A 56,768-nucleotide genomic window follows, 5' to 3' on the forward strand; every position below is an offset into this window, starting at 1 on the left:
TGTATTCATGATGCATCGCGATAATATATCGGGATGTGTGAATATGCGGGTTGTGATTGCAAAATCAACAATTTTGTTCAAATAGTTCTCAATATAGATAGCGCATTGATTAATCAATGTGGATATTGTGAGTGATGAACGGCACAACGCGAAAACTCATAATCCTATAATTAGCCTAAAGCGTTATAGGATCAAGCGAATAAGTGCATGCGGCGGATGCCTTGGCGATCACAGGCGATGAAGGACGTGGTAGTCTGCGAAAAGCTACGGGGAGCTGACAAACAAGCTTTGATCCGTAGATGTCCGAATGGGGGAACCCACGACAGCGATGTCGTATCCTACACTGAATACATAGGTGTAGCGAAGCTAACCAGGTGAACTGAACCATCTCAGTAGCCTGAGGAAAAGAAATCAACCGAGATTCCGGAAGTAGTGGCGAACGAAACCGGACCAGCCTTAACGTGATAGTCGATTTGATAGTTGAATGATCTGGAAAGGTCAACCGTAGTGGGTGATAGTCCCGTAAGCGAAATCAAATCGGTGGTACTAGGCGTTAGACAAGTAGGGCGGGACACGTGAAATCCTGTCTGAATATGGGGGGACCATCCTCCAAGGCTAAATACTCGTGATCGACCGATAGTGAACCAGTACCGTGAGGGAAAGGCGAAAAGAACCCCGGAAGGGGAGTGAAATAGATCCTGAAACCGCATGCATACAAACAGTAGGAGCACCTTCGGGTGTGACTGCGTACCTTTTGTATAATGGGTCAGCGACTTACATTCAGTGGCAAGCTTAACCGAATAGGGGAGGCGTAGCGAAAGCGAGTCCGAATAGGGCGAATCAGTCGCTGGGTGTAGACCCGAAACCAGGCGATCTATCCATGGTCAGGTTGAAGGCACGGTAACACGTGCTGGAGGACCGAACCCACTAATGTTGAAAAATTAGGGGATGAACTGTGGATTGGAGTGAAAGGCTAAACAAGCCTGGAGATAGCTGGTTCTCTCCGAAAACTATTTAGGTAGTGCCTCGCGTATTACTGTCGGGGGTAGAGCACTGTTATGGCTAGGGGGTCACAGCGACTTACCAACCCATGGCAAACTCCGAATACCGACAAGTACAGCGCGGGAGACAGAGCACCGGGTGCTAACGTCCGGACTCAAGAGGGAAACAACCCAGACCGCCAGCTAAGGTCCCTAAAACGGGCTAAGTGGGAAACGAAGTGGGAAGGCATAGACAGTCAGGAAGTTGGCTTAGAAGCAGCCATCTTTTAAAGAAAGCGTAATAGCTCACTGATCGAGTCGTCCTGCGCGGAAGATGTAACGGGGCTAAGCCGGTTACCGAAGCTGCGGATGTGCACGTTTACGTGCACGTGGTAGGAGAGCGTTCTGTAGGCCTGCGAAGGTAGCTTGTAAAGGCTGCTGGAGGTATCAGAAGTGAGAATGCTGACATGAGTAGCGATAAAGGGGGTGAAAAGCCCCCTCGCCGTAAGTCCAAGGTTTCCTGCGCAACGTTCATCGGCGCAGGGTGAGTCGGCCCCTAAGGCGAGGCAGAGATGCGTAGCTGATGGGAAGCGGGTTAATATTCCCGCACCATTGTAAAGTGCGATGGGGGGACGGATCGCGGAAGGTCATCGGAGTGTTGGACGTCTCCGTTGGGGCATCGAAGAAGGCGCTTAGGCAAATCCGGGCGCGTAATTCAAGGGTGTCACTGAATAGGGCTACGGCCCTAAACTGATTGGAAGTGGTTCCAAGAAAAGCCTCTAAGCTTCAGCTTTACAAGACCGTACCGCAAACCGACACAGGTGGACGGGATGAATATTCCAAGGCGCTTGAGAGAACTCAGGAGAAGGAACTCGGCAAATTAATACCGTAACTTCGGGAGAAGGTATGCCCTGGTAGTGTGAGGTGCTTGCGCACTGAGCATGAAGGGGCCGCAGAGAAATGGTGGCTGCGACTGTTTATTAAAAACACAGCACTCTGCAAACACGAAAGTGGACGTATAGGGTGTGACGCCTGCCCGGTGCCGGAAGGTTAAGTGATGGGGTGCAAGCTCTTGATCGAAGCCCCGGTAAACGGCGGCCGTAACTATAACGGTCCTAAGGTAGCGAAATTCCTTGTCGGGTAAGTTCCGACCTGCACGAATGGCGTAACGATGGCCACACTGTCTCCTCCTGAGACTCAGCGAAGTTGACGTGGTTGTGATGATGCAATCTACCCGCGGCTAGACGGAAAGACCCCATGAACCTTTACTGTAGCTTTGCATTGGATTGTGAACCGGCCTGTGTAGGATAGGTGGGAGGCATTGAAGCGTGGACGCTAGTCTGCGTGGAGCCAACCTTGAAATACCACCCTGGTCGTTTTATGGTTCTAACCTAGGTCCGTTATCCGGATCGGGGACCGTGCATGGTGGGCAGTTTGACTGGGGCGGTCTCCTCCTAAAGTGTAACGGAGGAGTTCGAAGGTACGCTAGATACGGTCGGAAATCGTGTCGATAGTGCAATGGCATAAGCGTGCTTAACTGTGAGACTGACACGTCGAACAGGTACGAAAGTAGGACATAGTGATCCGGTGGTTCTGTATGGAAGGGCCATCGCTCAACGGATAAAAGGTACTCTGGGGATAACAGGCTGATACCGCCCAAGAGTTCATATCGACGGCGGTGTTTGGCACCTCGATGTCGACTCATCTCATCCTGGGGCTGTAGCCGGTCCCAAGGGTATGGCTGTTCGCCATTTAAAGAGGTACGTGAGTTGGGTTTAAAACGTCGTGAGACAGTTTGGTCCCTATCTGCCGTGGGCGTTGGATACTTGACGGAGCCTGCTCCTAGTACGAGAGGACCGGAGTGGACGTACCGCTGGTGTATCGGTTGTCATGCCAATGGCATTGCCGAGTAGCTAAGTACGGAAGAGATAACCGCTGAAGGCATCTAAGCGGGAAACTCGTCTGAAGATTAGGTATCCCGGGAGCTTGACTCCCCTGAAGGGTCGTTCGAGACCAGAACGTTGATAGGCTGGGTGTGGAAGTGCAGTAATGCACGTAGCTAACCAGTACTAATTGCCCGTGAGGCTTGATCCTATAACCGTTTAGGTTAGTGGGTTTTCAAGTGTCGTTCAGAAACAAAAAACGCAATACCACACACGCAAATGACATGAATACATGGTTCAGACAGCCTCACGCCCCCAGGGCGAGGCTGTTGACACCGCATTGTGCTTTTTCCCAGATTGGCCTTTTGGGCTCAACGATGCGTTGAGCGCGAGGGGCACGCAAGTTTACGCTTGACGACCATAGCAAGGTGGCACCACCCCTTTTCCATTCCGAACAGGACCGTGAAACGCCTTTGCGCCGATGATAGTGGACGGACGTCTGTGAAAGTAGGTCATCGTCAGGCACTTATACGAAAAACCCCCGCTCGTGATCGAGTGGGGGTTTTTTTACGTCTGCCGCTTTCGCGTCCTGCAGCCCGTGCCGGGCTCTGCGTTTGCCGGGCCAGCCCGGCCCTTGCTAGCCAAACAGACCGTCTTCATCCAGTAGCTCATACACAATAGGGTGATTGGCCTCCAGAGCACGCCTGATCGCTGCAGGCAGCGTTTGTCGAGTTTTTCTGCATAAACCGGTTTGGGCTTCAATAGTAATGACAAGCCCGCGTACCGTTCGAACCTCATGCTCGCCAGGTTCTATTCGCAACTGTATACCTAGCTGTTGAGTTAAGCGCTGAAGTAAATAACGTAATTCGTGCAGGCTGTTAATGCGCTCAATGCGTTCAATTAAACGCTTTTCTTCTTCTTTAGTAAGCTTTAGGATTCTTGCGTCGGCATCCGTATTTTCGAATAGTTGTTCCCGGCCGCAGTCGCATGCGCCTGGTGGACAGGCTTGGCGTATAGGGAAAGGGGCGTGAGGTGACATCACTACGCTCGCAAATGGCTTGATCTGAAAATAACAGTAATAGCAACTGAGCAAGTAATAGCTAAACAACTAATCCTGATAGTGTGCTGATTTTAGCCACAGTGTCAATGGTATTAGTCCTCCTAAGTTAAACAGAGAGCGACTAAAGGATTACAATAGCTATAAGGCTTAAGCGTAGTAGTAAAGATAGTCAAAGAAGCCAACCATCCAAATCGTTTCAGGAGATATGTATGTCCCAGCCTCACTTGCCCGAATCTGAGCAAGGATTGCCGCTTCGTACAGTTGTTCATGCCGTATATGCACTCTTTGCTATAGGCATAATTAGTATGGGTGTTTTCGGCGCAAGCATCATTGCTGCAGTGGTGCTCGCTTATTACAAGCGCGGTGACGTCGCCGGCACGATCTATGCCTCCCATTTGGATTGGATAATAAAGACGTTTTGGTGGGGCTTGTTATGGCTCGCGATCAGCGCTGTATTAACCATGATCTTCATCGGTTGGATTACCGGAATCATCGCCTTGGTATGGATTATATTCCGTGTGATCAAAGGCTGGCTCTCACACTTTTCTGGTCAGTCTCCAGAGCTCGAGTGAGATGAGCTTGCTGTTCAATGGACGTAAATAAAAGCCCGCTGGCCGCGGGCGAAAAGGTTGCATCTGAATATACTGTGAATAGCAGGCCTAAAAATATCTAGGTCTCAGTTTTAAGTCTTTATTTTAGATGAACACTAACAAGCTTTGTCAGCTCGAACATTGAGACCTGTTCTTTGCCAAATAAAGGCCGGAGTTTATCGTCAGCATTAATATTGCGGCGGTTGGCCGGGTCTTGAAGGTCGTGCTTTTTAATGTATTCCCAGATTTTCTTGGTTACTTCAGTGCGGGGAATAGCATCCGGGCCAATAATTGCAGCCAAGGTAGGGCTAGGAGTAAGCGGCTTCATAAACCCTGTATTGGGTTTGCGGGCAGGCTTTTCTGTGCTGGCCATAAGAAAGACTCCGGTAAAAATTTAGAGAGTTAGCGAGGATACGCTAGTAGTTGCAGCATACCGCGAGATACGCATAACGCCAACAGTGCAGATTTAGCACACTCTATTAGCGAATAGGCTTAATGCATAAACTCCGTATCAACAGAGTAATATGGTTAGCCATAATCACACACCTTTTATTAATTAGCACGAACTTGCTATGGTCCAATCTGAAGTTTCCACCACCTTATTAAATCGTTTAAGGCAGTTTCAGCCAGAGTTGGCATTGATTCGGCAGGATATACATCGGCATCCTGAATTAGGCTTCGCCGAGCATCGGACAGCAAGTATTGTTTCTGCCTTGCTCCAGCAATGGGGTATAGAGGTGCACACGGGCGTTGGAAGAACAGGTGTCGTTGGTGTACTGCACGGGGCGGCTGCAGCTAGTGATAGAGCTGTTGGCTTGCGAGCCGACATGGATGCGCTGCCCATACAAGAGCAGACCCAACTGCCGTACGAATCAGTTAATGCGGGGGTAATGCACGCGTGTGGCCATGATGGGCATACGGCTGTGTTGCTGGGCGCCGCTCGTTACCTGGCGGAGCATAATGATTTTTCAGGTACGGTGCATTTTATTTTTCAGCCGGCTGAAGAGGGACTGGGCGGCGCGCAAGCGATGTTAGATGAGGGGCTTTTTGAACGCTTTCCGTGCGACGCTGTTTATGCATTGCATAATTGGCCCAGCTTGCCGGCAGGGGTTATAGGTGTTAATTCCGGTCCTATGATGGCAGCCGCAGACCGTTTCGAAATCACCGTTACGGGGCGTGGAGGGCATGGTGCTCACGCTTACTTATCCAAAGACCCTGTTGTGGTCGCTGCCCACTTGATTACGGCCCTGCAAACGATAGTCTCACGCAACGTCCCTGCGATGGAGTCCGCAGTGTTAACGGTTTCTGCTGTTCAGGCAGGTAATCTGGACGCGCATAGCGTTATTCCTCAAGAGGCTAAAATGACAGGAACAGTCCGGAGTTTCTGCAGTGACGTACAGCATGAAATTATCCGCCGTATGCAGGCACTTTGTGACGGGGCGGCGGTGAGTTTTGATGCTGGCGTAACGCTCGACTATCACAGGTTATTTCCGGCAACCATCAATACACCGGCTCATGCTGAGCGGGTCGTTGAGGTAGCGCAATCGTTGTTTGGCGACGAGAAGGTGGTTTCTGACTTGCGTCCTTCCATGGGAGCAGAAGACTTTTCCTTCATGCTGGCACGTCGGCCAGGAGCATATTTTCGTTTGGGACAGGGCGGTGCAGAATTAGGCCGGCTATTGCATAATACGAAATTCGATTTTAACGACGCCGTGCTTCCAGCAGGAAGCGCGATGTTTGTCCAGTTGGCACTTCGTTATTTAGCCGACCCCTGCTAGTTAAGCTTTGCTCATTTATTTGTGATCAGGTGCATTAAGGTATGACGACTACTCAAACATTAACAATTACTCGCCCAGATGACTGGCATTTACATTTGCGAGACGGCGAATTGCTTAAGGCCATCGTCGGACATACTGCAGCCCAGTTTGGGCGGGCCATAGTAATGCCGAACCTGAACCCGCCCATTACCACAACTGAGCATGCGAAAGCGTATCAGGCTCGTATTCTGGACGCTTTGCAACAAACGGTGCCGGCAGCCGATTTTTTACCCCTGATGACACTTTACCTGACAGACAACACTGGCCCGGACGAAATTTATCGCGCCAAAAACTCGGGTATTGTACATGGCGTCAAACTGTATCCGGCGGGTGCCACTACCAATTCTGATGCTGGTGTTACTGACTTGCTGGGCCACTGTGCAAAGACGCTCGAAGCCATGCAAGACGAAGGCATGCCTTTACTCGTGCATGGCGAGGTAACTGACCCGGCAATTGATCTGTTCGACCGCGAAGCTGTTTTTATTGATCGTGTCATGATTCCGCTACGCAAGCAGTTTCCGGCTCTTAAGGTGGTATTTGAACATCTAACCACATCTGAAGGGGTCGCTTATGTCACAGAGGCCGAAGGGCCTATTGCTGCGACGATCACTGCTCATCACTTGCTGTACAACCGCAATGCTATGTTTGTGGGCGGCTTGCGCCCGCATTGGTATTGTTTGCCTGTGCTTAAGCGCGAAAAGCATCGCGAGGCTTTGCTCGGCGCAGCGACTGGCGATACCGGCCGGTTTTTTCTGGGTACCGACAGCGCTCCGCACGCGCGCGGCCGTAAAGAGCAAGACTGTGGCTGTGCGGGCTGCTATACCGCCTTGCACGCAATGGAGCTTTACGCTACCGCCTTTGATTCAGTGTCCAGAATCGACCGTCTGCAGGCTTTTGCCAGCGAAAACGGACCTGCATTCTACGGTCTTGCGCCCAATACCAGTACGATTACCCTAGAGAAGCAACCGTTCACTATTCCGGGCAGCCTGCAGCTGGGTGGTGATGAGGTTGTACCTTTGGCCGGTGGAGAGGCTTTGGCCTGGTCAATTAAAGCATAGCTATAGCCAGGTAAGGTATGAATGGCAGAATGTAAAAAACGGCGCTTTAAAAGCGCCGTTTTCATTGATCAGCTTTAAAAATCAAAGAGGCTAGGATTTGTCTTCCAGCGCTTCCCAGCGTTCGAAGTGTTTACCCAGCTCGTCTTCGAGTTCAGCTAGTTTCTGATTGATTTCATTGGCTTTTTCAGGCCCGTCTTTATAAATTTCAGGATCGGCAATAGCGGCTGCGAGTTCGCTTTGCTGTTCTTCTATCTTGGCGATTTTTTCGGGAAGCTCTTTAAGCTCTTTTTCTTCCCAAGAGGCCAGGCGCGAAGGGCGATTTGCTCGCGCGCTTTTATCATTAGCGGTTTCCGGAGCCACCGTTTCTTTTTTGCTGAGCCTTTGCCAGCTGTAGAGGCCGCAGCTTCAGGTTGAGGTTCTGGGCGCTGTACCAGCCATTCATCATAGCCACCCACATACTCTTGCCAATGCCCATTGCCTTCTGCGGCAATGACTTGGGTCACCACATTATTCAAGAAGCTTCGATCGTGGCTTACGAGCAGCACTGTACCGGAATAGTCCTGTAATAGACCTTCAAGCAGCTCCAGAGTTTCGATGTCGAGGTCATTGGTGGGTTCATCCAGCACCAGAATATTGGTGGGTTGGGCGAACATGCGAGCCAGCGCCAGTCGGGCGCGCTCTCCACCGGATAGCGTACGTACCGGAGAGTTCGCACGAGCGGCGGGAAACAGGAAGTCTTCAAGGTAGCTCATGACGTGTTTGCGCTGGTCGCCGATTTCTACCCATTCAGTACCCGGACTGATGGTTTCGACCAGGGTTGCAGACTCGTCCAGTCCGGTGCGCATCTGGTCGAAATAGCCAATATTTAAACTGGTGCCGTGTCTGACTGAACCGCTGACGGGGGTTAGCTGGCCTAACAGGATACGTAACAGGGTGGTTTTTCCGGCGCCATTCGGACCGATAAAACCAATACGGTCGCCCCGCATAAGCACGGTAGAAAAATCGTTGATTAGCACCCGATCGTTGAATGAATGGGTGATGTGCTCAGCTTCCGCTACCAGTCGTCCGGAGCGTTGGCCCTCAGAGACAGCAAAGCGTACATTTCCTGAGCGTTCGCGGCGGGCAGAGCGTTCTCTGCGCAGAGCTTCAAGCCTGCGCACGCGGCCCTCATCACGAGTGCGGCGAGCCTGGACGCCAGTGCGAATCCAGACCTCTTCCTGAGCCAGAAGTTTGTCAAACTTTGAGTTTTGCTGTTTTTCTGCTTCTAGCCATTCTGCTTTTCGGGCTTGCCAGTCAGTGAAGTTTCCCGGAAAGCTAAATAACTGACCACGGTCGAGCTCGATGATTCTGGTGGTGACTGAGTCGAGAAACTGGCGATCATGGGTAATGACGATGACACTGCCACGAAACGATATCAGTAACTGTTCTAGCCAGAGTATGCCGTCAAAGTCCAGATGGTTCGTGGGCTCGTCCAGCAGCAGCAGATCGGGCTGATCTGCAACGGCCTTGGCCAGGGCTACCCGCTTGCGCATACCGCCGGATAAGGTCTGCGTATGCGCGTCAGGTGGCAGGCCGAGCTGATCGATCAGCGAGCTTACTCGTGCGGGACGCTGCCAGTCTTCGGTTTCGGTGAAATCACCGCACAGGAAATCGTAAATACTCTGGTCGGGAGGCAGTTCAGGCTCTTGTTCTACAGTAGCGATTTGTAAGCCGCTACTCCGCATGATTTTTCCATCATCCGGCTGCAGGCGACCATCGAGCAATTTAAGTAATGACGATTTACCCGCGCCATTGCGCCCGATTAAGCCGCAGCGTTCACCTGAGTGAATGATGATGTTTGCCTTATCGAGTAAGGGGTGGTGACCAAACGCAAGCTGAACATCAGATAGCGTAATCAGATTGATCGACATAAAACTCCAAAGAAATCAGAATAAAGCATGAACACTTCTATTGTCGCAGGTTACAATGCTTAGTGTGGGGCAGGCTGGGCAATCGCGGTAATGCATTGCATTATCGAGGAAGGTCCGGACTCCGAAGAGCAGGGTAGCGGCTAACAGCCGTCCGGTAAGTTGTTGCTCAGGCAGCTTCAAGCCGAGGACTAGGGCCACAGAGACGAGTCTGCGGCGGGGGCGTGGTTTTATACTGCGCACAGTTACGGCTATCTCCGTAATTTAGTTTCCTTCGAGAAACTACCGTTGTAGGGTGAAACGCGGCAACCTCTACCCGGAGCAACATCAAATAGGCATACGCAGGCTTAGGCCCGAAGGGCGGCTCGCCCAAGTATGCGGGTAGATGGCTAGAGCGCGTTAGCAATAGCGCGCCCAGAGGAATGATTGCCAGCCGAGAAATCGGTTTACAGAATCCGGCCTATAGGCTTGTCCCACATTTTACTACTGCTTTCCTCTTGCACGCCGATTTTTCGGCCGTCGCGTCTTTATGTACTTGTATGCAGCGTTTACTTCAATAAGTCAGACATTGTTAGGGATTGAAATCACGTGTACGCATGGTTTTCCCTTTGAATCGTACAAACAACTTTGACTTAAGCCTCCAGATTCTTGATTTAATAGGTTTTTTTAAATGACGCTTCCCGCATTGAGTGGGCCTAAGTGTTTGTTGTCATTGAAAAAATACGCTTCACACCTTGACCGTAGCCTCCTCTTGGCTTAGAGTGGGAAAAAGTAGGTTTTTGTGTGAAAAAGTGGGGAGGGATGCATGTTCCAAGGAAGCAGTGCGCTCACGTTAGATGCAAAGGGACGGATGTCTATTCCGACCCGGCATCGTGACGCGCTGATTGAACGGGAACAGGGCCGTCTTACGTTAACCCGTCACCCCGATGGTTGTTTGTTGGTTTACCCACGTAGTCTGTGGGAACAAAAGCGTCAGCAAATTGCCGCGTTTCCAATGTCTGCCAGGGCCTTGCAACGTTTGCTGCTGGGCAGCGCGCAAGATGTAGACATGGACTCGGCAGGCCGAATCCTGGTGGCTCCTGAACTGCGTTCCGCAGTGGGGCTCGAGCGAGAAGCCATGTTGCTGGGCTTAGGCGGGCATTTTGAATTATGGAATGCTGCCGAACTAGAGCGTCGCCAAGCCGAAGAGTTGGCTCAAGGCATGTCCGATGTATTTGAACAGTTTTCTTTCTGAGTCGGCCCATGGAACTCATTCATCGTTCCGTATTGTTAGAGCCTACGGTAGCGGCTCTCGTCGACCCCGCATTCTCAGCGCGGCGATTACGCTCGTACGCTGATTTAGCACAAGTGTCCGGAGTTTTCGTCGACGCCACCTTTGGACGTGGTGGGCACAGTCGCGAACTACTTAGGCATCTTTTACCTGATGCACATCTGTACGTCATCGACAAAGATCCAGAGGCGATTGCCATTGCCCGAGAACTGGCCGCAGAAGATAGTCGCGTCCATGTTATCCATGCGGGGTTTGTCTCTATCGTCGATGAGCTTAATGCGCGTGGCATTAGCTCCATAGATGGCGTCATGATGGATTTAGGGGTGTCGTCTCCTCAACTTGACGATGCCGAACGAGGTTTTTCTTTTATGCGCGATGGTCCTTTGGACATGCGCATGAATAATGCAAGCGGCCCTACAGCTGCTCAATGGTTGGCCGAGGCCGACGTAGACGAAATTAAGGAGGTCATCGCAGATTATGGCGAAGAACGGTTTGCTTTCCAGATTGCAAAGGCGATTGCAGCTCGCCGCGAATCCGAGCCGCTGCGCACAACGCATGATCTCGCCGAGCTGGTCGCCAGTGTCGTCCGCTCGCGCGAAAAAGGTCACCACCCAGCAACTCGGACCTTCCAGGCTATACGGATTTACATCAACCGCGAGCTCGAGGAGCTTGCGTATGCGCTCCCGTTAATCCTGGAGTTACTTAAAGAGGGTGGCCGCCTGGCGGTCATCAGCTTTCATTCTCTTGAAGATCGTATCGTTAAGCAGTTTTTTGCTGCGGCCTCCCGGCCGGCTTTGGCTCAGGCTCGTTTGCCGATCGCCGAAAAAGATATGCCGCAGCCCTGGTTGCACTCTTTAGGCAGAGTGCTTCCTAATGACGACGACATTAGTCTGAATGTGCGGGCTCGCTCAGCGGTGCTACGGATCGCAGAGCGTACGGCTACCCCCTGGAAGCCGGGTGGGAGAACGTAATCGACGACGTGCGCCGTTATGCTGCGGTAGGGGGTGCTAACTCCAGACGAGGGCGCCGCCGATGATCCGTTTTGCTTTAGCCGCATTGTTAATGCTGTCCGCCATATCGCTTGTTACCGCCCGATATCAGGCGCGTGAGCTGTATGTGGCAGCAGAGCTATTGACGAATAAAGCACGTGAGCTTGATACCGAGTGGCGTCGTCTTCAGCTTGAGAGGGCGGAGCTGGCACGCAATGCCCGAATTGATCATGTGGCTCGGGAAGACCTCGCAATGGTGACGGGTACTCCTGATCGCACCATTTATTTACGTGGAGAGGCCTTGAACTCAGCTGTGCCAATCACGAATAGTGGGGGCGCACAATGAAACGATTTGGTTATCACGAAAGTCCCGTCTTAGAAGGCCGCTTGCCGATGTGGCGAGCGAAACTGGTGCTTTTGGTACTTATGGTGGGGTTTTTGGCCTTGTTGTTTAAGGCCCTTTATTTACAAGGACTCTCTACCGAGTTTCTGCAGCAGCAAGGTGAGCGCCGCTACGAGCGGACCATGGTGTTGCCGCCAGTTCGAGGCAAGGTATTTGATCGCACCGGAAATGTCGTTCTGGCATCAAGTTTGCCAGTAAAAGCAGTATGGGCGATACCTGACGATGCGAAGAACGCCAAGCCAGAACAGTTAAGCCAATTAGCAAAATTACTGGAAATGTCGGTGGACGACATTAAGCGTCGTTTGGCGGTCGATAATAAAAATTTTGTTTATATACGCCGACAGGTAGATATTGATGTGGCTGCCGATGTCGCGGCGTTGCGCATACCGGGAATCCATCAGCAAGAAGAAATGCGGCGCTCTTATCCTGAAGGGGAGGGAATGGCGCACGTTTTGGGTTTTACCAACATTGAAGATAAAGGAATTGAAGGCATAGAGCTTGCCTTTGATGAAGCCTTGTCAGGAAAACCCGGATCCAGACGCGTGATTCGTGATCGCCTGGGACGCATTATTGACGATGTTCGTGACGTAATTCCTCCCGTGCACGGTCAGGATCTACATCTGTCTATTGATGCAGGTCTGCAGTTTGATACTTACGCAGCATTGAAAAAAGCCATGGAGCTAAACAATACGGCTGCCGCTGCGGCAATTGTGCTGGATGCACAAACGGGTGAAGTCCTGGCGCTGGTGAACTTGCCGACTTACGATCCCAATGACCGCAATGACCGTAAAGGTACCGCCTTACGGAATCGTGTCATAACCGATACGTTTGAGCCGGGTTCAATAATGAAGCCTTTCACGGTGGCGCTGGCGCTGGACAATAAAAAAATCACTACCTCTACCATGTTTGATACGGGCAATGGGCGTTATCGATACAAAGGATCGGTCATTTCGGATGTCAGCCGTAACGGAACGATTAATGCCGCTGATATCTTGCGCCGTTCCAGCAACATCGGCATGACCATGATTTCCGAACGGCTCACCTCTGAAGAAATGTGGACGAAATTTACTGAGTTGGGTTTTGGGCGCGCTCCTCAAACCAGTTTTCCCGGCGCGGCATCCGGGCGTCTGCGGCCTTGGGACAGGTGGCGTCCTATCGAGCGCGCGACCATGGCTTATGGCTACGGTTTTTCGGCATCCCTTATACAAATCGCTCAAGCTTTTACTGCCTTCGCGCGCGATGGCGATATGGTTTCGCTGACCTTGCTCAAACGTGAGACCAACCCCACAAGTGTGCAGGTTTACACCCCCGAGGTGGCACGTCTCATACGCGGCATGCTTGAAGCTGCCGCTGGGCCTGATGGCGCAAAGCTTGCCCAGGTGCAGGGTTATAGGGTTGCCGGGAAAAGTGGTACGGCTCGAAAGATAGTTGATGGTAAATACAGTAAATCAAGTTACCGCAGTTCGTTTGTGGGGTTTGCGCCAGTCTCTAATCCACGCATTGTGGTAGCGGTAAGCCTGGATGAACCTCGCGGAGCTGCTTATTACGGGGGCCGGGTTGCCGCCCCGGTTTTTTCGGAGATAGTGGCTAGTAGCTTGCGCCGAATAGGGGTGCAGCCTGATGCGCCAGTTGAGTCATTGGTGGCGATTAGTCCCAATGGGGAGGAACGACGATGAATGCCGCTAATGTATTGCAGTGGTTAAGAGAAAATGTGGAGTCTAGTGCGCAGTTGTGCCTGGATTCGCGGCAAATAGAGAAGGGGGACGTGTTTTTCGCTTCTCCGGGAATGGCGGGGGACGGACGGAGTTTTATTGACTCTGCGCTAGAGCGTGGCGCAGCGGCTATCGTTAGCGAAAAAAGTGATTCCGGTGCGGCAGTATTAAGTGTCCCCAGCCTTGAGGTAGAGAATCTTTCTGGCATGCTGGGCGAGATCGCTCATGAATGGTGGGCTAAACCTTCTGAAGAATTAAAAGTCATTGCGGTTACCGGAACTAATGGGAAAACCTCTTGCGTCCAATGGATTGCAGCAGCCCTCAATAACTCCCAGGTGCCTTGCGGAACCATAGGTACCTTGGGCGTCACCTTGCCCGACGGGACGAATCTCGGGGGCGCGCTGACTACTCCTGATGTATTGTCCATGCACCGCAATCTGGCTTTGCTGCGCGACGCGGGGGCAAACCTGGTGGCTCTTGAAGCATCTTCCATCGGGATAGCGCAAGGGCGTCTGGACGGGGTTCATGTTGAGATCGCAGCTTTTACAAATATTTCTCATGATCATCTTGATTACCACTTAACCGTTCAAAATTACCGTGAGGCGAAAGCAAGGCTATTTGCATTCAGCTGCTTGCGTAGTGCAGTCATCAATGCTGACGATGACTTCGGTCAAGAACTGCTGCGTAACGCTGATGTCGAAAATAAAGTCTCCTACTCCATGAAGGATAGTTCAGCTGTTTTATTTGCTGATGATTTGCATACAGGGGCGGACGGTCAGGTTTTCAGGCTCATTACTGCGCACGGTACGGCTCAGATTCTGACGCGGCTGCTGGGCGACCACAATGTATCCAATCTGTTGTTGGTGTCAGGAGTGCTTCATGAGCTAGGGTGGCCTGTCGCAAAAATTGCCCGTCTGATTGCAACGCTGGGCCCCGTGCCAGGACGTTTGGAAATTGTGGAAAGCGTGAGCTCTTTAGGCAAGCACGTGCCTGCGCCTTTAGTGGTCGTCGATTACGCCCACACGCCCGATGCCCTGGAGCGCGCGCTGGAAGCGCTGGCTGCCGTCGCACAGGTGCGTGGCGGGAAACTAATATGCGTGTTTGGGTGCGGTGGCGATCGCGACACTGCCAAACGCCCTTTGATGGGTGAAATTGCTGGTCGTCTGGCCGATGAGGTGATCGTCACAAACGATAATCCCCGCAGCGAGGATCCTGACGCCATTATTCAGGAAATTCTGCAGGGCTTAAAAGCGGCACATCAGATTGAGCAGGATCGTGCTAAGGCAATTCTGCAGGCAGTCTGGTTTGCTGAGCCTGCCGATTTGGTTTTAGTTGCGGGCAAGGGGCATGAGACCCATCAGGAAGTTAAAGGCGTGCGTTACGTCTTCGATGATCGGGAATGGGCGAGTTTTGCCCTAAGCTGGCTGCGTGGCCCGGCACTTTGTACCGATACCCGCAGTCTGCAGCGCCAAGATTTGTTTGTGGCGATCAAGGGCGATCACTTTGATGGCCATGAGTATTTGCTGCAGGCTGCCGAAAAAGGGGCCTGCGGTGCCATTGTCGAAACGCCGAATTTATCCTTAACCTTGCCGCAGTTTGTATTAGGCGATACGCGTCAGGCGTTATTGAAAATCGCTGCCGTATGGCGCCAGAAATTCGATATTCCTGTAGTGGCGGTATGTGGCAGTAATGGAAAAACCACAACCAAAGAGATGATTGCTTCAATATTCAGAAGCCATTTCGGAGTGGGAAATACCGTTGCGACAATTGGTAACCTTAATAACGATCTGGGCGTCCCCCTTTCCGTTTTACGTTTGCGGGCTAATCATCAGGCTGCGGTTTTTGAGTTGGGGATGAACCATCCCGGGGAAATTGCAGTCTTGGCGCGAATCGCCTCGCCCACTATTGCATTAGTAAATAATGCACAGCGTGAGCATCAAGAGTTCATGCATACCGTTCATGCCGTAGCCGAAGAAAACGGTGCAGTGCTCAGTGCGCTGGCTGCCGACGGCGTAGCCATTTTCCCAGGAGACGACGCCTACACAACGGTTTGGGAAGCTTTGTCCCAGGGGAAACAGCAGCTTAAGTTTGGTTTTGGATCGAAGCTAGAGGTACGGGCTGAGCAAATCCATGCCAACCCTACCCACACACCTTTTCAGTTGCACGTGTTGGATCAAGAGGCTCCAGTCATACTGATGAGTCCCGGCGTGCACAATTTACGCAATGCTCTGGCCGCCAGCGCCTGCTCTTTTGCAGCGGGCGTAGAGCTGAATGGGATTGTTACAGGTCTGCAAGATTTCCGTCCTGTAGAGGGCAGAATGCAGCCCAAAACATTAATCGATGGTTTCCAGCTTATCGATGACAGTTATAATGCCAACCCCGATTCTGTTCGGGCAGCAATTGATGTATTGGCACAGCTTAAGGGGCCTACCGTACTGGTATTGGGCAACATGGGCGAGGTAGGCGTCAATAGCCAGGCTGTGCATGCTGAGATGGGCAATTATGCGCGCGAGCAAGGCATTAAACACCTTTTGGTGTTAGGTGCGGATGCGGCCTTTGCTGCACAGGCTTATGGTTCATCGGCGCAAAGTTACGAAAATATCGACGTACTCATCACTGGTCTCATCGAGCTGGCTCCAGCGCATATCCTTGTCAAGGGGTCGCGCAGCACTCGTATGGATCGTGTGGTGCGTGCTTTGGAAAAACATTTTATGGAAGAGGAAGGGGCGAGCAATGCTTCTTGAGTTGGCACGATGGCTCGCTGAGTCGCATATTCGTGCCTTTGGTGTCTTTGAGTACATCACGTTCAGGGCCGTGTTGGCGAGCGCAACATCGTTAGCCATCGGCCTGTTGTGTGGACCGTGGGTGATTCGTCGCCTGACTGAATTAAAAATTGGTCAGGCTGTGCGTACCTACGGGCCTGAGTCGCATATACAGAAGAACGGTACTCCGACAATGGGTGGAGTGCTGATTCTTATCTCTATCGGGGTAAGTACCCTGTTGTGGGCAGACTGGACGAATCGTTTTGTTTGGATTGTATTGCTGGTGACCTTTGGTTTTGGCTGGATAGGCTGGGCTGATGACTATAAAAAAGTAGTCAATCACGATCCGGAGGGGATGTCATCGAGGCAAAAGTTTTTCTGGCAGGCTCTGATCGGGATTGTGGCCGCCATTTATTTGACCTTTGCGGTGTCGGTGCCTGCAACGGGAGAGCTCTGGCCCCTGTTTCGGGACTGGGTGCTTAGCGGCCTGACGATGCCGTTGCCCACCCGGGCGGACTTGATTGTGCCGTTTTTCAAGAGCGTTAGTTACCCCCTGGGTGTATTTGGCTTCGTGGCGCTGACCTGGCTGGTTATTGTGGGTTCAAGTAATGCCGTCAATTTAACGGACGGTTTGGATGGCTTGGCGATTATGCCTACCGTAATGGTGGGTAGTGCATTGGGAATTTTTGCTTACGTTGTTGGTCGGGTCGATTACTCAAAATATTTATTGTTTCCCTACATACCAGGAGCTTCAGAGCTGATGGTGATCTGCGCGGCCATAGCGGGTGCCGGATTGGCATTTTTGTGGTTTAACACCTACCCCGCCCAAGTGTTCATGGGCGATGTAGGCGCGCTGGCTTTAGGCGGAGCCTTGGGAACCATCGCCGTTATTGTTCGTCAGGAAATTGTGTTTTTCATCATGGGCGGGGTGTTTGTGGTTGAGACACTGTCGGTGATGTTGCAGGTTACGTGGTTCAAGTACACGAAAAGGCGATACGGAGAAGGGCGGCGAATATTCAGGATGGCGCCCCTTCACCATCATTTTGAAGTAAGTGGCTGGAAAGAAACGCAGGTGGTGGTTCGTTTTTGGATCATCACCATGATGCTCGTGCTAATTGGTCTCTCTACATTGAAATTGCGATGAAACACTATAGTTTCCCTTCGGTTCGCACTGATGGCCTGACCCTGATTTTAGGGCTGGGGGAGACCGGTGTGGCTGCCGCAAAGTGGTGCCTGCAGCAGGGTGCAGACGTGCGGATCGCAGATACTCGTGAAAACAACGCTGCGGCTCAGGAGCTGGCGAGCAACTATCCTGAGTCAGTGCGTTTGAGTTTAGGAAATCAGGCATTGCTGCCTGCCGTGCTGGAAGATGTACACACCCTGGTGCTTAGCCCCGGTTTATCTCCATTACAGGAAGGTGTGGCCGAGCTGTTAGGGTTGGCTGCAGAGCAGACGGTGTCGATCATTAGCGAGGTCGAACTTTTCGCACTGGCCTTAGCCGATCTGAGAGAGCAAGGTTATACACCAAAGGTATTTGCCATAAGCGGCACAAACGGCAAGACCACCGTGACAGCCCTGACTCGGCATATGCTGGAATTCTCTGACTTGGCAGCCACCGCAGCTGGCAATATCAGCCCTGCAGCGATTCAGGCCTTGAGCGATGCTGTTGCAGCCAGGAAGCTGCCTGATGTCTGGGTCATTGAGCTTTCCAGCTTCCAGCTACACTTTACGAATTCACTGCACGCCGACGCAGCATGCGTCCTTAATATTTCTCAGGACCACCTTGATTGGCATGGCTCTTTCGAGGCATACCAAGCAGATAAGGCTCGTATCTTTAAACATGCGCAGCTGAAGGTGGTTAATCGTGACGATGCTGCAACAGTGGCGATGGTGGGCGACTTATATGCAGTTGATGTTCATAGCTTCGGGGCCGACGCGCCCATACTTGCCGGTGACCTGGGCATCGATGATGACCACGGCATGCCATGGATCAGCGCCGCTGGCAATTCGGTACTTAGTGCGGGTACGGGCTTAGGCGAGAAAAAGCGTAATAGAGCTGATGTGCGTGAAAGTGGCCTGTTGCAGCGTTTAATGCCGGCAGATGCTCTGCGCATCAGGGGACAGCATAACGTGCTGAATGCCCTGGCGGCGCTGGCGTTGTGCCGCAGCATGAACCTTCCCTGGGGGCCGCTGCTGCATGCATTGAGAGATTATGGGGGCGAGCCACATCGTGTCGAGTATGTACGAACCATTGGTGGGGTGACCTTTATCAACGACAGCAAGGGAACCAACGTAGGTGCCACCGTGGCAGCCTTGAATGGTTTTCAGCAACGGCTCGTGTTGATTGCCGGTGGCCTGGCGAAGGGGCAGGACTTTCAACCCCTGGTGCATGCGGTGCAAAATGCAAAGGCAGCAGCGATTGTTCTGATTGGTAAAGACGCGCGGCATATTGCGGAGTCGCTGGCAGACAGCCCGGCGTCGCAGTTCTTTGCAAGCGATATGGCTGATGCAGTCCGGATTGCTTATGCACAAGCCTCTGATGGAGACCTCGTGCTGTTGTCTCCGGCGTGCGCAAGCATGGATATGTTCGAAAACTATGTGCACAGAGGGAATGCATTTGTCTCTGAAGTGCAAGAGCTGGCTCTAGAGAACGGAGAAATGGCATGAGTCTATTTGCTGATCTCAGTTCCAGTATCAACGCTGTCCGGCCAGGACGTACAGCCTTACCTGCATTTGATATTGCCTTGCTATCGGCGGCGGTAATGTTGGCGGCCTTCGGTTTGCTGATGGTGTACTCAGCTTCTATCGCGTTGGCGGACGGGCCTCGCTACGAAAGCTATGGCCGTTATTATTTTGTTATTCGTCACGCTGTTTTCCTTACCGTCGGATTCTTAGCGGCGCTATTTGTTGCAAGCGTTCCTATGCGGGTGTGGCACAAACTATCGGTACCCATATTCGTAGTGTGCCTGATCTTGCTGGTGGTGGTCTTAGTGCCGGGTATAGGGCGTGAAGTCAACGGTGCGCGACGCTGGCTGCCACTAGGCCCTGTCAATTTCCAGCCTTCCGAGTTCATGAAACTGGGGATCTTGCTTTTTGCGGCCGATTATACCGTTCGAAAACAAGAGCATATGCAGACGTTTTTCCGTGGTTTCCTGCCTATGGCATTAACCTTGGCTGGCGTCGGTATGCTGCTACTGCTTGAACCAGATTTAGGTGCTTTTATGGTGATTGTCGCTATCGCAGTCGGCATCATCTTCATCGGCGGTTTGAACGTCAAGCTTTTCGCTACCTTGCTGAGCTTGATGCTGGGCAGTTTTCTATTGCTGATCTGGCTGTCTCCCTGGCGTAGAGAACGGCTGTTCGTATACCTGGACCCCTGGAACCCGGAGAATGCTTACGGCAGCGCTTATCAGCTGTCGCACTCCTTAATCGCATTGGGACGGGGCGAGTGGTTTGGGGTCGGGCTGGGCTCCAGTGTCGAGAAGCTTCATTACTTACCTGAAGCTCACACCGACTTCATTGTCGCTGTGATCGGAGAAGAGTTAGGTTTTGTCGGCGTAGCGGCCTTGATTCTGGTGTTTGGTTTTATCGTGTGGCGCGGTTTCGAAATTGGCCGTCAGGCGATTGCCATGGAGCGTCTCTATAACGCCATGGTCGCTCAAGGTGTTGCAGTTTGGTTCGGCGTACAAATGTTTATTAATATTGGCGTTTGCCTAGGTCTGCTTCCCACCAAGGGGTTGACGCTACCGCTGGTAAGTTATGGCGGTACCGGTATTGTGGTGAACTTGATTGCCGTGGCGTTTTTGCTCCGTGTGGATTTCGAGAATCGAAACTTGATGCGGGGTAAGCGCACATGAGCAAGACACTTCTGATCATGGCAGGCGGTACAGGCGGGCATATTATGCCAGGTCTGGCTGTGGCTCACGAGATGCGGGCCCGGGGTTGGAAAGTAATATGGCTTGGCCACCCTGAACGTATGGAAGGCAAGCTGGTTCCTGAGCACGGTTTTCAGTTAAAGGCATTACGTTTTGCAGGTGTGCGGGGCAAAGGGGCAGTGAGCTTACTGAAGCTGCCTTTCACGCTGATAAGGGCGTGCCTGGCTGCACGCCGGGTTCTTCAGGAGGTTCGGCCAGACGTGGTGTTAGGGATGGGCGGGTATGTGGCTTTTCCTGGCGGCTTGATGTCCTACCTGCAGCGTATCCCTTTGGTCGTGCACGAGCAAAACGCTGTTGCGGGAACCGCAAACCGCTGGCTCGGACGTTTCGCGACCAAAACCCTGGTGGGCTTTCCCGGGGCGCTGTCGGGTGCCGTAATGGTAGGAAATCCTGTGCGCGCAGCTTTCCGTAGTGTGCCGCTGCCTAAACAGCGGTTTGCTCATCGCCGTGGCTCATTGAGAATCTTGGTTGTTGGCGGAAGTCTGGGTGCAGCCCCATTAAATCGAACGATTCCCGCCGCGCTGGCACTGATGCCAGCAGAGCAGAGGCCGAGCATCCTGCATCAGGCGGGTCAACAGCATCTTGACTCAGTAAAGGCACGCTATGCCGAGTTAGGAGTGAAGGCAGAATGCACCGCCTTTATCGCTGATATGGCTCATTCGATGGCAGATGCCGACTTACTGATTTGCAGAGCGGGAGCAATGACAGTTGCCGAAGTTGCCGCTGCTGGAGTTCCCGCACTATTTATACCTTTGCCACACGCGATTGACGATCATCAAACTGCCAATGCGCGCTACTTGACAGATTGTGGTGCGGGCTGGCTACAGATACAGCCTGAATTCAACGCTGAGTGGCTGGCTCAATGGCTAGGCGCACGCACACGCACCGACTTAATGCGTGCTGGCGAGCATGCACACGAACACGCCCAACTCAATGCGACCGAGCACATCGCCGACGCATGCGAGCAATTAGTACGGAGGGCGGCATGAAGCACCGCATTAAACATATACACTTTGTAGGAATCGGCGGCTCAGGAATGAGCGGCATCGCTGAGGTGATGCTAAACCTGGGATACGCCATCAGTGGGTCAGACATTCAGGAGTCTGCCGTAACGCGTCGCCTGGCTGAGCTGGGCGCACGAATTGTGATTGGCCACCGCGCTGAGAATGTTCAGGGCATGGGGGCGCTGGTTACTTCCACCGCCATATCCGGGGACAACGCCGAAGTGTTGGCCGCTCGTGCAGCACGCATTCCGGTAGTGCCGCGAGCCCTGATGCTTGCCGAGCTCATGCGGTTGAAGCGGGGCATCGCTGTAGCTGGTACTCATGGTAAAACCACGACGACTAGTTTAGTCGCCAGCATCTTGGCGGCCGGTGATTTGGATCCCACCTTCGTTATTGGCGGCCGTTTGAATTCGGCTGGAGCGAATGCCCGCTTAGGCCAAGGTGAATACATTGTTGTCGAGGCCGACGAGTCGGACGCATCATTCCTTAATTTGCTGCCGGTAATGGCAATTATTACGAATATTGATGTAGACCATATGGATACCTATGGTCATGATGTGGCGCGGCTAAAAAGTGCGTTCATTGACTTTACCCACAAGCTTCCTTTTTACGGTAGCGCGGTGGTGTGTGTAGACGATCCGAATGTACGGGAAATTATTCCTTTTATTTCTCGTCCGGTTACCACCTACGGCATTGAGCAGTCAGCTCAAGTGCGTGCAGTAAATCTCCATTGCGAAGGTACGCGCATGAGTTTTGACGTTGAGCGTCAAGGCAGCGCAGGTCAGTTGCCGCTGCTGTCGGTAGGCTTGAATTTGCCGGGTAACCATAACGTACTGAATGCTCTGGCCGCGATCGCGGTGGCGACTGAGCTGGGTGTATCAGATCAGGACATTGCCCGCGCATTGTCTGATTTTACTGGTGTGGGAAGACGTTTCTCGCAAGCGGGAGATTTCCCAGTACCTGAGCATCATGGCGGAGGCGAATTCACCCTTATTGATGATTATGGCCATCATCCTAATGAAATGGCGGCTACGCTTGCGGCGGCTCGTGGTGCATGGCCTGACCGGCGCATTGTCTTGGCATTTCAACCGCATCGCTATACGCGGACGCGCGATTGCTTTGAAGACTTCGTGCGTGTGCTCAGTAACGCAGATGCGGTCTTGCTGACCGAAGTGTTCGCTGCAGGCGAGAAACCCCTGATCGCTGCCGATGGCCGTGCCTTGTCTCGTGCCATCCGTGTAGCGGGTCGCGTGGAGCCTGTTTTTATACCGGAAATCGAGAGCCTTCCTCAAGCCATCCTGGATTTTGTTCGAGATGGAGACGTGGTGGTGACGATGGGCGCTGGAAGTATTAGTCGGGTACCTGCTCGTCTTGGAGAATTAGCATGAAGACTGATTTTGGTCGCGTAGGGGTGCTGTACGGCGGGCGTTCAGCTGAACGCGAAGTGTCATTGATGTCGGGGCAAGGTATACATGAAGCGCTGCTCAGCAAAGGCATCGACGCGCACCTTTTTGACACCGGCGAACATTCCTTGGCCGAGCTGGCAGAGCAGAACTTCAGCTGCGTTTTTATTGCTTTGCACGGACGTTACGGTGAAGATGGCACGCTTCAAGGAGCGCTCGAACTGCTGGATATTCCGTATACGGGCAGTGGCCCCATGGCGTCGAGCCTGGCCATGGATAAAGTGATGACGAAGCGGATATGGCTGCAGTGTGGTTTGCCTACTCCTGAGTTTGTCCTGCTGGAAACCTCTGGCGATGTGGCTGCTCTTGAAGAAAGCCTGGGCTTGCCGTTCATTTTGAAGCCGCCTCACGAGGGGTCCACCGTAGGCTTTACCAAGGTAGAGGAAATTGCTCAAGCCGATGCCGGTTATGCCTTGGCATCGCGCTTTGATCAGAAAGTGCTGGCCGAACGTTTTATTCAGGGACGCGAACTTACGGTGCCTATATTGGGCAGTGGCGATAGCGCCCGCGCATTACCCGTGATTGAAATTGTGGCTCCTGACGGGAACTACGATTTCGACAATAAATACATCAGTGATGAGACGCAGTATTTTTGCCCGGCTAATCTGCCAGACAGTCTGACTGCCGAGATCCGCGAGCTAGCACGCAAGTCATATTTATCCATAGGTTGTGAAGGCTGGGCGCGTGCTGATTTTATGCTGGATGAACACAGCCGTCCGTGGCTTCTGGAGATTAATACCTCGCCCGGCATGACCAGTCATTCTTTAGTACCAATGGCGGCTAAAGCTGAGGGCGTCAGTTATGCAGATTTGTGTCTGACGATTCTTGAGTCAGCCAGTTTGAAAGTGCGTGCGGTAGCACGCCTCGTCGAGTAGGGGACCTCTATGTTCGCTGATGCCCGCCTTACTAACTTTATTGCAAATGTGCTGGCGGTTCTGGCCGTCTCTGCAATGTTGGTAAGCGTCATCGTCTGGACAATTAGACAGCCTTACTTTGCGATTCAGCGTGTACAGATAGAGGCACTTCACAACGAAACGCTCAGTTACGTGACCCCGGCGGCAGTGGACGCAACAGTAGCGGGCCGTTTGAAAGGCAATTTTTTTACGATTGATTTGGATAATTCTCGCCAGCTGATGGAGACGGCACCCTGGGTACGTCGTGCTCAGGTGAAACGGGTCTGGCCAAATACATTGTTAGTGCGTATCGAAGAGCAGCAGCCGCTGGCTTACTGGAACGAAAACGAAATGATCAACACCTGGGGCGAAGCCTTTGCAGGAAATGAAGCCGTTTTGAGTGACGACGTAGCTCTGCCGCAATTAAATGGACCGAGCTTTTCCGAGCGCCTGGTGGTTCAACGCTATGCCGAAGTGGCCCGGTGGATTGCTCCGATGGGGTTGAACATTCGAGAAGTCACTCTGAGTCCACGTTATGCGTGGGAAGTCGTGTTGTCTGATGGAATGCGTCTGAACCTAGGTAGAGATCCTGCTGCCGATATTGCGGATCCACATGGCCGTTCGGGGGCACTCCCTTTTGCCGCGCGCATAGAGCGATTTGTACAGGCCTGGCCTGCATTACTTCAACGCCTGGGGGATCGGGCGGTGGCAAGTGCAGATTTAAGATATACCAACGGGTTTGCCATTACCTTGGCCCCGCTTACACCTACTCCAGTGAAATAATAGCTATGACGCGTGACATCAAAGATTTAATCGTTGCACTTGATATCGGCACCAGCAAAGTGGTGGCGGTAGTGGCTGAGATTTTGCCCGAAGGACGCTTCGAAGTATTGGGGTTGGGGCAGCATGAGTCGCAGGGGATGCGTAAAGGGGTAGTGGTCAATATTGAAACAACCGTTAACTCGATACAGCGTGCATTAGAAGAAGCCGAACTCATGGCTGACTGCAAAATTCGTGAGGTCTATACGGGTATTGCAGGCAGCCACATCACCAGTTTCAACTCCAGTGGGATGGTGGCTGTTAAAGATAAAGAAGTCACAGCTACCGACGTGGCTCGGGTTGTGGAGACAGCTAAAGCTGTCAATATCCCAACGGATCAGCAAGTGCTGCATGTCTTGACACAAGAGTTCATTGTGGATTCTCAGGAAGATATTCGCGAGCCCATTGGCATGAGCGGATTACGTCTTGAAGTACGTGTACACATCGTGACGGGCGCTGTTAGCGCCGCTCAGAATATCGTTAAGTGTGTAAGGCGTTGCGGGCTGGAAGTCCATGACCTGATTCTGCAGCCACTGGCCTCCAGCCTTTCTTGCCTGACGTCAGACGAAAAAGAACTGGGTGTTGTTTTGGTGGATATCGGCGGTGGTACTACAGATATTGCGATTTATACGGGTGGTGCCATACGTCATACCGATGTGATTCCTATCGCTGGCGATCAAATTACCAGTGATATTGCGGCGATGTTGCGTACACCGACGCCTGACGCCGAGGAAATCAAGCTGCGTTTTGGCCTGGCCAAGCAAGTGCTTGCCAATAGCGAAGAGTTGATCGAGGTTCCCGGACTGGGTGATCGGCCCAATCGCCAGGTTAAACGACAAGCACTGGGCGCTGTGATTGAACCTCGTGTCGAAGAGCTGTTTTCCTTTGTGCAGCAGAGCTTGCGTGAATCAGGATACGAAGACTTGCTGTCGTCGGGCATCGTGCTGACAGGCGGAACAGCATTGTTACCTGGCATCGTAGAGCTCGCCGAAGACGTTTTTCTAAAACCGGTTCGCGTGGCGGTTCCCGCATACAACGGCAGTTTGGCCGACGTAATGCGTAATCCACGCTTTTCTACAGTAATGGGTCTATTGACCGAGGCCCGGGTGCAGCATGCCCGGGGGCGTAAAGTAGCGCAGCAAAAAGGAAGCGTGAAGAGTTTGTTAGCACGCATGAAAGAGTGGTTTATGAATTAAAGCCTGGTCTTTAATTTGGAAAAAATCCTGGCTATCACCGAATACGACAGCGAGGATTTTTCCGGGAGGCGTTTCAATAATGCTGCGAATTTGAAGTTGGCATAGTTAGTGAAGCGATTCTAAATTTTGCAGTATCGGGGCGGCAAGACTGTTCTTGCCATTATGTACATGTGAGGGAGTCAACAATGATGAACTTTGAAATGCTAGACACGAACAGCAATTCGACTGTTATCAAGGTAATAGGTGTGGGTGGCGCCGGCGGTAATGCGGTTACCCACATGATCCGATCTGGTGTGCAAGGTGTGGATTTTATCTGCGCTAACACCGACTCACAGGCCTTAAGCAGTAGCGAAGCGCCTGTGCAGATTCGTCTGGGACGTTCAGGGCTTGGTGCTGGTGCCAAACCTGATCAAGGGCGCGCAGCGGCTGAAACCGCTCGTGAAGAAATTCGTGCTGCCTTAAACGGTGCACACATGGTGTTCATTACCGCTGGTATGGGCGGTGGAACGGGTACAGGAGCCGGCCCGGTAGTGGCAGAAGTTGCTAAAGAACTGGGTATCCTGACCGTCGGTGTAGTCACCAAGCCTTTCGAGTTTGAAGGTGGCCGACGCATGAAAATGGCAGAAGACGGAATTGAGGAGCTGACGAAGCACGTGCATTCGCTCATCGTCGTATTAAACGAAAACCTATACGATTTAATGGACGATGAGGCGACTCAGGAAGATTGCTTTAAAGCCGCTGACGACGTGTTGCATAATGCTTGCGCCGGTATTGCCGAGATCATTAATGTAGAAGGTAACGTAAACGTTGACTTCGAAGACGTTAAAACGATTATGGGTGAGCAAGGCCAGGCAATGATGGGTACTGCGGTAGCCTCTGGCGAAGGCCGTGCCCGTGAAGCAGCTGAGCGTGCCATCGCTTGCCCGCTACTTGAAGGCGTTGACCTTCATGGTGCGCGTGGCATGTTGGTAAACATCACTTCGGGCCGTAACTTGAAATTGCGCGAAACGCGTGAAATCATGGATACGATTCGTGGATATGCTGCTGAAAACGCTACGGTTATCTTTGGTACAGCCTACGATGAAAGCATGGGTGAGGAACTGCGGGTGACAGTTGTTGCCACAGGTCTTGGCCGCACTCAGGCGCGTCCTCAGCTGGTACAAAATAACGAGCAGGTTTTGCGTACAGGTACCGATAATCAGCCAGTGTCCGAGTTTGACTATGCCAACTCTGATGTTCCGGCAGTTATTCGTAATCCCCGTAGTCAGGCGTCTGCGCAAGTGCGTGCATTAGAAACAGCGGGTATGGATCATTTCGATATCCCTGCATTTTTGCGCAAGCAGGCCGACTAAGCCTGTCAGTTAAACGCGCTTCCCCCGATTAGCGCGTGGACTCTCGCACTTCAGCGTACCCTGGGCATCAGGGTACGCTGGACGCGAACGATAAGTTGTGTCGATTCGGGAGCTCCGCATCTCGCATGCGTGGTGGTTTAGCGTGCATGAACCCGGTTGATTTTCGATTCCTTACACTAATAGGTCAGGAAACAATCAAATCCCGGTTACAATCTAGGGTGATAACTGTAATTAATGAATAAACTGCCAATGTTACGTCAGCGCACAATCTCTAAAGTAATCAGCACCAAAGGTGTGGGCCTGCACTCGGGCCGTCGCGTAGAAATTACGCTGCGTCCTGCGGCCCCCAATACGGGGATTGTTTTTCATCGTGTCGATTTGCCCGAAGTCGTCGATCTGCCAGCTCAGGCAAGCATGGTAGGTGGTACCCGAATGGCTTCTGTTTTGCAAAAAGATAACGTGCGCGTGTCAACGGTAGAGCATTTGATGTCGGCTCTTGCTGGGTTGGGCGTAGACAATATTCATATAGATTTAACTGCAGAAGAAGTGCCCATTATGGATGGCAGTGCGGGCACCTTTGTTTACCTGCTCCGGTCTGCTGGGCTCGAAGAGCAAAACGCACCGAAAAAGTTTTTGCGTGTATTGAAAACCATTGAGGTATCAGAGGGTGAAGGCGACGAACTTAAATGGGCTCGCTTAGAGCCATATGAAGGTTTTGCGCTGCAATTCTCTATCGACTTTCATCATCCTGCCATCAACGCTACTGCAAATTTTGCTGAGATTGATTTCGCAAAAGATTCTTACGTGAAAACTATCGCACGTGCGCGCACTTTCGGGTTTGCGAGCGAGGTCGAAGCGATGCGTGCAGTAGGCTTGGCTCGTGGGGGTAGTCTGGATAATGCTATTGTCATGGACGAGTATCGGGTTCTTAACTCTGATGGCTTGCGCTATGAAGATGAATTCGTCAAGCATAAAATTCTCGATGCTATCGGCGATTTGTACTTGATCGGTCATCCTCTTATTGCCCGATACGTGGCATGTAAATCAGGTCACGGCCTTAATAACCAGCTTGCCCGGGCACTTCTTGCGGCTCAGGATAGTTGGGAATTAGTCACATACGATCATGAAGAACCTGCAGCTGCCGCCTATACACGAGAATGGAAATTTGCCTGAACAGGGTGTAATTAATCCGCTTTCTGCGTTAACCTTATTCTTTGGCGCAATAGCTCGTGCTTAGCTGTGATTTTTTACAAGTTTAGCAACGGCGTCTGCTAAGGCGCCCGGCGCCAGTGAAGCCTGCAAGGTTTTAAATGCTTCAATAGCATTGGCGTCTATAGCTTTGATTTCTCTAGGTGCTTTATTGATCACGCTTTTATACAAAGCGGCTTGCACCTGGACGCTAATCTCGCTAAGGTTCCAACCATCCTGATTTAATGTTCGTAACACGGTCGGCGCAAGCTGCCTAAGTTTAGCGGCATGGGCGGGCGATGGAACTGCAAGAGTTAAATGTTGTCCTTCTATATGGGCCACTTTGCATTCGCGGCCCAATGCCCCAGTTAAAACGTTGGCAATGATGCGCTCGGCAGCCAGATAGGCCCGGGCAGTATCCAGCACATGCGAACCCTGCTGATCGTTACCTAGCCAGCTTATGGCTAGTTCAGCGGGTTTTTTGCTGCGACTGGGGTTTTTCTTAAAATAGTGCCGTGTCATTTACAGAGGTTGTTAGTGTGAAGCTATCGAAGCAGAAGTGCTTAACTGATTCTACCGCTAAAGGGTTAAGAACCCTATTTATCGTCATTGCTACCGTTATTGGTCTGGGTGTTTCCGCTGTGGCAGGTGCCCTGGTTCAGTCTCAGTTAAATAGTCGTCCTACGTTAAGCATAGAGCAAGAAAAAATACTGAGCGAACAAGTTTCCCGAGATTCCGCCTACGTGCGTGAAACCATGAACCAGCTCGCTGCGCGTGTAGGAGATCTGCAAGCCAAGTTAATTCAAATGGACAGTCTCAGCAAACGGGTGGCTGAGACTGCCGGGGTCTCTTATACAGATCCTGAAGTAATGGCGGCCATGGCCTCTGCCGCGCAAGACGACAACGATTTATTTGCCAGTGCACCGGTTGACTGGAATGCTGAGGGGCTGGGCCGCAAGCTCGACTCCTTGGCATCCCAGTTGTCCAACCAGCAAGATTGGGTAGCCATGCTCGATATGGTGATGGCCAAGCGCGCCGGCAGCGAGGCTGTTGTACCTACCATACACCCTGTTGACGCAGGCTACAGCAGCTCTTCCTTTGGCTGGCGCCGTCATCCGCTGACCGGCCGGCATACACTGCATGAAGGCATGGATTTCGCCGCTCCGGTCGGCACACCGATCGCTGCGGCTTCGGGTGGTATCGTCACAGAAGCCCGATATGTGCCGGGATATGGAAAGTTAGTTGAAATTAATCATGGCAGCGGCCTCGTTACACGTTATGCTCATGCATCATCCATTAATGTGCGCTTGGGCGACGTTGTCGAAAAAGGGCAGTTAGTGGCACGGGTAGGTAATACCGGGCGTACTACGGGGGCGCATTTGCACTTCGAGGTACGGATGGCGGGGCAACCTGTTGATCCTGCTTTGTTTTTACCCCGCAGCACCGATTCGGAATCCATGTTGGCTCATAGCGATGTTGCAGAATCAAGCGATTAGCGCAGAGGTGCGTTAAACTCTATTGTTTTCTTGCTGCTTTCCCTTTAACGCTCAGATAGGAATGGGAGTCAGCGCGTTGCAAGGCGTGCTTAAACACTCACATCAACGACACAAGAATGGTTTCATTGCTTAAAAAGCTCATTGGTAGCCGCAACGACAGGTTGCTTAAACAGTATCGTAAACAGGTGGTGCAGATCAATGCACTCGAACCCGAGTACGAGTCCCTTAGCGACGACGATCTGTGCGCCAAAACACAAGAGTTTCGACAGCGTCTTAGTGACGGGAAGTCGTTGAATTCACTGTTGCCTGAAGCCTTTGCTGTAGTGCGAGAGGCCAGCAAACGGGTGTTTAACATGCGGCATTTCGACGTTCAGATGCTGGGCGCTATCGCATTGCATCATGGAAAAATTGCCGAGATGCGTACGGGTGAGGGTAAAACCCTGATGGCCACCTTGGCTGTCTATCTGAACGCTTTGGCTTCCAAAGGCGTACACGTCGTTACGGTTAACGATTACCTGGCGCGCCGCGATGCCGAGCAAATGGGTCGTCTCTATAATTTTCTTGGTTTGTCTGTAGGGGTAGTTGTGCCCCAGCAAGACAACGAAGAGAAAAAGGCTGCCTATCAAGCTGACGTAACCTACGGTACCAATAACGAGTTTGGCTTTGATTATCTGCGCGACAACATGGAGTATCGCGCCGAGGATCGCCGCCAGCGCACCTTGTTTTACGCTATTGTCGATGAGGTTGATTCAATTCTTATCGACGAGGCCCGTACACCGCTTATTATTTCCGGCCAGGCCGATGATAATACTGAGCTCTACCGGGCCATGGATGTGGTCCCCGCCATGCTGACACGCATGGCTGAAGAGCCTAAGCCCAACGAACCAGAGCCCGAGGGGCATTTCTGGGTCGACGAAAAGGCACAGCAGGTTCATATTTCCGAAGCCGGTCATGTACGTGCTGAGCAGGTGCTGGTTGAAATAGGGGTGCTTCCTGAAGGTGCCTCTCTGTACGATCCACGCTATATCTCGCTGATGCATCACCTGATGGTGGCGTTGCGTGCCCACAACTTGTTTTTCCGCGATCAGCAATATGTAGTGCAGGAAAATGAAGTCGTTATTGTTGATGAATTCACAGGGCGCCTGATGGCAGGCCGACGCTGGTCTGATGGATTGCACCAGGCCGTTGAAGCCAAAGAAAAGGTACAGATCCAGCACGAAAACCAGACGCTCGCCTCCATCACTTTCCAGAACTACTTCCGTATGTACGAGAAGCTGGGTGGGATGACAGGTACAGCCGACACTGAAGCCTACGAATTTCAAGAGATCTACAGCCTCGAGACGGTCATTATTCCCACCAACCGTCCGATGGTTCGTGAAGATCAAAATGATCAGGTCTTTAAGACTGATGAAGAAAAATTCAATGCCATCATTGAAGACATCAAAGATTGCTTCACACGCGGTCAGCCGGTTTTGGTTGGTACTACCAGTATTGAGAACTCTGAACTTATCTCCGGAAAGCTTAACAAGGCAGGTCTTAGCCATGAAGTGCTGAATGCAAAGCAGCACGCACGCGAAGCAGAGATTGTTGCCGAGGCGGGTAAGCCCGGGCATATCACGATTGCTACGAACATGGCGGGCCGGGGTACAGACATCGTGCTCGGGGGTAGTGTCGAGCGTCAAATCATTATGCTTCACGCCGATGACAGCCTTTCTGAAGACGAAAAAGCCGAGCGCATTGCCAAGCTTAAGGTTGAATGGCAGCCCTTGAATCAACAGGTGAAAGAGGCGGGCGGTCTGCGTATTATTGGTACCGAACGCCACGAGTCGCGCCGCATTGATAATCAGCTGCGTGGACGTGCCGGCCGCCAGGGCGATCCGGGTTCCTCACGTTTCTACCTGTCGCTTGAAGATCCTTTAATGCGTATTTTTGCTGGCGATCGGGTACGCGCTATTATGGAACGACTGCGCTTGCCTGAAGGCGAGCCTATCGAAGCTCGCATGGTTTCGCGCTCCATTGAGTCTGCTCAGCGCAAAGTCGAAGCGCGTAACTTTGATATTCGTAAGCAGCTACTGCAGTACGATGACGTTTCCAATGATCAGCGTAAAGTTATATACGCGCAGCGTAATGATGTGCTCGAGTCAGCCGACATCAGCGATATTGTTTCTAATCTGCGCGAAGCTTCTGTCAGCGACTTATTCCATCAGTACGTTCCTGAAGAATCCATGGAAGAGCAGTGGGATCTTCCTGGCCTTGAAAACGCGCTGGAAGCTGATCTTCAGTTGCCTGTCTCGTTATCCGCAATGGTCGAGAACGATACCTCGCTGTCCGAGGTCGATCTCCTGGATCACGTATTGGAAGTATCCAAAAATCGTCTGCAGGAAAAAATTGAGCAGGTCGGAGCCGAAAGCTGGGGATCCTTTGAGCGTGCTGTGGTATTGCAGGCTATTGATGGCCAGTGGCGTAGCCACTTGCAAGCGTTAGACCATCTGCGCCAAGGTATACATCTAAGGGGTTATGCTCAAAAAGATCCTAAACAAGAGTTCAAGCGCGAAGCATTTGAACTGTTTTCCTCAATGTTGGATCGTATACGGGACGAAGTCGTCAAGGTGTTGCTAACCGTTCGTATTCAGCCTACAGAGCAGGAACAGGCTGTGAAGGCAATTGAAGAGCCTGCTCTGGAAAACGTTCGTTACCACCACTCCGATTATGACGCTGCACTTAGCGGTGAGGATCCTGGCATTGCTCCTGCGCCTGACGCTGGCGACGAGGTGCCGCGGGTAGGGCGTAACGACGAATGTCCTTGTGGTAGCGGGAAGAAGTACAAGCATTGTCACGGTAAGCTGGCCTAACTGGCTTTAAGTGAATAACCCCACGGCAGTTACGTTGTATAGCGTAACTGCCGTGGGGTTATTGTTTGGTGCCTGTCCGGGCTGACATAATTACCTGGACAGACAGCCTTGTGTTGCGGCACTCGACGTAGGTGCCCCTTCCAGCGAAGAGATTAAACTAAAAATATCGTCGCCAGGCCTAAGAACAGGAAAAATCCTAATGAGTCCGTTCCAAAGGTAAGCAATACAGACGACCCTACAGCGGGGTCTTTACCGAAACGATCGCGCAAAATAGGAATGAGCACACCCAGGGTGGCGCCTATCAGCATATTTCCGATCATGGCAGCCATCATGACAATGGAAATGGCGATAGATCCGGAAATAAACCATGCAAAGACTGCAGTAACCAGACTGCCACAGGCACCGACTAAAAAAGTGACTAGCAGTTCGCGTTTAACGAGTGTCCAAATATTGGCACCAGTAATACGGCCCATGGCCATGGCGCGGATAATCATAGTCATGGTCTGGTTGCCGGAATTGCCTCCAATGCCTGCAACAATAGACATTAAGAAAGCCAGGATCACGATATGACTAACCGTTTCTTCAAAGCGGGAGGCCACAAAAGATGCTGTAGCTGCTGTGCACAGGTTAACCAATAGCCATGGTGCGCGGTTACGTAAGGCACTTAGAACCGGGGCGAAAATATCTTCTTCCTGAAGACCAGCGCGCGACAGTGCTTGCTCTTGCGAGTCTTCTTGAAGTACGTCCACCACTTCATCAATGGTGACCCTGCCGATTAAGCGGCCATAGTCATCAACCACCGGGGCCGAGACCAGGTCATAGCGCTCGAAGGCATTGGCCGCGTCGGAGTCGGAGTCAAGTGGGTGCAGGCTAAGGTATTCTTCCGCCATGACGGCTGACACCATGGTTTCCGGGTCTGAAACGAGCATTCGGGTTAGCGACAGAGTGCCTTTGAGGCGATCATCGCGGTCAACGACGAAGATCTGATCGGTGTGGTCCGGTAGCTCCTGAAGGCGGCGCAGGTAGCGCAGGACGACCTCCAGACTGATGTTTTCCCTGACACGGACCATGTCGAAGTCCATGATGGCACCGACGGTGTCTTCAGGGTAGCCCATAGCTTCAAGTAACTGGGCGCGTTCGGACTCAGTCAGGCCCTTTTGTACCGCCGCAATAACATCGGGAGGTAAGTCGGGAACCAGATCGGCGATCTCGTCGGCATCCATAGTGGCTGCCGCCGCAATAAGATCTTCGGGCTCCATCGACTTGATAAGTGATTCACGAGCCCAGTCTTCGATCTCAAGCAATACGTCAGCATCGTGTACGTCGCTGACTTGTTGCCATACGGCCTGACGTTCGGTTTCTGGAAGAGATTCCAGAATAAACGAGATGTCGGCTGGGTGCAGATCATTGATAATGGCGCGAATTTCCTTTTCGTGCCGTCGATGGGTTAGCCCGGAAAGTATATTTGCCCGTTCATCTCCCTCGTTCTGTCGCTGGCTTAGTGTTTCGACAACCTCTTGCCGCTTAAGCACGTTTTGAACACGATGCAGGGCCTGCTGCGCATCTTCAGGGTCGAGTCTGCGCACGATGGTGATAGGGGTAGGGCTGGTTGGCTGGTGCTCGTTTCCAGTCATAGGCAGTACCCTTTATTTGAGTGGTGGTAGCTCACGGCTGCGACGCTGGTCGTCGGTGGCCACATAAGTCAACGTCGCTTCGGTAACCTTAACGGTTTCCATTTGCAGGCGACTGCGTTCAGCATAGACCTCGACTTCGACTGTAATTGATGTGCGGCCAGTTTTGACGATGCTGACGTAGAAACTGAGTAAATCGCCCACAAAGACAGGCTGCTTGAACGTAAATGCGTTGACCGCAATGGTTGCCACACGACCCTGTGCGCGCCGAGTAGCCGGGATCGAACCTGCAATGTCAACTTGCGCCATAATCCAGCCACCGAAGACATCGCCATGAATGTTGGCATCTGACGGCATAGGCATAACACGCAGGATAGCGTGATTTTCGGCTGGGGGAAGATTGCAGTTATGGTCGTTCTGGCTCACGATGACTCCGTAGGTTTGAAGCGCGGTACATAGCGCAACGTGCAAATACCTGCGAACTTAGGCACCGAAATAACGCGCCGAGAAATCGCGCAGCTAAATCCCGCGGGCTGTCCAAGTACGCAGAAGAGCCAGTATTGTAACGGCAAGCGTAAATCTTGCCCCAAATCATTTGTGAATGCGAGGTTTTATTAATTGATATTCAGATAGTGTTGCGCCAGGCTCACCCAGTAAGTCGCTCCGACAGGAAGCAGCTTGTCGTTAAAGTCGTAGCTGCCGTTGTGCAAGGTGCACGGACCCAGCCCGTGTCCTGCCGTACGGTGATCTCCTTCGCCATTTCCTATCCATACATAGCAGCCCGGGACTTCTTGAAGCATGTATGAAAAGTCTTCGGCACCCATCGAAGGTGAGATGTCTTGATGCAGTGCGCTAGCGCCCGCAAAGTTCCGGACTACATCGGCGCAGATATCTGCTTCATCCGCATGATTAATGGTGGGCGGATAGCGTCGGTCGAACTCAAAGACAACGGAACACCCCATAGCTGCGCAGCTTTGCTGTGCAATATCACGCATTCGAGTTTCGATGAGATCAAGAGTTTCAAGACTAAATGTACGAACGGTACCTCGTAGACTCGCCTCGGTAGGAATGACGTTGTCAGCCGATCCGGCATGGATTTGTGTAATGCTGAGTACGGCGGGCTCAAGGGGGTTGACGTTGCGGCTGACAACGGTTTGTAAGCTCATGGCCAGCTGAGCCGCTGCCATGATGGGGTCTGCTCCCAGATTTGGCATCCCGCCATGGGCTCCTTTCCCTTCTATCTTTATGCTGAAGGTATTGCTCGATGCCATGATAGCTCCGCTACGCACGCTGAATTCGCCTGCAGGCAGCCCAGGCCAGTTGTGCATACCAAATACCGCATCCATGGGAAAGAGATTAAAAAGCCCATCTTCAATCATTTTCTTGGCTCCGCCAAAACCTTCTTCAGCGGGCTGGAAAATGACGTACACAATGCCTTCAAAGTCGCGGGTTTCAGCTAGGTACTTACTTGCCGCCAGTAACATGGCTGTGTGACCGTCATGTCCGCAAGCATGCATCTTTCCTTCGTGGCGACTGGCGTGAGGGAAATCGTTAAGCTCTTGCATTGGCAATGCGTCCATATCGGCGCGTAGTCCTACTCGCTTGCCATTGTCGCTTTTGCCCTCAATGATGCCGACCACACCGGTGATGCCCAGGCCCCGATGCAAAGAGATGCCCCATGACTCTAGTAGTTCGGCCACTTTATCCGCCGTACGAACCTCTTGATAAGCCAATTCTGGATGGGCGTGCAGGTCGCGTCGGATCGTGGTGATTTCATCATGCCACGCGATAATTGGCTCAAGCAGTTTCATAATCTTCAATTCCTATGGAGTTATCGCGAAAGACGATAAGTCAGACAAAGCGTATTATCGGGTTATGCATACAGCACTGAATGGAGACTGCCATTGAATAACGAGCATAAGCCTTGGCTTGATTATTACCCTGAAGGGGTGCCCGCGGAAATCAGTATTGACCCACCTGTTAGCCTGGTTGATTTACTGAACGAAGCTTGCACCAAGCATGCGGATCGTGTTGCCCTGAATTTCATGGGAGCGCAAATGCGCTACAGCGAAGTAGACCAGCAAGCTTATTTGCTTGCCTCCTGGCTGCAGGCACAAGACATTAAAGCGGGTAGCCGGATAGCTATTATGATGCCGAACACGCTCGTTAATCTATGCATTTTATTTGGGGTGTTGCGCGCTGGGATGGTGGTTGTCAATATTAACCCGCAATACACTCCGCCAGAACTTGAGAGGCAGCTGCAAGATTGTCAGCCAGATGCTATTTTCATTCTTGAGAATTTTGCGCACGTGCTGGCGCAGCTTTCGCCCCATGCAAGGCCCGGGCATATTGTTATCAGCGCAGCCGGTGATGGTATGGGCCTACGGGGGGTGGCTGTGAATGCGGCGGCGCGATACCTGAAGCGCATGATCAAGCCTTATCAGTTGCCTGGCAGCTATAGCTACGCACAGGTTTTATCGCAGGGCAAGCAAAACACCTTTGTCAGTCCGAATATTCACGCTGATGATATAGCCCTGCTGCAATATACCGGCGGGACAACAGGAGAGCCTAAGGGTGCCTGTCTCACTCATGCCAACCTGGGGGCGAATATTGCTCAGATCAAGGCTGTAGCCTATCCGGTATTGGGCGATTTTAGCGGCCCTCAGCAAACCATCCTCTGCGCTTTGCCTCTTTATCATATTTTTGCGCTGACATTGTGCGGCCTTTTGGGCCTGCAAACGGGGATGCGTATTGTGCTGATCAGCGATCCTCGAGATTTAAACAGTATTATTCGAGCCTGGCGGGCACATCCACCCACTATTTTTCCGTCCGTAAACACCTTATACAATGCGCTTAGCAGTAATACATCGTTCGTTAAACTGGACTTTAGTCAGTTGGCTTTGTGTTTTGGTGGTGGCTCGGCTGTTCAGCAAGCGGTAGCAGAGCGCTGGCTTTCTGTTACCGGACGTTCGTTAATCGAAGGTTATGGCTTGTCAGAAACCTCGCCCGTAGTAACAGCCAACCCTACAGACTCGACGGAGTATTCCGGCAATATCGGTTTTCCTGTGCCTTCCACGCTGGTTCGGTTTTTAGGAGAAAACGATGAGGACGTTCCTCCCGGAGAAATGGGCGAGCTGGCTATCAAGGGGCCCCAGGTGATGCTGGGTTATTGGAAACGTCCTGGCGAGACTGCCGAGGCATTTACCTCCGACGGTTATTTTAAGTCGGGTGATATTGCCGTCATGGATAAAACGGGACGTATTACTCTTGTCGACCGAAAAAAGGACATGATACTAGTCTCGGGTTTTAACGTGTATCCCAACGAGATCGAAGAAGTGCTTATGTCCCATCCGGGCGTGCACGAGGCAGCCGTAGTGGGCATAGCCAGTGAACATAGTGGCGAGGCTGTTAAGGCATTTGTAGTCAGATCCGACCCTGAACTGACGGAGCAGGCATTGAAACAGTGGTCTCGCGAGCGTTTGACCGCTTATAAGCGGCCGCGCAGCATTGAGTTTAGAGAGTCACTGCCAAAAAGCAATGTTGGCAAGATTCTTCGCCGTACGTTACGTGACGAAGAAGCCGCATCTAACTGATGTTGTGGTTGTTGGAGGCAAATGAAGTGGGGCGGTTCTGGCCCCGTCCGAGTTTATTCAGGCCTGCGTAAATGAGGCTGCAGCATTTGCTGCAGCTCGTCTTTTATTGATGCATTTGCACTGGAAACATAACCGCCAATAGGCCAGGGATCTTGGCCGTACATATCTTCGCAGTAGCCTCCCGCTTCGCGAACGATGACTGTGCCCGCAGCGACGTCCCAGGGCGCGAGACCCATTTCCCAGTAACCGTCAAAGCGGCCGCAGGCAACCCAGGCCAGGTCGAGTGCAGCGGCCCCTAAGCGACGGATGCCGCGGGTGCTGGTAATGGCTGTATGAAGCGTAGGCATGTACTGTTCGGCAAAGCTAAAGTCTCTAAAGGGAAATCCCGTTGCCAGTACAGATTCGGAGAGCGTGCTCGAGGTTGAGCACTGGATGCGCTGGCCATTTAGCCAGGCGCCGACTCCGTGCATGGCGGTAAAGAGTTCTTCGCGATTGGGGTCATACACGACTCCGATTACGGGAGTGTCCTGTTCGAGGGGGCGTCTCCGGCTACGATGCTGCCTTTGTGGGCAATCAGCGCAATGGATACAGCGTAGTGGGGAATGCCGTGAAGGAAGTTGGTGGTGCCATCGAGGGGGTCGATGTACCAGGTCGCAAGACCCGTACTTTCGCCGCCGCTTTCTTCGGCGACGATGCCAAATTGTGGGGTGCGTTCGCGAAGAATTTCGATGGTTGCAGCCTCGGCTTCGCGGTCTGCCTGAGAGACGAGGTCGTTGCGAGCCTTAGTGTCGATGATGAGTTCGCTGCGATTACCCGCGTGAGCCTGTAAAATGCCAGCAGCAGCCACAGCGGCGCTAACTGCGGCTTCCAGACTGTCACTTAAAGGTAGACGTAAAGATTGCATAAATAAAGCCCGAAACTAAGTAATTAACAATTGCTCGAACATATCGAGACGCGTTCGCTATGGATGGCGATTTATTTTATTGTAAGTGAGGGCTGCGTCGTTTGTACGGCGAAGTTCTGCACATAAAACTTTCTATTAGACCTGATAACTATGACTGCAAGGTTTCAGCCCCTGATTGCAGCGCAGCCTGGCTTCAATGAGTCGGGGATTGCCCAAAGCCAGAACTATGATGATGTCTATCATTCAGCCGCGGGGGCCCTGGCACAGGCTGAACATGTTTTTTTAGGCGGTAACCATCTGCCACTAAGATGGCAGCACCAAGATAGCTTCACCATTTGTGAAACGGGATTCGGTCTGGGCAACAATTTTTTGGCGACCTGGGCGCGATGGCGTGAAGATGATCTGCGCTGCACTCGGCTGCATTATCTGGCCTTTGAGGCTCATCCTTTTAATAAGCATGATCTGCGGCGTATGCTGGACAGCAGTCCTCTTGCTATTCAACCCCTGGTCGAGCAGTTGGTGAAGCAATGGCCTGAGCTATTGCCAGGCATACATCGCTTAAGTTTCGAGGCCGAGAATTTAACGCTAACCCTGGTCTTTGGCGATATCAGCCAAAAAGCCAAACTGGTGAATGCTAAGGTCAACGCTTTTTATCTCGATGGTTTTTCGCCACGCGTAAATCCTGAAATGTGGTCCCGGCGTCTGTTCGGGCAATTGGTGCGCTTATCAGCCTTTGGTGCGACAGCGGCAAGCTGGTGCTGTGCCGGTCAAGTCAGGCGCGATTTACGAGATGCAGGTTTTGTGGTTGAGAAAGCGCCTGGCTTTGCATCAAAACGCGAAATGATGCGAGCGCAGCTTCGACCCAATTTAGGTTCAGCGCTGCGAGTTCCTCCTGCTTGTGTGACGGTCGTGGGAGCGGGAATTGCCGGAGCGGCAACCGCTGCTGCCCTGGCGCGTCGCGGCATCGATGTAAAGGTGTTGGATCCAGTGCTGGAGCGAGGGAATGGGGCCTCTCATCAGGGCCACCGGGCATTGGCTATGACCCCTATTGTTACGAGTGACGATGCGCCACGAGCTCGTTTAAGTCGGGCTGGTTTACTGCTGGCAAAACGTTACTGGCAGGAAAGTGCACCTGGCGCCTGCCATAGGGCGGGCACTATCACTGCCGCCACCACGCGAGAAGATGATGCCGCAATGAAAAAGGCGGTTTTGGCCATGGGCTTTCCCCAAAGCTGGGTTCATTATGCGGATGCGGGGCAGCTTTCAGAACTGTTGGGTTCTGCTCTGCCTTTTGGAGGGCTTGTTTATCCACAGGCTACGCTGGCCGATCCAGAGATGCTGATTTCCGGCTTGCTGAGCCTGCCTCGCATACATACGTATTCGGTTCAAGTGCATGATTTGATGCAACAAGAGGGCGGGTGGCAGTTAAATTTGCATGAGGCCGGCACTGCCAAACACGCGGAATGGCTGTTTGCTGAATGTGTGGTGTTATGCAATGCAATTTCCGCGCCTGCCATGGCTCTGAAGGCTGTGCCCCATTTGCATGCCACACGCTTCATGAGCATGATGAGCCTGCCTGGCCAGGTCAGTTTTTACGACAACACTGATTTTCAGCTTTCTCCATCTGTCATACTAGCAGGTGATGGGTATCTACTTCCCGCGCTGGACGGTGTACGAGTCGGAGGGAGCACGTATGGTCACGCAACGGACGAAGTTCAAGTTACCCAAGCCGGACATCAGCATATACAAGACATTCTTGGGCGCTGGCGTTCCCAGTTAAAGGCAGAGCGCTTCAGGGCAATTGGCGGATGGGCTGGGCAGCGGGCCGCTACCAGTGATCGTTTGCCAGTGTTTGCCCAAGGCGCAGAAGGGCTTTGGCTGAACAGCGGCTATGGGTCGAATGGCTTTAGTTGGGCGGCATTATGCGCAGAAGAGTTGGCTGCGCAACTGTGTAATGAGCCTGGCGTGCTAGAGAGGGATTTATCGCGAGCGATAGGTCTGCGATAATGTACAAATAACGAGGGGTTCTACGTTGGTTTATAGGCTACATTTTCTTTTGTAGCACAAATACGTCAGAATAGTACCTTTATTAGAATTTTTGGGCTTTGCCCTGGGGATCGCACTGTGCCGTCCAACACACACTCTGATGACGTGACGCAATTGTTTAATCTTCTGAGTAACATCGCTATCAAACCTTCGTGTGCTGATTTTCAAGCATCGGAGGCCGATCACATTTTACGCGTTGAAGCGCATTCGCCGGGCGTTTTCCGCCTGCGTTTCGGCGCCCTTAAACATATACAGCCCGAACGTATTTCGCTTCGCGCACAGCAATATGCTGAAATGCTGCTGGCACGCGAAGATGCTGTGGGTGAGTTTGCCCTTGAAGAAGACATAAAAACCGACGAAGGTTGGCGTCTAGAGCAAGGTGACTGCACGCTCGAACTTAGACACTCGCCTTTTTCGCTGCTATTGCGGCGTGGTGAGGATATCTTGCTAGAGGTAGCCGATTCAGGTGTGGCTCAAGTTCCGGCGGATGATACCGGCGCATGGCAAATTGCTTTTACGCTACACGAGGATGAAGAGCTCTTTGGCCTTGGCGAAAGCAGCACTGAGCTAAGGCGCCGCGGAATACAGGTACGCTCCGATAAGCCTGGCGACAGAAGCCTGCCTTTGCTGTGGAGCACTAAAGGGTGGGGTGTCTACATCAACACCTTGCAGCGCGTTGATCACGATGTGGCAAGCACAGTCAGTGATCTCTATCAGGTTCGTGTCGAAGCTACCGTCCTTGATGTGTTCCTGTTCGCCGGTGCGCCCACCGAGATTCTTAATCAATACAGCGCATTGACTGGCAGGGCGGGCCAGCCAGGCTTATGGCCTATGGGAGTCTGGCTGGAGCAGGCTCCGGGACAGCCCACAAGTCAGACTTTCGATTTGCTTCGTGTCTTGCGCGAAGCACAAATGGGCCTGGATGGTGTGGCGCTGTCGGGGCCGGCGCTGTATGGATTTTCCGCTGACCGTCCTTTATTCGAATGGGATGATCAGCGCATTCCCGATATACGGGACATCACGGCCAAGGCGCACGAGCAGCAGGTGCAACTGGCTGGTCGTACTTTTCCAGGCGTGCTGGCAGGTACAGCCTTGTTTGACGAGTGGGAAGACAGAGGCTGGCTGCTTGTTGATGATGACAGCGGTGAAGCGCATTTGTTTGCAGGTAACGAAACGACAGGCGGGCAACCTTTTGCTCTTTTAGATCTTAGTCATAAAGATGCGTTTCGCTTATGGTCGGAGCGCCAGCGCCAGGTCTTTGACGAAGGTCTCGGAGCGCCCATCTGTAGCGCCGAGTTTGATATTCCCGATACCATTACCGCGCGGGGTGGAGAGTCCGGAGCCCTTTTGCGCACGATCTATCCAATCCTGGTGCGGCAGGCTTTGTTCGAGGCTTTTGCAGGCCACAAAACACCGCAGGAAGGGGTGGTCCTGTCCTCAGACTTATTCCCGGGCGCTCAGCGCTATTCACTGCAAACGGGCCCGCATATTACCAATGACTGGGCAGGTCTCGAACACACCTTGCGTACCGCCTTATCCTTGGGCAACAGCGGCATTGCTGCGCAAACCCACAAACTGGGCAATGCTGTGATGCCCACCACAAACATGACTCCCGAACTCTATATTCGCTGGCTGGCAATGGGAGTGTTTTCGGCGAACTTTAGTTTTCAAGGCATTCCTGAACTGCTTCCGGGCGCTTTCGATGAAAAAACCCGAGAGCTCGTGGCCCACTGGCTGCAGTGGCGCTATAGGCTAGTGCCCTATGTTTTGGGTATTATCGAAGAGTCTGTACGCTGCGGCCTTCCCGTGCAACGTTCCATGGCTCTGGAGTTTCCATTAGATGCCTATGCTCACGAGTGGGATACCCAATATATGTTGGGGTCGGCTTTACTTGTCGCTCCGTTCTTGCGGCCCGGAGATGAAATGGAAGTTTATCTGCCTGAAGGCAATGCTTGGTGGGACCTCGCTACAGGGTGGCGTTACGAGGGGGTACTACCTGGACAGTCAAGGCGGGCCTGGACCGACTCCCTGTGTTTGGACGGGAAGGACACATGCTTTGTTTAGGGCCGGCGGTACTCAATACCAGTGAATTCAACTCGGCTCGTTTGCTCGAAGAAGTCTGGATGTTCGGCATGCCGGAATGCAGTCCAGAGGTCATGCGCAACAAAATTCGTGTGATGCAGATGCAAGGCTCCAGCTATATTAAGGGTCTTGAGGGTTTGAAGATTCTGCCCTCCGAGGGCCTGGAGGTGAAACGTCGGGGTGCCGAGGTCCGGATCTCCCGTGCGCGTTAAGCTTTAATGTAGAAACAGCTTTTGATCTATGCCGGTTTCTGACTTCAGAAACCGGCATTTTTTGTTTATTTCATTGAGTGTACTGAACGTCAGTTTTCGCCTTAAATCGCGATTTTTTAAAATAAATGCCTTTATTTAAGGTTTTTTGAAAAAAGGGCTTGACGCACCTATGCGATTTCGTGCATAATTCAATTCTTCGGTCGGGTCGTTAGCTCAGCTGGTAGAGCACCGGACTTTTAATCCGTTGGTCGCGCGTTCGAATCGCGCACGACCCACCAATCGAACTGAAGTAAATCAAGCACTTAGCGCTACCCTAGCCGGTAGCGCTTTTTGTTTTTCAGGCTCGTTTGACCAAAAGTTGACTACGTCTGCGTGACTGGCCAAATGCGAGGTAGCCAAGTGCGCATACTTCTGCACCATCTCTACTGTTTCCCATCCCCCAATTCTTTAAGCACCATTAGCGGCGTACCGGCTTGTACATGCCAGCTTGCCCACGTGTGCCTGAAATCATGAAAGCGGAAGTTTTCAATCCCGATAGCTCGGCAGGCTCGCTTTAAATCACGGTCGTCCACCTGACTGATCTTGATCGGCTTGTCTGTTTTCAACGGGGGGCGCTCAAACACATAAGTGATAGCAGTTTCAAGCCTGCGCTTGATGACAGAGATTGCATCGGCGTTTAGCGGTACCGCACGCGCATACCCTGATTTAGCATTCTCAGCTCTTACCCAAGCCGTCGACCGTGAAAGGTCTACATCAGACGGGAGCAAGCCGAGTAACTCGTCTTCACGCATTCCAGTAGCCACGGCCACTAGTGAGACGTCACGCATCCAAGGTAGCCGCATAGCAGTTATTAATGCGGCAATGACTGGCTGTGGCTCCCAGCGAACCCGCTGCTTAGGCTCTTTGAATCGGCCGATCTTGGGGGCGTGGGTGAGCCAGCCCCATTCGACTGACAAATTCAATATGCGCCGAATTGTAGACAGGTAACGATTCTTTGTGGCCGGTGTTAACGGTGTGGGCTTGCGGTGCGCGTGTGTAGTGTGCGTTGGCAGATTTTGCATAATCGTGCCGGAGGTTAAAGATCGAATGGGGCTGCTGCCACCAAGAGCTTCGCGCCAGTACTGGACATGCCGCTTCTTTGTCTCGTAGTCGCTTTGCCCTTCGGACAGCTTTAGCATTTGTAGGGCAGCCTCATCAAATGTGTATGAATGCCCTTCATTTAGTTTCTCAGCGCGCCAATACTCGGCCTTTAATCGGTCGTGGTATTCTTGCGCTGCTTTTTTACTGGTTGTGCCAGCAGTATGTCTAACTCTTTCGCCGCCTGGCGTGTAGAAGTCGACCGACCAGATGCCGGTCTTTTTGTTTTCGCGGATTGACATGGACTCTCCTGTCCCCGCAGCGACAATCGAATCAGATTGTTACGCGGTTTAGATAATTCAGCAAGGGTTGATGGCCATACGCGCCACACGCGGGACCCTGGGAGCCTGAAGGCGATGCTTTTTCGTTTCATGAAAATGGTGTGATACGACAGGCCAAGCCTGTCGGCCACTTGCTGCAGCGTTAGGGCCGTTTCAGCTTCTTTAGGGCTCATGTCACACCTTCATCAATTCCAGCGACACCAGGCGTCAGACGGAACTTACCCTCAATAAAAGGGTGAGTCACAAACGCAGGCGTTGCCTGGCTGCATTCAGCGACAAACAGCTTAAATACTGTATTGACGTCTTTAGTCCAATAAACGGCATAGCTGCTGCCTTCCGCTTCGTCATGCGAGTTTTTAACCATACCTGCTGGTTTTGGGCTGTACGGTAGTTGCCGCATTACCTGATCGCTGACGTGAGCTGGAATGCCGTACTTGGCAAACATGCGCTTTCGGATATGTGTAATGGCTTCGGCGTTGCTGGGTCGCTTGCTCATGAGCTGGTATTCCACCAGATCATCGACTCGTTGTTCGACTCGCGCGACTACTTGAGCCTGTTCTGCTTGCTTGCGCTCCATTTCGACTAGATAGGTGGCTTGGGCTTGGATTAGTTCAGCCTGAGTAAGGGGGCGTGAGCGCTCTTGCTCAAGCTCCGTCATACGATCAAAGACCGCGGCCTGGATATCGTAGCTATACGACATGGCCATAAGGCAAGCTTCGCGTTTCGGGAAGCGGTAGCCTGCTCTTGGTCGACCGTAGCTATCCGGAAGATCGCATTCAAATGAATGAGATGTCTCCCCTAGCACCTTCGGCACTTTCGCGAGAAAGTTGGCATGCGTCAGCTGAGGGCGCTCATCGGATGGAAAAGGCTTGCCTTCTTGCTTCGCCGCTTCCTTGCGGTGCTGATTGATAAAGTCCACCAACTCCAGACTGGTCATTGTGACGGCGTTGTTGCCGGTAATGATATTAGTCATTGCGAACCCTCCTGCGTACCGTGCGTATCATTAAAAACTTCAAGTAGGGCAGAGCACAGGTGCTCGCAGCTAAAGCCCTCGTCCTGCAAGATAGCGCCCAGCGCTAAAAAGGATATAAACACCACTTCGTTCGGGGGCGCGCCTATGGCTTTGGCGTGAGTTGCTGTCGCGGGCAGCAGGGTGCCAAGAACGAAAGGTTCGTACCTGTCTCTTATGCTTTTCATGCCGCCACCTCCCGAGTAGTCCAGCCGCTGACAATCAGATTGCGGTAGATTGCCGGAGCGTCACTCCACTGGTCTCTACCTTCTTTCTGCAGATATTCAAATGCTCGCATGGCTTCTTGCTCGTCGCGTGGCTGAATGCTGGCCATCATGGTAAAGCAGTACGTTTCGTGCGCATAAACTTGCGGTATTGTGTCTCCCGCATAATCGACGGTGGAGCCCCGCAAAAAATACAGTCTTTCACTGTATTCCATCGCATACAGGCAGTCGTCAATAGTGGTGGGGACTAGCGCTGGATGTTTAGCGAACCGTTTTGCGGCTGCCTCCTCGTCATAGGTGACAAATCCGTTCCGGTCGTTTTTCTTTGCTCTGTTTAGAGCCTTTACGCATGCGTCTTCCGCTGGTGTATTGGCAAATAGCGCATCTATGTCGCCAAAGCGCGATAGGGCCTCATGCCTACGGCTAGCCTGCTCGATTGCTCTTTTAGCTTGCTTTTCCAGCTCACCAAAACCCATGGTGGCGAATAGTACGGCGAACGTATTTTTGGGGTTCGCCTGACTGGCGTGATGAGCGTAGCGGTCGCTAAGCACTTTCATGGGCGTCTTGATTTGCTTGGCAGCCTCCAATGCCTTGTCAATCAGGCCTTGGTTTCCGGTTTTTACCACCGACTGCAGCCACAGAACGGCATCGACTTCATGGTCTCCAGTGACAGTCTGTTGGGGTGGCATGTCCGGTATAGCAAGGGCGGTACTTGCGCTGGGCTGGATTGGTGGCAGAGTGAATAGCTCACGTAGCTGTTGGTTGTTATTAAGCATGATCAAGCCTCCGGACGAACGGAAATGGAAACGAATTGCCCTTCGTACTTTTCGAGTGCATCGAGCGTGACGTCTATGGCGTTGTGGCCTATAGCGTCCCATATATGGACGCCATCCATCCCGGCGACACGGGCCTTAACGGTGAAGTGCAGCATTTCTGACTTGCGCACCGGATATCCCTTGGCGGCCATTAGTCCACGAGCGGCGTTGGCAGCTTCGATCTGCTGCTTGCGGTCACCGTGTAATAGCGTGAAGCTGGCAGCGTCTAGCGCTAGGGCAAAGTCCCCAGCATCGCTCTTCCAGCGGTTGCGGGACTGCTGCACGATTGCGATTTTGGCCTCGGGGCGAATTGACTTAGAGCGCTTCATGCTGGCCTCCTTTTTCCGCTTTGTGAATAAGGTCGCTCAGAAGCTCCATCTTGCTGCCGATAGCCATTTTCCCTAGCTCTATTAGCCCATCCTCACGTTTTGAGCAGGGAGTTGCCTCACATATCAACTCCAGAATTAAAAGCGCATTTAGCAGGTCATTGTGGTGATCGCGAAGCTTAGCTATTTCTGTATTATTCATCGCCGGACTCCTGCTTTGTGGAAACACCGCAGAACGGGCAGTAGGAGGCTTTCACCGAGAATTCCTTGCCTTTTGCGCTTCGGTAGCCCACAGCGTCGGCCTTCACTCTAAATGGGATACCGATGTGTTCGCCGCCGCCCTTGCCAAACGTCCACATGATGTTCTGGCAACGAACGGACTCGATGGGCGCATTAACTTCGGGTTGATGGAAGTCCTTCACCGTGGCTTCCAATCGTTTTATGCAATCGCAGTTCATAGCACACCCCCAAAGAAGCCATGAGCCGCGCCATCTGTGTGGATAGTCAAAGCCTTTAGCGCATCCTCAATGGCTCTTTTTTCGGCCACAGCAAGAAGATCAAGGTCGGCTGTCAAAATCCGCTGTGCGAGCAATTCCACTGCCTCTATCGTCTTTTGATAGCTTGCTCCCATATCCTCGGGATTGGCTTTGGTGGGTACAGCTGGGGGCGGTGATGCCATGCCTAAGATATTGGGGCGCTGATCGCCAGCATACTCAGCCAGTTCGGTCGCAAGATCACTACCGAGCAGCGCGATGGTGGAGATGGATATACCACCGTCGGTGATGCCTGGGTATGTCTCGTCAATGACCCTGAAAAGCTCATTTAATTGCCAAGCACGGCTTTCAATATCAACGGCGCTGAGTGTGGGTTGTTGATTTGTGCTCATTGCTTTGCTCCCTTCTTTTCTATGGCCGCAACACTCTGTGCCGCTATTAGTAGACGGGCAACCTCATGGCCCATGCCGTTTACTGCACACAAGAAATCTTGAATAACGTTGCTGGGTAGGTCATCCAAGCTGCCGAGATCGATGAAGTGAAAGGGCGCAGTGATTTGCTCTATGCGCTCAGCCCTGACGAGTGCAGCATCGATGATGGTCGTGGCGGTAGCGTCTGGGTTGACCATTAGCGCCGACTTGCCGTTATCGTCGGTCGCTCTTTCGCTGTCATTAAAGATGGTTGTGTGGCCTTCATCACGGCAGTGGAGATAGAACTTAGTCATTGCCGGCCTCCTTTTCCATCACATCATTCAGCACCGTTTCGACCTCATCCATGGTCTCGCAGCGATGCTCAATGATTTCTGCTGCAGCTACAAGCAGAGCAAAGTGATCTATTTTTCCAAATCCTGCTTGGCCGTTAGCGTTTATGACGGCCATCACACTGCGTATCTGCGCGAGAGCGAGATTCAGATCGATGCTGGTTCCGTATGCCACGGCGAGGCTTGGATCAAAAGGTAGCTTTGCGGGGGCGGGTAGGGTAGCTGGCTGCGGCTTAACTCCATCATCGAAATCCTGTAGAGCCGCTAGAGCTGTTTGACTGGCGCAATCCGCTGCCTCGATGATGTCGTGAATAATGTTTTTGGCGGTACTTGTGCCTGGATGACTTGAAAGCTTTTTGGCCTGAGCCTCAATATGGTCGTGGGCAAGCTTGGCGACCAGAAGCTCGTCGCGTAGTTTGGTTGCAATCATGCCGCGCCTCCTACAGGAGACAGGGTCAGGCCTTTAGATGATAGAGACGCTTCGATGGCTTTACTGGTTTTGCCTGCCACACCGTCTAATCTCAATAGATCAAGCACTGTCATTGCGGTGAGCTGAGTAACTGTTTCGACGTTGTTCTTGAGTAATGCGCGCTCTGCATAGCCAGGTAGTCCTAGCTGCTCGATGCGATCAAACTCAGACGGCCTATAGACCTCAAAAGCCGCATCCTCAACGCTAACAATGGCTAGTCTGTCGTTGGTTTTGAGGTTTAGGCTATAAATTGCTGCGGTGTTTTCGCGCTCCATGGCGAGTGCCAGGTTAGTTAGCGGTGAGCCGTTGTCGTCCACTTGGGCGTCTTGGCCTTCTGGCGAGAGCTTTGTAAACTCGACGCACGCAGGGCCGAAGCTGCGGATGCTGGACGGCTCACCTGATACCATCCATGAGACCATTAGCTCGCCAATTGCGTCGAGAAATTGACACTGAGCCTCATAGCGTAGGGGCGGTATAGACTCGCGAAGATTGCTATAGAAGAAATATCCCTCCGCAGCTTCTTTGCGCTCCAAAAACTCATTCCACCAAACTGCTGCGGCTGTATATCCGTCAGTGAACTGCGATGCGTTTTTCTTTTCTTCTACGGGTGTATCATTAATACCATTGACCAAAATATGGCATTTTGGTATTGTTGTAGACGTAGGAATTCCTTGCTGATTATTTTCAGCAATAAGTTTCTTAGACATTTTCTATCCCTTAGATTGTCTGAGTTAAAGGCAGATGCTCGAACATCTGGTTTTGCTTAGCCCCAAATTTGCATATGCAGTTTGGGGCTTTGTTTTATCCGTACTCGGATTTCTTGCTTTGCATATTTCTTTATCCTTTCGTTTTAAATTGATCTATATGAACATCCTACATACCTGGCTCTGCAGGATTCAAGCCCTCTCAACGTGGAGGCATTCGGATTAAGATGTTAGCTGTTAATTGTTAGTTGAATCTTACAGCCAATGGTTTTGTTCTGTCAAGTGAATCTAACAAATGAGGCGGATTGAGTTCAAGCTGCATTTGCTGGCCGAGCAGGCCGGCGCGGTTGGATTGCAACTGCCGCGAATCGTTATCTGTGTCTTGGCCGGTGAGTATTCGCTCAGCGAATTGATGCGCCTTGGCTACGTCGCTGAACGTCATTGACCGAAACCGATCTACGCCGACGTAATGGGATAGGCCGCGATAAATAAATGGCAAGGAAATGCGATGGCGGGCCATAATCAGCACAGAATCTATGAGGAGAGGCACGCGGTCGCGGACGGTGCTAAGCCGTCTGGGTGCCCCCTGGATCTCTTCTCGCTCGAAGTAGGATTCCTCTAGCGCCTCAAACACGTCCCATGCTTGATTGGTTTCCAACATCTTTGCGTGCCTGGCCGCACCGCGTTTTGTCCAGAGAATCAGCTCGCGGGTATGGCGGCTTGTAACTGAGTGACTTTCAGTCATCCTGTCTTTGAGAGCGCGCAGATTGGCACCCGCCAGCCGGAAGAAGTGCCGCCCCTCGATGAAGCGATCTTCGTTCCGGTTGAAGTTCTTTGTGATGTTGTTTGCCTGAGCGCCATACTGCCGCGCCAGCAGTTCCGTTGTGGTGACGCGTTGGCCGGACCAAGTAATGATTGGCAGGCTGGTGGCTTTTGTGGTTTTCTGCACCATGCAATTTCCTTTGGGGAATGAACATGGGGACAGCTTAGGTGTTGATGTCGTCGGCCGCTAGATAGCTATACCAGCATAGAGCCCACTGTACTGGATGGATGCGTACCACGCTGGCTCGGCGCTTATTCTGCTGGCTGAGTGCTCACTGTGCCGGTTGGGTGAGGGTTGCTTTTTTCCACTCTCTACACCAGGCCTCAATGGTTGGCTGGCTTGTCAGGCCGATCTCTTTCTCTAGCATGCTGCGTGCAAAGGCTGCTTGGCTGGGGTAGAGGTGAGGGTGCACTTGCCACGTTTTCCAGCAACCCAAAACCCATTCTTTAGCTTTTTGTTTGGGGTCTTTGAGCAGCCTCGCCGCTGCGGCAGCTCTTCCTATATTTGATCTGATTAAGGCCACGGTTTCCGCGCTCTCCAATACATCCTTCCTTGCTTCTGTGTCGGCGCTTTCCCACATATGGAGGCCATTCTCTAGGGAGATGGCATCATAGGCCTCATCTATTAAATCAAGCGCCTTCAATGCGTCTTTCTCAGCGAAGGCCTGATTAGCTAGAGCTAAGCAATAACATGCAAAAGCTTTGAGGACTGTTTGATCGTTGGGGGTGGGACTATTGGCGCTTCATCTAGTAGGATTTCTCCTATGGTTGAATTAATTTCCCCCAGGTCGTTGAATAGTATCCAGGCACCACCTTCAAGTTCAATATATCCTTCTGCCGTACTCAATTTTCTCGTGTGCTCGGTGTCTTCTACAGTGCGTGCAATCCTGGCTTCATCCATCCAATACGCTCCTTTCCAAGCGGCATGCCAGTATCGTTTGAGAGTATATGCATATAGATACGGAGCTTGATCGGCGTATTCTTCGTTGATTGCCGTCGTTTGTCGGATGTAGTTCTTAGAAATACGGTCGCCCAGCAGGGGTATCTGCTCTGGCAAAGGGATGGCATTCGGCAGATTCAACTTTGATAGCTTCGCAGTAGCCCGACTGGTTGCGTTAGTTGCCACCCTATTGAGCGTATCTAGATCAATGCTGTACGGGTCCTTGACATCTCTTTCTGGATTATCCATTTTCTTTTTCCCATAGCCGACACCAGTCTTCAATATTTTTGGTGCTTGTTAGGTGCTCGCACTCGGCGATCATCTGACGGGCGAAGTCAGCTTTTCCTGTGTAATAGCCGGGGTTTTTTGCCACTCCATCCAACATTTGAATATTCGTTGTTTTTCTTTTTGTTTTGGGTCTTTTTTGTGTCTCGATAATGCCGCCTGAACGGCAAGCTGTTTTCTGGCTCTCTGAAGCTCCACGTCGCGGGACGCTATCGCCGTTGCGTTCGCATTAGCCTCGCAGGCCTCAAGAGCGGACGCAATTCCATCTCTGCTATTGAGGCATAGACCTATTAAAGCATTGTCTATTTCAAGCAGGCAGGCAAAGCAAAAAAGCTGTAAGAAAATTTCGTTAACCTCATCATTACCCTCATGGTCCACTGAGTTTCTTAAGGTCCAAGCGAGACTCAGAATTTCTGATGGCTCTGCTTTTTGCGCCCAGTCTGGGGCTATCGGGTGACCGCTCTGGCACCGAACATCGATATTTTTTTGGCACGTAATTCATCGATAAGACCCCTACTTTCTTGAATATACTTATAAAAGCCTTTTAAGCCTTCTTCAAATTCATTCGCGCTTCCGACTGCTGGCATCTTGTCGTAAGCGCTTTTCCCTAGACTCCATAAGGCCTCACGGTCTGAGTCTTCTCCTCTCCCTATGTCCCAACCGTCCAAGCCATTCTCTCCGCCGGCTAATAGAAAATCACAATTAGGATTGTCTCCTGAGAAGGTTGTAAATGGGTTGTATATGAGTAATTTGGTTGGAGCATGAGGGCGGTCCATCAGCGTTTTTCCTTATCTTTGCTGTGACTATTAAGAGGATTCGTTTTGTTGAGCCAGGCATCCCGCCACAAATCGTTTAATCGTCGTTTCTAGGTCTCGCCTATCACTATCTGACAGGCGCTTAATGTCGTCTAGCGAAACGCTGGGGAAGGGCCATTCAACGAGACCATCTTCTTGCGCGACATAACCAGGCAGCGGTGTCCCTTCGCCAGTTGCAATCCACATCGGGTCAATTTTTGCCGCTCGTCCAATGCGCACAGCTACGTCTAGGCTGATGTTATTGACGTTTCCATTTCTCCAGTCGGTAACTGCGGCTCGGCTTACTTTCGCTTGTCGCGCCAATTCAGCGGCAGACCACCGCTTTTCGTGAAGAAGAAGTTCAATGCGTTTGGATAATGGAGTATTCATTTTGTTAGGTTACCTTAACAATAGTTAGATGTGGCTTGCATAATACTGTTAGATTGAATTAACATCTACAGTATGAATACACAGCACTCAGACCAAAATGATCTCCGGCCTTTGCTTTTGGCAATCCTTCAGGCAGGTATCCGCCAAGCTGACATAGCACGTCGCCTTGGCGTTTCTCGCGCCATGATCTGTGACGCCGCCAAACCTTCGAATAAACCGTGGATGCCCACCTACGCGAACGGACGGGCGCTGGTAGCTATGCATCGTGAGGTGTGTGGCTCAGAAGGGGGCGCTCATGCGTGACTTCACTCAGGGCGGCTATACCGGAGCGGTCGATACAGGCCCAAAACCTACACCTGATCCGCTTCCGGAGGGGCTGTATCGCCTGATGCCTCTGTGCCCCCAGAGTTCGCCGATGAAGCGCGAACCGAACATCTTATTCGCATAGGGCCAGACAACGTATGAACGCCCTAGACATCATCCTGGCCGCCTTCATTGCTCTGGCGGCAGTAATCACTTTTGACTGGCCGAGGCTGCCATGAGCAGACTATTAATTGACGAAAACCCGCTGCAGGTGCTGCCTGATCTAGCGGTGGCTATCGGTTTGAATGAAGCGATTGTGCTGCAGCAGATCCACTATTGGCTTCGAAAGAGCAACGTGGTTATTGATGGTGAGCGCTGGGTACACAACACGGTTCAGCAGTGGCAAGAGCAGTTCCCTTTTTGGTCGGCAGATACGGTTCGCAGGACGCTGGCCAGCCTGAAAAAGAAGGGGCTTTTGGTCGCTGAAAGACACGGAAAAAGTCGCTTCGATCGGACAAATTATTACCGAATTGACCGCGCTGTTCTTGCCACCTTCGATGATAGCAATTTGCAATGTTCAGATGATGGCATTTTGCAATGTTCAGATGATTGCAAATTGCCATGTTGTTATATAGACAGAGACTACCCAGAGACTACCCAGAGAAAAGGGGACGATGACTCTGAAACCGACTGCAAACCCGATGTTCCACCATTCGATATTTTCTGGTCTGCCTACCCAAAAAAAGTTGCCAAGCAGAGTGCTGAAAAAGCGTTTAAAAAAATCAAACCGAACGCGGAGCTTTTGCAAACCATTTTGCAGTCACTTGCTCGGTTCAAGGAATGCCGAGGTTGGAAGAAAGACGGCGGCGAATTCATCCCTAACCCAGCCACCTGGCTGAACGGTCAGCGATGGAATGATGAGCTAGGTGACGCTGGTGACTCGTCTGACGATCCGTTTGAGGGGGCGATATGAGGGGGCAGACTGAAATTATTCAACTTCGTCTGTCTGGCTACAAGCCGTTGCTAGTTTGGGTATTTGTGCTGCAGATCCCTTGCCGAACAGATTTCTTTTGGGATGCTGAGAGCTCTATCGAGTTGAACGGAATGCCAGAGATTCACATTGGAGTTGACGACAGTATTGCTGGTCTCGATTTCCGCTTTTTATACGATGTGACGGTGTTGCTCCAGGGCGTAGACATCGACCGACTCAGGGCAGCGTTCAGACGTATACGCCAATTTTCGCCACGTCGCATCGTCACATCCACCCCAACAATGCTTAACGACACAAAGGAAATGCAATGCATAGCAGCGTAGTGCCGATCATCACCCCAGACACGTTCGATTTCAAAGCCTACATGCAGGCCACTGAGCCTCAGGTAAAAGTTCAGTCTGCCGATGCGTGGCGTGCCGAATTGATCAAGTCGCTGCGAGATGGCGACAAAATCATCGGTGCAAAGCTACCGTGGGCCAAGACTCACGATCACCTACGTTTCCGTGGGGGCGAGGTGACGCTTTGGCAGGGGATTAACGGGCATGGCAAATCTCAGATGCTCGGTCAGGCAGCGCTCTGGTTCGCGGCACAGGGTGAGCGGGTGTGTATCGCTAGTTTCGAGATGAAACCGGTATCGACTCTGAAGCGCACGCTGCGACAATTCGCGATGAACGATGCGCCCGGTGAGACAGCAATAAACCATTTAATGGACTGGGCGCAGGATAAGTTCTGGCTGTATGACCAGTTGGGCAGTGTCACGCCAGAAATGATTTACGCCGTCATTCGCTATTGCGCTACCAAATTAAAAATCAAACACATGGTGATTGATAGCCTGATGAAGTGCGTACGTGGTGAGGATGACCACAACGGGCAAAAGGATTTCGTCGACATGCTGACCAGCCTAGCGCGTGAATACAACATCCACATTCATATCGTGCACCACGTCCGGAAGGGCGAGAACGAAGATAAGGTGCCAGGAAAGTTTGATAGCAAGGGTACTGGTGCCGTCGTTGATCAGGTTGATCAGATGCTCACAGTTTGGCGCAACAAGAAAAAGGAGCGTGCGGTAGAGAAAGCACAGCGAACTGGTGAGGTGATCGACGATAAAACACAAAACAGCCCTGATGCTTTATTGATCTGCGATAAGAACCGTCACGGTGAATGGGAGGGAACCATTGCTCTCTGGTACCACGCCCCCAGCCTGCAGTACACCGGTGACAACCGACGCCTTCCACTGGATATCACCAGGAGACAGCATGAGTGATTTTACGGCTGTGATTGAGCAGCCATTATTCGACACTACACATCAGGCGCTGGCTTTTGCGTTTCGACGCTCGAATGGGGCTGTAAGCCGCCCGATGATGAACAGGCTGGCCAGCGCAGGCAGCAGTAGTGATCGTGGGCTCGGGGGCGATGATGGCGTAGCTCAGGCAGGCTTGATTCTGCGACGCCTAACGCAGCTCGGACCTCTGCACGTTGCAATATTGAAGGCACGCTACGGTGTGCGTGAGCGGATTTGCTCTTGCTGCGAGCAGCCCGCTCCACACTTTGAGTGGCTGGGAGCGATTCGCACAGTATCTGAGACAGGTTATGCACGGCTGAGTATGCCAAGCGTCACGCCAGAAATGGTTAGGGATTTAGCGATACGGTATTACTCGACACCAAAACACCCGCTGGAGGATATAGGTAGCAGGCATGGTGTTAGCTTGTCTACGGCCTCAAGGGCTAATGGTGAGATTGTGCTATGGCTTCGTGGGCCGCGCAAGAGTAAAGACAATCAGCAAGGGGAAGAAGCAGCGGCATATAGTGGTGCTGACTCGTTGCTTAGGTCTGTCGGGCTGGTTGTTGATTGAGCATGGAAAAGGCTAGGGGTTGCGCTTGAAAGAAATGCATGTCAGAATGGCCTCATATTCGTAGTCTCATAGCTACGCCCAGAGAAAGCCCGCCAAGAAATTGAGCGGGTTTTTTGCGTTATACGCATGGGGTAGCTCAGTGGATAGAGAGCTTGCAAGTCCTGCAATCAGGGCGCATCAACGCAAGAGGTCGCTGGTTCAATCCCAGCCCCCATCCGAATAACCAAACTACGAAACTTTCGTAGTATCCCACCGCTTCAACTTACCCGCCCTTCAATTGATCGGCGGGTTTTTTATTGGAGATTACCTATATGAGTCGTAGAAGCTTCTTACGTGGTTCGCTTGGCGCATTGGCTGCTGCCGTAGCAACACCTGTTATCGCTAGAGCCGGGGTACATACCCCGAAAGACGTGGATGTGCCCTTTCCTGGTATGTCATCAAGCGAGATAGCCGATCACATTACAAATGCCCTGGCGACTGAAACGCCCTTTGTAATTCAAGATGGCGTTACCCGTATGGATGGCTCCTTTATCAATAGCCATACCGTCAAGGTAAAGGTCGACCAGCAAGGGCGCCCCTGGATGGCGGGCATCGGCTTGGGAGATGCCCTTTAATGGCACGATGCACATACTGCGGTAAGGGCCATGCAGTAGCGCTATGCCCACACACATACGCGGGTAACGCTGCCAGAGCGAACCTTCGGTGCTCCTACTGCGGCAGCAAGGCGCACACAATCACATATTGCCTGAAGACCTATGCTGGTTTGAGTAACAGGCGAAAGAATCCTAACGGAGAGTTTCTGGATGGCTAGACGGCCTCAGCGCCCATGCCGAGCAATAGACTGCAGCCAGCTGCATCGCAATGCACACGGCTACTGCGACACCCATGCTCACCTTGCGACAGAGTGGCGAAAACGCCCGGGTGAGTCTGGTCGAGGTGGCAGGCCTTGGCGAAGGCTGCGTGAGCAGGTGCTCAAGCGCGATGGCTATCTCTGCCAGTGCGATGACTGTAGAGAGCGACTGTTACCACTAGTAGCGCATGAGGTGGATCACATCGATAACAGGCGTGGGCTAG

General features: G+C 52.1%; 53 protein-coding genes, 1 tRNA gene, 2 rRNA genes, 1 other RNA gene and 5 pseudogenes (1 of these 62 running past the window's edge). 37 read left to right on the forward strand and 25 right to left on the reverse strand.

Annotated features, from left to right (window positions below):
- The first annotated feature begins 189 nt into the window (after nt 1–189).
- Together L1889_RS03445 and rrf are read left to right on the forward strand one after the other, a co-directional pair.
- Nucleotides 190–3,074, forward strand: a 23S ribosomal RNA gene (locus tag L1889_RS03445).
- Between the two features lie 199 nt (nt 3,075–3,273).
- A 5S ribosomal RNA gene (rrf, locus tag L1889_RS03450) occupies nt 3,274–3,387 on the forward strand.
- A 113-nt stretch (nt 3,388–3,500) separates the two neighbouring features.
- Here the strand turns inward: rrf and L1889_RS03455 are convergent.
- Entirely contained in the window at nt 3,501–3,902 is a 402-nt protein-coding gene (locus L1889_RS03455; protein ID WP_238663893.1) for a hypothetical protein, read from the reverse strand.
- Nucleotides 3,903–4,132: 230 nt separating this feature from the next.
- Here L1889_RS03455 and L1889_RS03460 point away from each other — a divergent pair, with 230 nt between their 5' ends.
- Entirely contained in the window at nt 4,133–4,495 is a 363-nt protein-coding gene (locus L1889_RS03460; protein ID WP_238663894.1) for a DUF4870 family protein, read from the forward strand.
- 118 nt (nt 4,496–4,613) lie between these two features.
- Here L1889_RS03460 and L1889_RS03465 read toward each other — a convergent pair whose 3' ends face one another.
- Nucleotides 4,614–4,886, reverse strand: a complete 273-nt coding sequence (locus tag L1889_RS03465; RefSeq protein ID WP_238663895.1) for an SWIB/MDM2 domain-containing protein — start codon at nt 4,884–4,886, stop codon at nt 4,614–4,616.
- A gap of 199 nt (nt 4,887–5,085) precedes the next feature.
- On the opposite strand from L1889_RS03465, the gene L1889_RS03470 reads away from it, so the two are divergent.
- Together L1889_RS03470 and pyrC are read left to right on the forward strand one after the other, a co-directional pair.
- Nucleotides 5,086–6,291 (forward strand): M20 aminoacylase family protein, encoded by a 1,206-nt coding sequence (locus tag L1889_RS03470; RefSeq protein WP_238663896.1) that lies wholly within the window; start codon nt 5,086–5,088, stop codon nt 6,289–6,291.
- Nucleotides 6,292–6,332: 41 nt separating this feature from the next.
- Complete coding sequence (gene pyrC, locus L1889_RS03475) at nt 6,333–7,388, forward strand: dihydroorotase (protein WP_238663897.1); 1,056 nt, start codon at nt 6,333–6,335, stop codon at nt 7,386–7,388.
- A 90-nt stretch (nt 7,389–7,478) separates the two neighbouring features.
- Here the strand turns inward: pyrC and L1889_RS03480 are convergent.
- Nucleotides 7,479–9,298: pseudogene (locus L1889_RS03480) on the reverse strand (ABC-F family ATP-binding cassette domain-containing protein).
- Between the two features lie 66 nt (nt 9,299–9,364).
- Between L1889_RS03480 and rnpB the strand changes: the two are divergent.
- The 16 genes from rnpB (at nt 9,365) to lpxC (ending at nt 28,266) form a co-directional block, all read left to right on the forward strand.
- Nucleotides 9,365–9,774, forward strand: an RNA gene (rnpB, locus tag L1889_RS03485) — RNase P RNA component class A.
- Between the two features lie 326 nt (nt 9,775–10,100).
- Nucleotides 10,101–10,529 carry a division/cell wall cluster transcriptional repressor MraZ gene (gene mraZ / locus L1889_RS03490; RefSeq protein ID WP_238663898.1) on the forward strand — a complete coding sequence of 143 codons (429 nt, stop codon included), beginning with the start codon at nt 10,101–10,103 and terminating at the stop codon, nt 10,527–10,529.
- A gap of 8 nt (nt 10,530–10,537) precedes the next feature.
- Nucleotides 10,538–11,536 carry a 16S rRNA (cytosine(1402)-N(4))-methyltransferase RsmH gene (gene rsmH, locus L1889_RS03495; protein ID WP_238663899.1) on the forward strand — a complete coding sequence of 333 codons (999 nt, stop codon included), beginning with the start codon at nt 10,538–10,540 and terminating at the stop codon, nt 11,534–11,536.
- 61 nt (nt 11,537–11,597) lie between these two features.
- Nucleotides 11,598–11,900, forward strand: a complete 303-nt coding sequence (gene ftsL, locus L1889_RS03500; RefSeq protein WP_238663900.1) for a cell division protein FtsL — start codon at nt 11,598–11,600, stop codon at nt 11,898–11,900.
- The gene (locus L1889_RS03505) at nt 11,897–13,633 is read left to right on the forward strand and encodes a peptidoglycan D,D-transpeptidase FtsI family protein (protein ID WP_238663901.1); all 1,737 of its coding nucleotides are present in this window, start codon (nt 11,897–11,899) and stop codon (nt 13,631–13,633) included. The genes ftsL and L1889_RS03505 overlap by 4 nt, the downstream gene beginning before the upstream one ends.
- Nucleotides 13,630–16,413, forward strand: coding sequence for a bifunctional UDP-N-acetylmuramoyl-L-alanyl-D-glutamate--2,6-diaminopimelate ligase MurE/UDP-N-acetylmuramoyl-tripeptide--D-alanyl-D-alanine ligase MurF (gene murF / locus L1889_RS03510; RefSeq protein WP_238663902.1), 2,784 nt, complete (start codon nt 13,630–13,632; stop codon nt 16,411–16,413). Before L1889_RS03505 ends, murF begins: the two co-directional genes overlap by 4 nt.
- Complete coding sequence (gene mraY / locus L1889_RS03515) at nt 16,403–17,575, forward strand: phospho-N-acetylmuramoyl-pentapeptide-transferase (protein WP_238663903.1); 1,173 nt, start codon at nt 16,403–16,405, stop codon at nt 17,573–17,575. The genes murF and mraY overlap by 11 nt, the downstream gene beginning before the upstream one ends.
- Nucleotides 17,572–19,098, forward strand: a complete 1,527-nt coding sequence (gene murD, locus L1889_RS03520) for a UDP-N-acetylmuramoyl-L-alanine--D-glutamate ligase (protein ID WP_238663904.1) — start codon at nt 17,572–17,574, stop codon at nt 19,096–19,098. The genes mraY and murD overlap by 4 nt, the downstream gene beginning before the upstream one ends.
- Nucleotides 19,095–20,288 (forward strand): putative lipid II flippase FtsW, encoded by a 1,194-nt coding sequence (gene ftsW / locus L1889_RS03525; RefSeq protein WP_238663905.1) that lies wholly within the window; start codon nt 19,095–19,097, stop codon nt 20,286–20,288. Before murD ends, ftsW begins: the two co-directional genes overlap by 4 nt.
- Nucleotides 20,285–21,355, forward strand: a complete 1,071-nt coding sequence (gene murG / locus L1889_RS03530) for an undecaprenyldiphospho-muramoylpentapeptide beta-N-acetylglucosaminyltransferase (protein ID WP_238663906.1) — start codon at nt 20,285–20,287, stop codon at nt 21,353–21,355. Before ftsW ends, murG begins: the two co-directional genes overlap by 4 nt.
- Complete coding sequence (murC, locus tag L1889_RS03535; protein ID WP_238663907.1) at nt 21,352–22,758, forward strand: UDP-N-acetylmuramate--L-alanine ligase; 1,407 nt, start codon at nt 21,352–21,354, stop codon at nt 22,756–22,758. The genes murG and murC overlap by 4 nt, the downstream gene beginning before the upstream one ends.
- Nucleotides 22,755–23,708 carry a D-alanine--D-alanine ligase gene (locus L1889_RS03540; protein ID WP_238663908.1) on the forward strand — a complete coding sequence of 318 codons (954 nt, stop codon included), beginning with the start codon at nt 22,755–22,757 and terminating at the stop codon, nt 23,706–23,708. The genes murC and L1889_RS03540 overlap by 4 nt, the downstream gene beginning before the upstream one ends.
- A gap of 9 nt (nt 23,709–23,717) precedes the next feature.
- Nucleotides 23,718–24,509 (forward strand): cell division protein FtsQ/DivIB, encoded by a 792-nt coding sequence (locus tag L1889_RS03545; protein WP_238663909.1) that lies wholly within the window; start codon nt 23,718–23,720, stop codon nt 24,507–24,509.
- Nucleotides 24,510–24,514: 5 nt separating this feature from the next.
- Entirely contained in the window at nt 24,515–25,741 is a 1,227-nt protein-coding gene (gene ftsA, locus L1889_RS03550; RefSeq protein ID WP_238663910.1) for a cell division protein FtsA, read from the forward strand.
- Between the two features lie 185 nt (nt 25,742–25,926).
- Entirely contained in the window at nt 25,927–27,093 is a 1,167-nt protein-coding gene (ftsZ, locus tag L1889_RS03555) for a cell division protein FtsZ (protein ID WP_238663911.1), read from the forward strand.
- Nucleotides 27,094–27,342: 249 nt separating this feature from the next.
- Nucleotides 27,343–28,266 carry a UDP-3-O-acyl-N-acetylglucosamine deacetylase gene (lpxC, locus tag L1889_RS03560; RefSeq protein WP_238663964.1) on the forward strand — a complete coding sequence of 308 codons (924 nt, stop codon included), beginning with the start codon at nt 27,343–27,345 and terminating at the stop codon, nt 28,264–28,266.
- A 60-nt stretch (nt 28,267–28,326) separates the two neighbouring features.
- Here lpxC and L1889_RS03565 read toward each other — a convergent pair whose 3' ends face one another.
- Entirely contained in the window at nt 28,327–28,803 is a 477-nt protein-coding gene (locus tag L1889_RS03565; protein WP_238663912.1) for a DciA family protein, read from the reverse strand.
- A gap of 17 nt (nt 28,804–28,820) precedes the next feature.
- Here L1889_RS03565 and L1889_RS03570 point away from each other — a divergent pair, with 17 nt between their 5' ends.
- Both L1889_RS03570 and secA read left to right on the forward strand, forming a co-directional pair.
- Nucleotides 28,821–29,777: a M23 family metallopeptidase gene (locus tag L1889_RS03570; RefSeq protein ID WP_238663913.1), complete on the forward strand. Its 957-nt coding sequence runs from the start codon at nt 28,821–28,823 to the stop codon at nt 29,775–29,777.
- A 116-nt stretch (nt 29,778–29,893) separates the two neighbouring features.
- Nucleotides 29,894–32,629 (forward strand): preprotein translocase subunit SecA, encoded by a 2,736-nt coding sequence (gene secA, locus L1889_RS03575; RefSeq protein ID WP_238663914.1) that lies wholly within the window; start codon nt 29,894–29,896, stop codon nt 32,627–32,629.
- 152 nt (nt 32,630–32,781) lie between these two features.
- Here the strand turns inward: secA and mgtE are convergent, their stop codons facing one another.
- The 3 genes from mgtE to L1889_RS03590 form a co-directional block, all read right to left on the reverse strand.
- Entirely contained in the window at nt 32,782–34,263 is a 1,482-nt protein-coding gene (gene mgtE, locus L1889_RS03580) for a magnesium transporter (protein WP_238663915.1), read from the reverse strand.
- Nucleotides 34,264–34,275: 12 nt separating this feature from the next.
- Nucleotides 34,276–34,623 (reverse strand): acyl-CoA thioesterase, encoded by a 348-nt coding sequence (locus tag L1889_RS03585; protein WP_238663965.1) that lies wholly within the window; start codon nt 34,621–34,623, stop codon nt 34,276–34,278.
- A 251-nt stretch (nt 34,624–34,874) separates the two neighbouring features.
- A complete protein-coding gene (locus L1889_RS03590; RefSeq protein ID WP_238663916.1) occupies nt 34,875–36,071 on the reverse strand; it encodes a M20 aminoacylase family protein in 1,197 nt (398 codons plus the stop codon).
- A 93-nt stretch (nt 36,072–36,164) separates the two neighbouring features.
- Here L1889_RS03590 and L1889_RS03595 point away from each other — a divergent pair, with 93 nt between their 5' ends.
- Nucleotides 36,165–37,853, forward strand: a complete 1,689-nt coding sequence (locus L1889_RS03595; RefSeq protein WP_238663917.1) for an AMP-binding protein — start codon at nt 36,165–36,167, stop codon at nt 37,851–37,853.
- Nucleotides 37,854–37,906: 53 nt separating this feature from the next.
- Here L1889_RS03595 and L1889_RS03600 read toward each other — a convergent pair.
- Nucleotides 37,907–38,757, reverse strand: a pseudogene (locus tag L1889_RS03600) (inositol monophosphatase family protein).
- A gap of 150 nt (nt 38,758–38,907) precedes the next feature.
- Between L1889_RS03600 and mnmC2 the strand changes: the two are divergent.
- The 3 genes and pseudogenes from mnmC2 (at nt 38,908) to L1889_RS03615 (ending at nt 43,375) form a co-directional block, all read left to right on the forward strand.
- Entirely contained in the window at nt 38,908–40,764 is a 1,857-nt protein-coding gene (mnmC2, locus tag L1889_RS03605; RefSeq protein ID WP_238663918.1) for a tRNA (5-methylaminomethyl-2-thiouridine)(34)-methyltransferase MnmC2, read from the forward strand.
- A 117-nt stretch (nt 40,765–40,881) separates the two neighbouring features.
- Nucleotides 40,882–43,097, forward strand: a pseudogene (locus tag L1889_RS03610) (glycoside hydrolase family 31 protein).
- A 202-nt stretch (nt 43,098–43,299) separates the two neighbouring features.
- Nucleotides 43,300–43,375, forward strand: a tRNA-Lys gene (locus tag L1889_RS03615).
- A gap of 144 nt (nt 43,376–43,519) precedes the next feature.
- Here the strand turns inward: L1889_RS03615 and L1889_RS03620 are convergent.
- From L1889_RS03620 to L1889_RS03700, 17 genes are all read right to left on the reverse strand, one after another.
- The gene (locus L1889_RS03620; RefSeq protein WP_238663919.1) at nt 43,520–44,476 is read right to left on the reverse strand and encodes a tyrosine-type recombinase/integrase; all 957 of its coding nucleotides are present in this window, start codon (nt 44,474–44,476) and stop codon (nt 43,520–43,522) included.
- Nucleotides 44,477–44,684: 208 nt separating this feature from the next.
- Nucleotides 44,685–45,488 carry a hypothetical protein gene (locus L1889_RS03625; protein ID WP_238663920.1) on the reverse strand — a complete coding sequence of 268 codons (804 nt, stop codon included), beginning with the start codon at nt 45,486–45,488 and terminating at the stop codon, nt 44,685–44,687.
- Nucleotides 45,485–45,712, reverse strand: a complete 228-nt coding sequence (locus tag L1889_RS03630; protein WP_238663921.1) for a hypothetical protein — start codon at nt 45,710–45,712, stop codon at nt 45,485–45,487. The genes L1889_RS03625 and L1889_RS03630 overlap by 4 nt, the downstream gene beginning before the upstream one ends.
- Complete coding sequence (locus L1889_RS03635; protein ID WP_238663922.1) at nt 45,709–46,524, reverse strand: hypothetical protein; 816 nt, start codon at nt 46,522–46,524, stop codon at nt 45,709–45,711. The genes L1889_RS03630 and L1889_RS03635 overlap by 4 nt, the downstream gene beginning before the upstream one ends.
- A 2-nt stretch (nt 46,525–46,526) precedes the next feature.
- Nucleotides 46,527–46,892: a hypothetical protein gene (locus L1889_RS03640; protein WP_238663923.1), complete on the reverse strand. Its 366-nt coding sequence runs from the start codon at nt 46,890–46,892 to the stop codon at nt 46,527–46,529.
- The gene (locus L1889_RS03645; protein WP_238663924.1) at nt 46,879–47,091 is read right to left on the reverse strand and encodes a hypothetical protein; all 213 of its coding nucleotides are present in this window, start codon (nt 47,089–47,091) and stop codon (nt 46,879–46,881) included. Before L1889_RS03645 ends, L1889_RS03640 begins: the two co-directional genes overlap by 14 nt.
- A complete protein-coding gene (locus tag L1889_RS03650) occupies nt 47,084–47,323 on the reverse strand; it encodes a hypothetical protein (protein WP_238663925.1) in 240 nt (79 codons plus the stop codon). The genes L1889_RS03645 and L1889_RS03650 overlap by 8 nt, the downstream gene beginning before the upstream one ends.
- 20 nt (nt 47,324–47,343) lie before the next feature.
- Nucleotides 47,344–47,775, reverse strand: coding sequence for a hypothetical protein (locus tag L1889_RS03655; protein ID WP_238663926.1), 432 nt, complete (start codon nt 47,773–47,775; stop codon nt 47,344–47,346).
- Nucleotides 47,772–48,107, reverse strand: coding sequence for a hypothetical protein (locus L1889_RS03660; RefSeq protein WP_238663927.1), 336 nt, complete (start codon nt 48,105–48,107; stop codon nt 47,772–47,774). The genes L1889_RS03655 and L1889_RS03660 overlap by 4 nt, the downstream gene beginning before the upstream one ends.
- A complete protein-coding gene (locus tag L1889_RS03665; RefSeq protein WP_238663928.1) occupies nt 48,100–48,573 on the reverse strand; it encodes a hypothetical protein in 474 nt (157 codons plus the stop codon). The genes L1889_RS03660 and L1889_RS03665 overlap by 8 nt, the downstream gene beginning before the upstream one ends.
- Nucleotides 48,570–49,319, reverse strand: a complete 750-nt coding sequence (locus L1889_RS03670; protein WP_238663929.1) for a hypothetical protein — start codon at nt 49,317–49,319, stop codon at nt 48,570–48,572. The genes L1889_RS03665 and L1889_RS03670 overlap by 4 nt, the downstream gene beginning before the upstream one ends.
- Before the next feature lie 241 nt (nt 49,320–49,560).
- Entirely contained in the window at nt 49,561–50,268 is a 708-nt protein-coding gene (locus tag L1889_RS03675; RefSeq protein WP_238663930.1) for an ORF6N domain-containing protein, read from the reverse strand.
- A 142-nt stretch (nt 50,269–50,410) separates the two neighbouring features.
- Complete coding sequence (locus L1889_RS03680) at nt 50,411–50,782, reverse strand: hypothetical protein (RefSeq protein WP_238663931.1); 372 nt, start codon at nt 50,780–50,782, stop codon at nt 50,411–50,413.
- Nucleotides 50,783–50,817: 35 nt separating this feature from the next.
- Nucleotides 50,818–51,327: a hypothetical protein gene (locus L1889_RS03685; protein WP_238663932.1), complete on the reverse strand. Its 510-nt coding sequence runs from the start codon at nt 51,325–51,327 to the stop codon at nt 50,818–50,820.
- Nucleotides 51,328–51,396: 69 nt separating this feature from the next.
- Nucleotides 51,397–51,741: a hypothetical protein gene (locus L1889_RS03690; RefSeq protein ID WP_238663933.1), complete on the reverse strand. Its 345-nt coding sequence runs from the start codon at nt 51,739–51,741 to the stop codon at nt 51,397–51,399.
- Nucleotides 51,742–51,809: 68 nt separating this feature from the next.
- Entirely contained in the window at nt 51,810–52,139 is a 330-nt protein-coding gene (locus L1889_RS03695) for a hypothetical protein (protein ID WP_238663934.1), read from the reverse strand.
- A gap of 30 nt (nt 52,140–52,169) precedes the next feature.
- Entirely contained in the window at nt 52,170–52,547 is a 378-nt protein-coding gene (locus tag L1889_RS03700) for a helix-turn-helix domain-containing protein (RefSeq protein WP_238663935.1), read from the reverse strand.
- A 72-nt stretch (nt 52,548–52,619) separates the two neighbouring features.
- Between L1889_RS03700 and L1889_RS03705 the strand changes: the two genes are divergently transcribed.
- From L1889_RS03705 to L1889_RS19060, 10 genes and pseudogenes are all read left to right on the forward strand, one after another.
- Nucleotides 52,620–52,850, forward strand: coding sequence for a hypothetical protein (locus L1889_RS03705; protein WP_238663936.1), 231 nt, complete (start codon nt 52,620–52,622; stop codon nt 52,848–52,850).
- A complete protein-coding gene (locus L1889_RS03710; protein ID WP_238663937.1) occupies nt 52,843–52,995 on the forward strand; it encodes a hypothetical protein in 153 nt (50 codons plus the stop codon). The genes L1889_RS03705 and L1889_RS03710 overlap by 8 nt, the downstream gene beginning before the upstream one ends.
- Nucleotides 52,996–53,085: 90 nt before the next feature.
- A complete protein-coding gene (locus tag L1889_RS03715; protein WP_238663938.1) occupies nt 53,086–53,823 on the forward strand; it encodes an LvrA C-terminal domain-related protein in 738 nt (245 codons plus the stop codon).
- The gene (locus L1889_RS03720; RefSeq protein ID WP_238663939.1) at nt 53,820–54,164 is read left to right on the forward strand and encodes a hypothetical protein; all 345 of its coding nucleotides are present in this window, start codon (nt 53,820–53,822) and stop codon (nt 54,162–54,164) included. The genes L1889_RS03715 and L1889_RS03720 overlap by 4 nt, the downstream gene beginning before the upstream one ends.
- Entirely contained in the window at nt 54,149–55,105 is a 957-nt protein-coding gene (locus tag L1889_RS03725) for an AAA family ATPase (protein WP_238663940.1), read from the forward strand. The genes L1889_RS03720 and L1889_RS03725 overlap by 16 nt, the downstream gene beginning before the upstream one ends.
- Nucleotides 55,098–55,694 (forward strand): hypothetical protein, encoded by a 597-nt coding sequence (locus tag L1889_RS03730; protein WP_238663941.1) that lies wholly within the window; start codon nt 55,098–55,100, stop codon nt 55,692–55,694. Before L1889_RS03725 ends, L1889_RS03730 begins: the two co-directional genes overlap by 8 nt.
- Nucleotides 55,695–56,005: 311 nt before the next feature.
- A complete protein-coding gene (locus tag L1889_RS03735; RefSeq protein WP_238663942.1) occupies nt 56,006–56,308 on the forward strand; it encodes a twin-arginine translocation signal domain-containing protein in 303 nt (100 codons plus the stop codon).
- Between the two features lie 189 nt (nt 56,309–56,497).
- Nucleotides 56,498–56,548 (forward strand): annotated as a pseudogene (locus L1889_RS19415) (hypothetical protein); the annotation flags it as partial.
- Between the two features lie 7 nt (nt 56,549–56,555).
- Entirely contained in the window at nt 56,556–56,726 is a 171-nt protein-coding gene (locus L1889_RS03740) for a hypothetical protein (RefSeq protein ID WP_238663943.1), read from the forward strand.
- A 26-nt stretch (nt 56,727–56,752) separates the two neighbouring features.
- A pseudogene (locus tag L1889_RS19060) lies at nt 56,753–56,768 on the forward strand (hypothetical protein); its annotated part runs 104 nt beyond the window's last position; the annotation flags it as partial.

This window comes from Paenalcaligenes niemegkensis, from assembly GCF_022230885.1.
In the GTDB taxonomy this organism is placed as follows: domain Bacteria; phylum Pseudomonadota; class Gammaproteobacteria; order Burkholderiales; family Burkholderiaceae_B; genus Paenalcaligenes; species Paenalcaligenes niemegkensis.

Excerpts from the sequence above, each read along its gene's own strand:
- L1889_RS03635 (WP_238663922.1), bottom strand. The coding sequence starts at position 46,524 with ATGCTTAATAACAACCAACAGCTACGTGAGCTATTCACTCTGCCACCA.
- ftsL (WP_238663900.1), top strand. The coding sequence starts at position 11,598 with ATGATCCGTTTTGCTTTAGCCGCATTGTTAATGCTGTCCGCCATATCG.
- L1889_RS03465 (WP_238663895.1), bottom strand. The coding sequence starts at position 4,886 with ATGGCCAGCACAGAAAAGCCTGCCCGCAAACCCAATACAGGGTTTATG.
- murF (WP_238663902.1), top strand. The coding sequence starts at position 13,630 with ATGAATGCCGCTAATGTATTGCAGTGGTTAAGAGAAAATGTGGAGTCT.
- L1889_RS03655 (WP_238663926.1), bottom strand. The coding sequence starts at position 47,775 with ATGAGCACAAATCAACAACCCACACTCAGCGCCGTTGATATTGAAAGC.
- L1889_RS03730 (WP_238663941.1), top strand. The coding sequence starts at position 55,098 with ATGAGTGATTTTACGGCTGTGATTGAGCAGCCATTATTCGACACTACA.
- lpxC (WP_238663964.1), top strand. The coding sequence starts at position 27,343 with ATGTTACGTCAGCGCACAATCTCTAAAGTAATCAGCACCAAAGGTGTG.
- L1889_RS03715 (WP_238663938.1), top strand. The coding sequence starts at position 53,086 with ATGAGCAGACTATTAATTGACGAAAACCCGCTGCAGGTGCTGCCTGAT.
- L1889_RS03700 (WP_238663935.1), bottom strand. The coding sequence starts at position 52,547 with ATGAATACTCCATTATCCAAACGCATTGAACTTCTTCTTCACGAAAAG.
- murG (WP_238663906.1), top strand. The coding sequence starts at position 20,285 with ATGAGCAAGACACTTCTGATCATGGCAGGCGGTACAGGCGGGCATATT.
- L1889_RS03735 (WP_238663942.1), top strand. The coding sequence starts at position 56,006 with ATGAGTCGTAGAAGCTTCTTACGTGGTTCGCTTGGCGCATTGGCTGCT.
- L1889_RS03670 (WP_238663929.1), bottom strand. The coding sequence starts at position 49,319 with ATGTCTAAGAAACTTATTGCTGAAAATAATCAGCAAGGAATTCCTACG.
- L1889_RS03470 (WP_238663896.1), top strand. The coding sequence starts at position 5,086 with ATGGTCCAATCTGAAGTTTCCACCACCTTATTAAATCGTTTAAGGCAG.
- L1889_RS03545 (WP_238663909.1), top strand. The coding sequence starts at position 23,718 with ATGTTCGCTGATGCCCGCCTTACTAACTTTATTGCAAATGTGCTGGCG.
- mraZ (WP_238663898.1), top strand. The coding sequence starts at position 10,101 with ATGTTCCAAGGAAGCAGTGCGCTCACGTTAGATGCAAAGGGACGGATG.
- ftsW (WP_238663905.1), top strand. The coding sequence starts at position 19,095 with ATGAGTCTATTTGCTGATCTCAGTTCCAGTATCAACGCTGTCCGGCCA.
- L1889_RS03460 (WP_238663894.1), top strand. The coding sequence starts at position 4,133 with ATGTCCCAGCCTCACTTGCCCGAATCTGAGCAAGGATTGCCGCTTCGT.
- L1889_RS03695 (WP_238663934.1), bottom strand. The coding sequence starts at position 52,139 with ATGGACCGCCCTCATGCTCCAACCAAATTACTCATATACAACCCATTT.
- L1889_RS03740 (WP_238663943.1), top strand. The coding sequence starts at position 56,556 with ATGCACACGGCTACTGCGACACCCATGCTCACCTTGCGACAGAGTGGC.
- secA (WP_238663914.1), top strand. The coding sequence starts at position 29,894 with ATGGTTTCATTGCTTAAAAAGCTCATTGGTAGCCGCAACGACAGGTTG.
- L1889_RS03685 (WP_238663932.1), bottom strand. The coding sequence starts at position 51,327 with ATGGATAATCCAGAAAGAGATGTCAAGGACCCGTACAGCATTGATCTA.
- murD (WP_238663904.1), top strand. The coding sequence starts at position 17,572 with ATGAAACACTATAGTTTCCCTTCGGTTCGCACTGATGGCCTGACCCTG.
- pyrC (WP_238663897.1), top strand. The coding sequence starts at position 6,333 with ATGACGACTACTCAAACATTAACAATTACTCGCCCAGATGACTGGCAT.
- L1889_RS03720 (WP_238663939.1), top strand. The coding sequence starts at position 53,820 with ATGAGGGGGCAGACTGAAATTATTCAACTTCGTCTGTCTGGCTACAAG.
- L1889_RS03625 (WP_238663920.1), bottom strand. The coding sequence starts at position 45,488 with ATGACTAATATCATTACCGGCAACAACGCCGTCACAATGACCAGTCTG.
- L1889_RS03705 (WP_238663936.1), top strand. The coding sequence starts at position 52,620 with ATGAATACACAGCACTCAGACCAAAATGATCTCCGGCCTTTGCTTTTG.
- L1889_RS03590 (WP_238663916.1), bottom strand. The coding sequence starts at position 36,071 with ATGAAACTGCTTGAGCCAATTATCGCGTGGCATGATGAAATCACCACG.
- murC (WP_238663907.1), top strand. The coding sequence starts at position 21,352 with ATGAAGCACCGCATTAAACATATACACTTTGTAGGAATCGGCGGCTCA.
- L1889_RS03725 (WP_238663940.1), top strand. The coding sequence starts at position 54,149 with ATGCATAGCAGCGTAGTGCCGATCATCACCCCAGACACGTTCGATTTC.
- L1889_RS03710 (WP_238663937.1), top strand. The coding sequence starts at position 52,843 with ATGCGTGACTTCACTCAGGGCGGCTATACCGGAGCGGTCGATACAGGC.
- L1889_RS03540 (WP_238663908.1), top strand. The coding sequence starts at position 22,755 with ATGAAGACTGATTTTGGTCGCGTAGGGGTGCTGTACGGCGGGCGTTCA.
- mgtE (WP_238663915.1), bottom strand. The coding sequence starts at position 34,263 with ATGACTGGAAACGAGCACCAGCCAACCAGCCCTACCCCTATCACCATC.
- L1889_RS03565 (WP_238663912.1), bottom strand. The coding sequence starts at position 28,803 with ATGACACGGCACTATTTTAAGAAAAACCCCAGTCGCAGCAAAAAACCC.
- mraY (WP_238663903.1), top strand. The coding sequence starts at position 16,403 with ATGCTTCTTGAGTTGGCACGATGGCTCGCTGAGTCGCATATTCGTGCC.
- L1889_RS03620 (WP_238663919.1), bottom strand. The coding sequence starts at position 44,476 with ATGTCAATCCGCGAAAACAAAAAGACCGGCATCTGGTCGGTCGACTTC.
- ftsA (WP_238663910.1), top strand. The coding sequence starts at position 24,515 with ATGACGCGTGACATCAAAGATTTAATCGTTGCACTTGATATCGGCACC.
- ftsZ (WP_238663911.1), top strand. The coding sequence starts at position 25,927 with ATGATGAACTTTGAAATGCTAGACACGAACAGCAATTCGACTGTTATC.
- L1889_RS03630 (WP_238663921.1), bottom strand. The coding sequence starts at position 45,712 with ATGAAAAGCATAAGAGACAGGTACGAACCTTTCGTTCTTGGCACCCTG.
- L1889_RS03660 (WP_238663927.1), bottom strand. The coding sequence starts at position 48,107 with ATGACTAAGTTCTATCTCCACTGCCGTGATGAAGGCCACACAACCATC.
- L1889_RS03585 (WP_238663965.1), bottom strand. The coding sequence starts at position 34,623 with ATGCCTATGCCGTCAGATGCCAACATTCATGGCGATGTCTTCGGTGGC.
- mnmC2 (WP_238663918.1), top strand. The coding sequence starts at position 38,908 with ATGACTGCAAGGTTTCAGCCCCTGATTGCAGCGCAGCCTGGCTTCAAT.
- L1889_RS03505 (WP_238663901.1), top strand. The coding sequence starts at position 11,897 with ATGAAACGATTTGGTTATCACGAAAGTCCCGTCTTAGAAGGCCGCTTG.
- L1889_RS03675 (WP_238663930.1), bottom strand. The coding sequence starts at position 50,268 with ATGGTGCAGAAAACCACAAAAGCCACCAGCCTGCCAATCATTACTTGG.
- L1889_RS03645 (WP_238663924.1), bottom strand. The coding sequence starts at position 47,091 with ATGAATAATACAGAAATAGCTAAGCTTCGCGATCACCACAATGACCTG.
- L1889_RS03640 (WP_238663923.1), bottom strand. The coding sequence starts at position 46,892 with ATGAAGCGCTCTAAGTCAATTCGCCCCGAGGCCAAAATCGCAATCGTG.
- rsmH (WP_238663899.1), top strand. The coding sequence starts at position 10,538 with ATGGAACTCATTCATCGTTCCGTATTGTTAGAGCCTACGGTAGCGGCT.
- L1889_RS03665 (WP_238663928.1), bottom strand. The coding sequence starts at position 48,573 with ATGATTGCAACCAAACTACGCGACGAGCTTCTGGTCGCCAAGCTTGCC.
- L1889_RS03455 (WP_238663893.1), bottom strand. The coding sequence starts at position 3,902 with ATGTCACCTCACGCCCCTTTCCCTATACGCCAAGCCTGTCCACCAGGC.